Source organism: Streptomyces sp. NPDC003456 (assembly GCF_042878735.1).
Classification (GTDB): Bacteria; Actinomycetota; Actinomycetes; order Streptomycetales; family Streptomycetaceae; genus Streptomyces.
In genome coordinates, this window is record NZ_JBIAOK010000001.1 from 1262724 (window position 1) to 1315579 (window position 52856).

The 52856-nt window shown below is 73.6% G+C and carries 41 protein-coding genes and 4 pseudogenes (1 of these 45 only partly in view); 18 read left to right on the forward strand and 27 right to left on the reverse strand.

The features are described from left to right. Both ACFYWG_RS05260 and ACFYWG_RS05265 read right to left on the reverse strand, forming a co-directional pair. On the reverse strand, positions 1–156 hold the 5' portion of the coding sequence (locus ACFYWG_RS05260; RefSeq protein ID WP_376324404.1) for a LacI family DNA-binding transcriptional regulator. Its footprint begins 882 nt before the window's first position; 156 of the gene's 1038 nt are visible here — the first part of the coding sequence; its start codon is at positions 154–156; its stop codon lies beyond the left edge, outside the window. A gap of 171 nt (positions 157–327) precedes the next feature. Continuing rightward, positions 328–1338, reverse strand: a complete 1011-nt coding sequence (locus tag ACFYWG_RS05265) for a multicopper oxidase domain-containing protein (protein ID WP_376324401.1) — start codon at positions 1336–1338, stop codon at positions 328–330. Between the two features lie 189 nt (positions 1339–1527). On the opposite strand from ACFYWG_RS05265, the gene ACFYWG_RS05270 reads away from it, so the two are divergent. Both ACFYWG_RS05270 and ACFYWG_RS05275 read left to right on the forward strand, forming a co-directional pair. Further along, positions 1528–4008 carry a ThuA domain-containing protein gene (locus tag ACFYWG_RS05270; RefSeq protein WP_389199374.1) on the forward strand — a complete coding sequence of 827 codons (2481 nt, stop codon included), beginning with the start codon at positions 1528–1530 and terminating at the stop codon, positions 4006–4008. A gap of 44 nt (positions 4009–4052) precedes the next feature. After that, positions 4053–6209, forward strand: coding sequence for an OmpL47-type beta-barrel domain-containing protein (locus ACFYWG_RS05275; RefSeq protein ID WP_389199475.1), 2157 nt, complete (start codon positions 4053–4055; stop codon positions 6207–6209). On the opposite strand, the gene ligD is transcribed toward ACFYWG_RS05275, so the two are convergent. Beyond that, positions 6196–7227 carry a non-homologous end-joining DNA ligase gene (ligD, locus tag ACFYWG_RS05280; RefSeq protein WP_376324396.1) on the reverse strand — a complete coding sequence of 344 codons (1032 nt, stop codon included), beginning with the start codon at positions 7225–7227 and terminating at the stop codon, positions 6196–6198. The two genes, ACFYWG_RS05275 and ligD, sit on opposite strands and share 14 nt — an antisense overlap. Positions 7228–7301: 74 nt before the next feature. Here ligD and ACFYWG_RS05285 point away from each other — a divergent pair, with 74 nt between their 5' ends. After that, complete coding sequence (locus ACFYWG_RS05285) at positions 7302–8366, forward strand: ATP-dependent DNA ligase (RefSeq protein ID WP_376324393.1); 1065 nt, start codon at positions 7302–7304, stop codon at positions 8364–8366. 39 nt (positions 8367–8405) lie between these two features. Here the strand turns inward: ACFYWG_RS05285 and ACFYWG_RS05290 are convergent, their stop codons facing one another. Then, positions 8406–9596, reverse strand: a complete 1191-nt coding sequence (locus ACFYWG_RS05290; RefSeq protein ID WP_389199377.1) for a zinc-dependent alcohol dehydrogenase — start codon at positions 9594–9596, stop codon at positions 8406–8408. A 189-nt stretch (positions 9597–9785) separates the two neighbouring features. Between ACFYWG_RS05290 and ACFYWG_RS05295 the strand changes: the two genes are divergently transcribed. Further along, entirely contained in the window at positions 9786–10778 is a 993-nt protein-coding gene (locus tag ACFYWG_RS05295; protein ID WP_389199379.1) for a DUF3048 domain-containing protein, read from the forward strand. Between the two features lie 105 nt (positions 10779–10883). Here ACFYWG_RS05295 and ACFYWG_RS05300 read toward each other — a convergent pair. Continuing rightward, a pseudogene (locus tag ACFYWG_RS05300) lies at positions 10884–13561 on the reverse strand (ATP-binding protein). Positions 13562–14125: 564 nt separating this feature from the next. Here ACFYWG_RS05300 and ACFYWG_RS05305 point away from each other — a divergent pair. Continuing rightward, positions 14126–14242: pseudogene (locus tag ACFYWG_RS05305) on the forward strand (DUF2510 domain-containing protein); the annotation flags it as partial. Positions 14243–14500: 258 nt separating this feature from the next. Next, positions 14501–15541: pseudogene (locus ACFYWG_RS05310) on the forward strand (hypothetical protein); the annotation flags it as partial. 156 nt (positions 15542–15697) lie between these two features. Here ACFYWG_RS05310 and ACFYWG_RS05315 read toward each other — a convergent pair. Further along, a complete protein-coding gene (locus ACFYWG_RS05315; protein WP_383505436.1) occupies positions 15698–16306 on the reverse strand; it encodes a TetR/AcrR family transcriptional regulator in 609 nt (202 codons plus the stop codon). Positions 16307–16472: 166 nt separating this feature from the next. Between ACFYWG_RS05315 and ACFYWG_RS05320 the strand changes: the two genes are divergently transcribed. Together ACFYWG_RS05320 and ACFYWG_RS05325 are read left to right on the forward strand one after the other, a co-directional pair. After that, on the forward strand, positions 16473–17333 hold the full coding sequence (locus tag ACFYWG_RS05320; protein WP_389199382.1) for a phosphatase PAP2 family protein: 861 nt from the start codon (positions 16473–16475) through the stop codon (positions 17331–17333). Then, on the forward strand, positions 17330–18292 hold the full coding sequence (locus tag ACFYWG_RS05325; protein WP_389199384.1) for a hypothetical protein: 963 nt from the start codon (positions 17330–17332) through the stop codon (positions 18290–18292). The genes ACFYWG_RS05320 and ACFYWG_RS05325 overlap by 4 nt, the downstream gene beginning before the upstream one ends. Here ACFYWG_RS05325 and ACFYWG_RS05330 read toward each other — a convergent pair. From ACFYWG_RS05330 to ACFYWG_RS05395, 14 genes are all read right to left on the reverse strand, one after another. Next, positions 18282–20330, reverse strand: a complete 2049-nt coding sequence (locus ACFYWG_RS05330) for a phosphocholine-specific phospholipase C (RefSeq protein ID WP_385420889.1) — start codon at positions 20328–20330, stop codon at positions 18282–18284. The genes ACFYWG_RS05325 and ACFYWG_RS05330 overlap by 11 nt on opposite strands. Positions 20331–20628: 298 nt before the next feature. Further along, positions 20629–22773, reverse strand: coding sequence for a discoidin domain-containing protein (locus tag ACFYWG_RS05335; protein ID WP_389199386.1), 2145 nt, complete (start codon positions 22771–22773; stop codon positions 20629–20631). Between the two features lie 77 nt (positions 22774–22850). Then, positions 22851–24440 carry a glycoside hydrolase family 13 protein gene (locus ACFYWG_RS05340; protein ID WP_389199388.1) on the reverse strand — a complete coding sequence of 530 codons (1590 nt, stop codon included), beginning with the start codon at positions 24438–24440 and terminating at the stop codon, positions 22851–22853. A gap of 35 nt (positions 24441–24475) precedes the next feature. Next, positions 24476–25339 (reverse strand): carbohydrate ABC transporter permease, encoded by an 864-nt coding sequence (locus tag ACFYWG_RS05345; RefSeq protein WP_389199391.1) that lies wholly within the window; start codon positions 25337–25339, stop codon positions 24476–24478. Beyond that, positions 25336–26313, reverse strand: a complete 978-nt coding sequence (locus ACFYWG_RS05350; protein ID WP_389199393.1) for a carbohydrate ABC transporter permease — start codon at positions 26311–26313, stop codon at positions 25336–25338. The genes ACFYWG_RS05345 and ACFYWG_RS05350 overlap by 4 nt, the downstream gene beginning before the upstream one ends. A gap of 5 nt (positions 26314–26318) precedes the next feature. Continuing rightward, on the reverse strand, positions 26319–27662 hold the full coding sequence (locus tag ACFYWG_RS05355; RefSeq protein ID WP_389199395.1) for an ABC transporter substrate-binding protein: 1344 nt from the start codon (positions 27660–27662) through the stop codon (positions 26319–26321). Positions 27663–27795: 133 nt separating this feature from the next. Continuing rightward, positions 27796–28791, reverse strand: a complete 996-nt coding sequence (locus ACFYWG_RS05360) for a LacI family DNA-binding transcriptional regulator (RefSeq protein ID WP_376324359.1) — start codon at positions 28789–28791, stop codon at positions 27796–27798. A 57-nt stretch (positions 28792–28848) separates the two neighbouring features. After that, on the reverse strand, positions 28849–29520 hold the full coding sequence (locus ACFYWG_RS05365) for a GntR family transcriptional regulator (protein ID WP_389199398.1): 672 nt from the start codon (positions 29518–29520) through the stop codon (positions 28849–28851). Between the two features lie 34 nt (positions 29521–29554). Further along, entirely contained in the window at positions 29555–30556 is a 1002-nt protein-coding gene (locus tag ACFYWG_RS05370) for a proline racemase family protein (protein WP_385420904.1), read from the reverse strand. 5 nt (positions 30557–30561) lie between these two features. Then, complete coding sequence (locus tag ACFYWG_RS05375) at positions 30562–31452, reverse strand: dihydrodipicolinate synthase family protein (RefSeq protein ID WP_385420906.1); 891 nt, start codon at positions 31450–31452, stop codon at positions 30562–30564. Beyond that, entirely contained in the window at positions 31449–32813 is a 1365-nt protein-coding gene (locus ACFYWG_RS05380; protein WP_389199400.1) for an FAD-dependent oxidoreductase, read from the reverse strand. The genes ACFYWG_RS05375 and ACFYWG_RS05380 overlap by 4 nt, the downstream gene beginning before the upstream one ends. After that, positions 32810–33118: a (2Fe-2S)-binding protein gene (locus ACFYWG_RS05385; protein ID WP_385420910.1), complete on the reverse strand. Its 309-nt coding sequence runs from the start codon at positions 33116–33118 to the stop codon at positions 32810–32812. The genes ACFYWG_RS05380 and ACFYWG_RS05385 overlap by 4 nt, the downstream gene beginning before the upstream one ends. Next, the gene (locus tag ACFYWG_RS05390; RefSeq protein WP_383505478.1) at positions 33115–34269 is read right to left on the reverse strand and encodes an NAD(P)/FAD-dependent oxidoreductase; all 1155 of its coding nucleotides are present in this window, start codon (positions 34267–34269) and stop codon (positions 33115–33117) included. The genes ACFYWG_RS05385 and ACFYWG_RS05390 overlap by 4 nt, the downstream gene beginning before the upstream one ends. 94 nt (positions 34270–34363) lie before the next feature. Further along, positions 34364–35023, reverse strand: a complete 660-nt coding sequence (locus tag ACFYWG_RS05395) for a hypothetical protein (protein WP_389199403.1) — start codon at positions 35021–35023, stop codon at positions 34364–34366. Positions 35024–35261: 238 nt separating this feature from the next. Between ACFYWG_RS05395 and ACFYWG_RS05400 the strand changes: the two genes are divergently transcribed. The 3 genes from ACFYWG_RS05400 to ACFYWG_RS05410 all read left to right on the forward strand — a co-directional run bounded on the left by ACFYWG_RS05400 (position 35262) and on the right by ACFYWG_RS05410 (position 36881). Beyond that, on the forward strand, positions 35262–35921 hold the full coding sequence (locus tag ACFYWG_RS05400) for a helix-turn-helix domain-containing protein (protein ID WP_376324341.1): 660 nt from the start codon (positions 35262–35264) through the stop codon (positions 35919–35921). A gap of 32 nt (positions 35922–35953) precedes the next feature. Then, complete coding sequence (locus tag ACFYWG_RS05405) at positions 35954–36484, forward strand: toxin-antitoxin system, toxin component (RefSeq protein WP_376324977.1); 531 nt, start codon at positions 35954–35956, stop codon at positions 36482–36484. Between the two features lie 172 nt (positions 36485–36656). After that, positions 36657–36881 (forward strand): hypothetical protein, encoded by a 225-nt coding sequence (locus ACFYWG_RS05410; protein WP_376324338.1) that lies wholly within the window; start codon positions 36657–36659, stop codon positions 36879–36881. 60 nt (positions 36882–36941) lie between these two features. Here ACFYWG_RS05410 and ACFYWG_RS05415 read toward each other — a convergent pair whose 3' ends face one another. Then, positions 36942–37601 (reverse strand): 4'-phosphopantetheinyl transferase, encoded by a 660-nt coding sequence (locus ACFYWG_RS05415; RefSeq protein WP_376324337.1) that lies wholly within the window; start codon positions 37599–37601, stop codon positions 36942–36944. A gap of 306 nt (positions 37602–37907) precedes the next feature. On the opposite strand from ACFYWG_RS05415, the gene ACFYWG_RS05420 reads away from it, so the two are divergent. After that, positions 37908–39083 (forward strand): ATP-grasp domain-containing protein, encoded by a 1176-nt coding sequence (locus ACFYWG_RS05420; protein WP_385420915.1) that lies wholly within the window; start codon positions 37908–37910, stop codon positions 39081–39083. Positions 39084–39215: 132 nt separating this feature from the next. Here ACFYWG_RS05420 and ACFYWG_RS05425 read toward each other — a convergent pair whose 3' ends face one another. From ACFYWG_RS05425 to ACFYWG_RS05445, 5 genes are all read right to left on the reverse strand, one after another. Beyond that, complete coding sequence (locus ACFYWG_RS05425; protein ID WP_383505486.1) at positions 39216–40556, reverse strand: 6-phospho-beta-glucosidase; 1341 nt, start codon at positions 40554–40556, stop codon at positions 39216–39218. 312 nt (positions 40557–40868) lie between these two features. Next, on the reverse strand, positions 40869–41726 hold the full coding sequence (locus ACFYWG_RS05430) for an oxygenase MpaB family protein (protein ID WP_385420917.1): 858 nt from the start codon (positions 41724–41726) through the stop codon (positions 40869–40871). A gap of 72 nt (positions 41727–41798) precedes the next feature. Further along, positions 41799–42680: an SDR family oxidoreductase gene (locus ACFYWG_RS05435; protein WP_383505489.1), complete on the reverse strand. Its 882-nt coding sequence runs from the start codon at positions 42678–42680 to the stop codon at positions 41799–41801. 37 nt (positions 42681–42717) lie between these two features. Continuing rightward, entirely contained in the window at positions 42718–44337 is a 1620-nt protein-coding gene (locus tag ACFYWG_RS05440; protein ID WP_383505492.1) for a phytoene desaturase family protein, read from the reverse strand. Further along, entirely contained in the window at positions 44330–44848 is a 519-nt protein-coding gene (locus ACFYWG_RS05445; protein WP_383505495.1) for an SRPBCC family protein, read from the reverse strand. Before ACFYWG_RS05445 ends, ACFYWG_RS05440 begins: the two co-directional genes overlap by 8 nt. 193 nt (positions 44849–45041) lie before the next feature. Between ACFYWG_RS05445 and ACFYWG_RS05450 the strand changes: the two genes are divergently transcribed. Further along, complete coding sequence (locus ACFYWG_RS05450; RefSeq protein ID WP_383505498.1) at positions 45042–45320, forward strand: hypothetical protein; 279 nt, start codon at positions 45042–45044, stop codon at positions 45318–45320. Between the two features lie 380 nt (positions 45321–45700). On the opposite strand, the gene ACFYWG_RS05455 is transcribed toward ACFYWG_RS05450, so the two are convergent. Then, positions 45701–46582 carry a helix-turn-helix domain-containing protein gene (locus ACFYWG_RS05455; RefSeq protein ID WP_385420923.1) on the reverse strand — a complete coding sequence of 294 codons (882 nt, stop codon included), beginning with the start codon at positions 46580–46582 and terminating at the stop codon, positions 45701–45703. Positions 46583–46739: 157 nt separating this feature from the next. Between ACFYWG_RS05455 and tkt the strand changes: the two genes are divergently transcribed. From tkt to ACFYWG_RS05480, 5 genes and pseudogenes are all read left to right on the forward strand, one after another. Continuing rightward, the gene (gene tkt, locus ACFYWG_RS05460; RefSeq protein ID WP_383505504.1) at positions 46740–48815 is read left to right on the forward strand and encodes a transketolase; all 2076 of its coding nucleotides are present in this window, start codon (positions 46740–46742) and stop codon (positions 48813–48815) included. Positions 48816–48834: 19 nt separating this feature from the next. After that, on the forward strand, positions 48835–49980 hold the full coding sequence (gene tal, locus ACFYWG_RS05465) for a transaldolase (RefSeq protein ID WP_389199408.1): 1146 nt from the start codon (positions 48835–48837) through the stop codon (positions 49978–49980). Beyond that, entirely contained in the window at positions 49977–51650 is a 1674-nt protein-coding gene (zwf, locus tag ACFYWG_RS05470; RefSeq protein ID WP_389199410.1) for a glucose-6-phosphate dehydrogenase, read from the forward strand. Before tal ends, zwf begins: the two co-directional genes overlap by 4 nt. Next, complete coding sequence (opcA, locus tag ACFYWG_RS05475; protein ID WP_383505513.1) at positions 51647–52582, forward strand: glucose-6-phosphate dehydrogenase assembly protein OpcA; 936 nt, start codon at positions 51647–51649, stop codon at positions 52580–52582. The genes zwf and opcA overlap by 4 nt, the downstream gene beginning before the upstream one ends. After that, a pseudogene (locus ACFYWG_RS05480) lies at positions 52575–52856 on the forward strand (glucose-6-phosphate isomerase); the annotation flags it as partial. The gene opcA and the pseudogene ACFYWG_RS05480, both read left to right, overlap by 8 nt.

The window sequence follows — 52856 nt, forward strand, 5'->3', positions numbered from 1 at the left end:
CACGTAGCCGAGTTCCTCCACGGCCTTGCGGACCCGTTCGACCAGGACGTCCCGCACCCCGTCCCCGCCGTTGACCACGCGCGAGACGGTGGCCCGCGAGACCCCGGCCCGTGCGGCCACGGCCTCCAGAGTGGGACGCGGCGCTGTGTCGGTCACTTCGGGGCTCCCTCTCTGCGGCTGCGGATCAGGATAGCCCCGGGCACGGCGACGGGTGAGAGCGCTCTCCCGCGGTCGGGGAGCGCCGGACCGTCCGCGCGCCGTCAGTGCCGGGCCCACCGTCCCGTCGACCGTCCCGTCGACCGTCCGCGGCGCCGGAGCCCGCGCCCCTCAGTGCTCGTGTCCGCCCCCCGCGGCGGCGCCGTGCTCGTGCCCGCCTCCGTCGCCGGGCTCCTGCCCGTGGTCGTGCGGGTCGTAGCCGGGGATGGTGCCGTCCGGCTTCTTCACCAGGAACAGGCCCACCATCCCCATGTCGGAGTGGCTCTGCACGTGGCAGTGGTACATCCACGCGCCGGCGCCGACCCCCTCCCCCGCGATCACCTGGAAGCCGAAGGAGTCGGCCGGGCCGGTGATCTTGTTGTCGATCACCTGGCTGGGGTCGTCCGGGCCGGTGAGCATGCCGGTGCGGTTGTCCGCCCAGCGGTGACCGTGCATGTGGAACGTGTGGTAGAACTCGCCGTGCGTGATCACGACGAACTCGACCCGGTCCCCGACCGTGGCCTCGAAGTCGGGCCCCGAGTGCGGCGGCCTGTTGTTGATGCGCATGTCGTTGAAGACGACCGTGTGCGTGCGGTCCGGCAGGACGTCGCCCTTGCGCCGGACGACGACCGCGCCGAACAGGCCCTTCTGCAGCCCGCCGGTGCCGTGTTCGGTGCCGACGACGTGGTCGTGGTAGTGCCAGTAGCCCGCGCTGCCCGAGCGCCAGGTGCCGTCCTTGCGGCGGCCGGGGGCGTGGGTGCGCCAGGTGTAGGTGCGCGTGCCGCCGGGCTCGACGTGACTGCGGTTCAGCTTGGTGCCGTCGCTGGTGATCTCGTAGTCGAGGCCGTGGACGTGCAGGCTCACCGCGACGTCCATGGTGTTCTCGAACTCGATGTGGAGCGTGTCGCCCTCGTTGAGCTCGATCAGCGGTCCCGGGACGCTCGCCTTGCCCTTCTCCAGGCCGTAGCCCATCTGACCGTCCGCCAGCTTCTCGGCGTACAGCTTGATGCGCTTCACCTCGCCCCCGGCGGGGGCCGTCCTCGCCGGCTTGTCGGCGCTGAGGGCCTCCGGCGCCACGGACAACGATGTCGCGACGGCCGCGCCGCCCAGCAGGACCCGCCGGTTGAAGCTGCGTCTGTCCATGCGGAACTCCCCACTCTGGTAAGGCATTTACGGAGGCGTACCTGTGCTGAACCGCTGAGACGGTACCGGCCGCACGGCCGTTTATCCACACTCAAGACAAAGTTGATGCCATCCCGGTCATAGGTATTGGCGGCGCGGGCAAAGGGGTCTAGCTTCCTTGGCGGTGTTGCTGTGACCGAGGAGGTGCCCATGCACTTACGAGGGGCGAGCAGGAAGAGACGTGTGCGGGTGGCCTCGGTGGCCGCCGTCGCCATGGCGGCCGGGCTGCTGTCCGGGCCCGCGGCGAACGCGCGCCCGTACCCCGACCCGCCGTTGACAACGATGTCGATCACGTCGCCGCCGGGCGGCGCGAACGTACGGGTGCTGATCTTCCACGGTTCCGCCGCGGCCGGAGAGGAGTCCCCGGTGGTGAACGCCGGGATCGAGACCATCGAGGACATCGGGGCGTCGGGACCGGCGGACCGCCGCTTCAAGGTCCATGCCACCGACGACGCCTCGGTGTTCACCGACGACACCAGGCTCGGCCGCTTCAACGCGGTCGTCTTCCTGACCGGTGGGGGCGACGTGCTCGACGCGGAGCAGGAGGCGGGCCTGGAGGCGTACATGGAGGCCGGCGGCGGGTTCGTCGGCGTCCACGACGCCGCGCGCGCGGAACCGTACTCGGACTGGTTCACCGGTCTGGTCGGGGCCCGGCCGGCCGCGTCGAGCCCGGCGTCGGTGCAGCGGGCGACCGTGGAGGTCGGCGACCGCCGGCACCCGGCCACCCGGGAGCTCCCGGTGCAGTGGAAGCGTCCCGACAAGTGGCTGAACTGGGTCAAGAACCCCTCGGGCGACGTCCACACGGTGGCCCGCGTGCGGGAGTCGACCTATCAGCCGGGTACCGGCGCCAACGGCTGGGACCATCCGGTCAGCTGGTGCCGGGACTACGACGGCGGACGCTCCTTCTACACCGGCATGGGCGGCACGGTGTCGTCCTGGGACGAGGCGGACTTCCGCGCCCATCTGCGCGGCGCGCTGATGTGGACGACCCGGCTGGAGCAGGCGGACTGCAAGGCGACCATCAACGCCAACTACGCGGCCGAGCGCCTGACCAAGCCCAACCGGCCCGGGCAGAACGACCAGATCGGCGAGCCGCACGGCCTGGTCACCGCCCCCGACGGCCGAATCTTCTACATCGGCCGGGGCGGGGCGGACCCCTCGCAGCCGGTGGTCACCGACTGGAACAACCCCGACATCGGCAAGGGCAAGGGCGAGATCCACGTCTACGACCCGAAGACCGAGCAGGTCACTCTGGCCGGCGCGCTGACCGTCTTCGGCAACAAGGGCGGCGGCGACGAACTGGTCAAGGTCGAGGAAGGGTTGCTCGGCATCGAGCTGGACCCGGGGTTCGCGCAGAACGGCTGGGTGTACCTGCACTACACGCCGCACTCGCGGATCGACCGCGACAGGCGGATCGCCGAGCGGCGCGTCTCCCGGTTCACGCTCGACCGGGCCACGAACAAGCTGGACCTGTCCAGCGAGAAGGTGCTGCTGAAGTGGCCGGTGCAGATCCACAGCTGCTGCCACGCGGGCGGCGGGATGGCCTGGGACTCCAAGGGCAACCTGTACATCGCCACCGGTGACAACAACTCCAGCGGCTTCAGCGGCGGTTACTCCGGCAACAACCCGGAGCCGAACTACAAGGGCGTCTCCTTCGCGGACGCGCGCCGCACCGCCGGCAACACCAACAACCTCAACGGCAAGATCCTGCGCATCCATCCGGAGCCGGACGGCACCTACACGCTGCCGGAGGGCAACCTCTTCACCGGCGAGGAGACCGACGAGGGCGGCGGCAAGACGCGCGGCGAGATCTATGTGATGGGTGTGCGCAACCCGGCGCGCATCTCCGTCGACACCTCGACGGACGTGCTGTACGCGGGCTGGGTCGGTCCGGACGCGAGCGCGCCCTCGACGACCTGGGGCCCGGCCAAGTACGACACGTTCGCCGCCATCACGAAGGCGGGCAACCGCGGCTGGCCGTACTGCATGGGCAACAAGCAGCCCTACCGGGACCGCAACCTGCCGGACCCGTCCAAGCCGCTGGGCTGGTACGACTGCGACCACCCGAAGAACGAGTCGCCCAACAACGACGGCCTGGTCGATCTGCCGCCGGTGACGGGCAACAACATCTGGTACTCGCCCTCGGGCGGCGCCCCGGACTTCCCGCGCGGCGCGAACGGCGTCCCGTCGTACAAGGCGCAGGAGGCCACCTACAAGCTGCCCTGGCTCAAGGGCGGCGGGCAGGCGGCGATGAACGGGCCGGTCTACCGGTACGACAGGGCCGCGGCGGACAGCGCCGTGAAGTGGCCGGCCTACTGGGACGGCAAGTGGTTCGTCGGCGACTTCTACGACGCCGACCAGCCGCGCAATGCGGTGATCATGGACCCGAAGACGCAGGGCGACGGCGGTCTGCCGGTGCACTCGGAGTCGCTGAAGAAGATCGTGCCGGTCGGCAACGACGGCATCAAGAACCTGATGGACTGGAAGTTCGGTCCGGACGGCGCGCTGTACGTCCTCGACTACGGGCGCGGCTTCTTCACCTCGGACTCCAAGTCGGCCCTGTGGCGGGTCACCTACAAGGGCGGCGGACCGACCCCGGCCGCCGGCCGGCTGGCGAGGGGGACCGAGTGACACGCGTACGAGGAGTCGGGGCCGCCCTGCTGGCCGCCCTGCTGATGATGCTCGGCGTGCAGGCACTGCCCGCCGCCGGGCAGCCCGCCGGGCAGGCCGCCGAGCAGGCCGCCGAGCAGGTGCTGACCTGGACGGCCGGCGACGCCATCGACAAGTACCTCTCGGCGCCCGCCACCGCGGTCGCCGGGTCCGCCACGATCGTCTTCGAGAACAGCGCGGCCACCGGGAACACGACCGGCATGCCGCACACGCTGACGTTCGTGACCAGTGATCCCGAGTTCAACGACGATGTGCAGCTCAACATCCTGGCCAACCCCAACGACGCCCGGGGCGGCAAGCACACCGCGCAGGTCACCCTCACGCCCGGCCGGTACTTCTACCACTGCACGATCCCCGGCCACGGCCAGATGCAGGGCATCCTGACGGTGACCGAGGGCACCGGCGAGGACACCACCGCGCCCGCGGCGTCGGCGCACGTGAGCGGCACGCAGAACACGCAGGGCGAATACGTCGGTTCGGCGAGCGTGGCCCTGCACGCCACCGACGAGGGCGGCTCCGGCCTGGACAGGATCGAGTACGCGCTCGGCGACACGGGCGCCTGGCAGCCGTACACCGCGCCGGTCGTCGTCGACCAGGTCGGCAGCCACACGGTCCGCTACCGCGCGTTCGACAAGGCGGGCAACGTGTCCGCCGAGAAGAGCGCCCGGTTCACGGTGGTGGCGCCCCAGTCGGACGACACCACCGCACCGGAGACGTCGGCGACCGTCAGCGGCGAGCGGAACGCGGACGGTGCGTACGTCGACATGGCGACGGTCACCGTCTCGGCGTCCGACACCGGCTCCGGGGTGAACACCATCGAGTACGCGGTGGGTTCCGGGGCCTGGCAGGCGTACACCGCGCCCGTCATGGTGCACCAGGCGGGCACGCACACCGTCCGCTACCGCGCCACCGACAAGGCGGGCAACGTGGCGGCGGAGAAGAGCGTGCGGTTCACCGTCGTCGCCGCGCCGCCGCAGGACACCACCCCGCCGGTGACGGGCGTGAGCGTGGAGGGCACCAGGAACTCCGCGGGGGCGTACGTCAACAGCGCCCGGGTGACCGTCACGGCGACCGACGAGCACGGCTCGGGTGTGGAGAGGATCGAGTACTCGCTCGACGGCGGGCCCTACCTCGCCTACTCGGCGCCGGTGGTCGTCGACCGGGCCGGCGCGCACACCGTCGCGTACCGGGCCACGGACAAGGCCGGCAACACCGCGGCGGCCCGCACGGTGTCCTTCACGGTCGTCTCCGGGCAGGTCCCGGCGCCCGACTGCCCCGAGTACGACGAGCGGCTGACGGTGATCGTCGGCACGGTCGACTCCGGGGTGCGCAACCGGGTGACCGACAACCGGTGCCGGATCGGCGAGTTGATCGAGGACGAGAAGGAGTGGACGTCGCAGGCGCTGTTCCTCAAGCACGTCGACTCCGTCCTGGACGCGCTGCTGAAGGAAGGCGTCGTCGACCAGCGGGAGTCCAGGGCGATCCGCAAGGCGGCCCGCCAGTCGGGCATCGGCAAGCCCGGGCAGACCGAGGGCTACCGGGCGCTGTTCGACGGCACGGCCGAGTCCCTGGCCAAGTGGCGTCAGGTCGGCGGCGGTTCGTTCGGGCTGAACCCGGACGGGACCCTCACCTCCGGCACCGCCACCCCGGGCATGGGCATGCTGTGGTTCCCGGAGCGCAAGTACGGCGACTTCTCGCTGAAGCTCCAGTGGCGTGACGACGCCCCCGGCACCGGCAACGCCAACTCCGGTGTGTTCGTGCGCTTCCCGTGGGTCCACGACCACCCGGAGGAGTCCCGGCCCGAGTGGGTCGCCATCAAGTACGGCCACGAGGTGCAGGTGTTCGACCGGCCCGACGGCGACATGTACAAGACGGGCTCGGTCTACGGCTTCGACCGCGTGGGCCTGGCCGGTGCGGGCGTGACGCAGAAGGGCACCTGGAACGACTACGAGATCCGGGTGGAGGGCCAGCACTACTCGGTCTTCCGCAACGGCGTGCTGATCAACGAGTTCGACAACACCGGCGGCCAGGAGTTCACTCCCCCGCGGGCGGACGACCCGGGCACGGACGGGCGGCGCTTCGCCTCCGGCTACCTCGGGCTCCAGGTGCACGGCACGACGGACGTGGTCTCGTACCGCGACATCCGGATCAAGGAGCTGTAGACCCTCCGGGGGTCTTCCTGGCCCTGCTCGGCTGTACCCGTCTGGGCTCCCCCGGCATCTTCGGATACTCGGGCGGGTACGGCAGGTCGCCCAGCCCGTGGTCGTGCTCGTCGCGGCGGGCGAGGTCGAGCAGGGCCTCCAGCGAGTAGCGGTGGTCGTCCATGTCCGCGTGCACGTCGCCGAGTTCGGCGAAGCGCGCGGGCATGGTCGCGAGGTCGAAGTCCTGCGGGTGCGCCACGCCGACCTCCTCCCAGCGCAGGGGCGCGGAGACGGGGGCGTGCGGGCGGGGGCGCACGGAGTAGGCGGAGGCGATCGTGCGGTCGCGGGCCGTCTGGTTGTAGTCGATGAAGATCCGCTCGCCCCGCTCCTCCTTCCACCACTTGATGGTGACCTGCTGCGGCATCCGGCGTTCCATCTCGCGGCCGACGGCGATGGCGGCGCGGCGGACCTGGGTGAAGGTCCAGCGCGGTTCGATGGGCACGAAGACGTGCAGGCCCCGGCCGCCGGAGGTCTTGGGGAAGCCGCGCAGTCCGCCGAACTCGTCGAGCACGGCGCGCAGTTCGTGGGCGGCGCGGGCGGCGTCGTCGTAGTCGGTGCCGGGCTGCGGGTCGAGGTCGATGCGCAGTTCGTCCGGGTGGTCGACGTCGTCGCGGCGGACCGGCCAGGGGTGGAAGGTGAGGGTGCCGAACTGGGCGGCCCACACCACCGCTCCCGGCTCGGTCGGGCACATCTCGTCGGCACTGCGGCCGCTGGGGAAGGTGATGTGCGCGGTCGGGATCCAGCCGGGCATGTTCTTCGGCGCCCGCTTCTGGAAGAAGTTCTCCCCGCCCACGCCTTCGGGGTAGCGCTCCAGGGTGGTCGGCCGGTCGCGCAGGGCGCGCAGGATGCCGGGGCCGACGGCGATGTAGTAGCGGGCGAGGTCGAGCTTGGTGAATCCGCGCTCGGGGAAGAAGACCTTGTCCGGGCTGGACAGCCGTACGGTCCGGCCGCCGACCTCCAGTTCCACCGCGTCACCCATGCGAGCCACGGTAGGCGTACCCCGCATACCTCGCACATCGGGCGCAGCCGGGCACGCGGGCGCAGAATCGACGCATGGATCTGCCGGTGATGCCTCCCGTCCTGCCGATGCTCGCCAAGTCGGTGGCGTCGATCCCCGCGGGCATGCAGTACGAGGCGAAGTGGGACGGGTTCCGGGCGATCGTGTTCCGCGACGGGGACGAGGTCGAGCTCGGCAGCCGGACCGGCAAGACGCTGACCAGGTACTTCCCCGAGCTGGTGACGGCGGTGCGGGAGCGGCTGCCGCAGCGGTGCGTGGTGGACGGGGAGATCGTCATCGCGCGGGAGGGGCATCTGGACTTCGACGCGCTGACCGAGCGGATCCATCCGGCGGACTCGCGGGTGCGCACGCTGGCGGAGCGCACGCCGGCGTCCCTCGTGGTGTTCGACCTGCTGGCCCTCGGGGACGACGCGGTGACGGGCGCACCGCTGACCGAGCGGCGGGAGCTGCTGGAGCGGGAGCTGTCGGGGGTGGCTGCTCCCGTGCACCTGGCCCCGGCGACGACGGACATCGAGGTGGCGCGGCGGTGGTTCGAGCAGTACGAGGGGGCGGGCCTGGACGGTGTGATCGCCAAGCCCCTGACCGTGCGCTACCGGCCGGACGAGCGCGCCATGTTCAAGATCAAGCACGAGCGGACGGCGGACGTCGTGGTCGCCGGGTACCGGCTGCACAAGAGCGGCCCGGTGGTCGGCTCGCTGCTGCTCGGTCTGTACGACGACCGGGGGACGCTCCAGCACGTGGGCGTGTCCGCGGCCTTCACGATGAAGCGGCGGGCGGAGCTGGTCGAGGAGCTGGAGCCGCTGCGCATGGACGACGTCTCGGGGCACCCGTGGGCGGCCTGGTCCGAGGAGGCCGCCCACGAGACGGCGCGGCTGCCGGGGGCGCCGAGCCGCTGGTCGGGCCGCAAGGACCTGTCGTGGGTGCCGCTGGCGCCCGAGCGGGTGGCCGAGGTGGCGTACGACCACATGGAGAACGGGCAGCGCTTCCGGCACACCGCCCGCTTCCGCCGCTGGCGCCCGGACCGGACCCCCGAGAGCTGCACGTACGCGCAGCTGGAGGAGCCGGTCCGCTACGACCTCGCGGAGATCCTCGGCACCTGAGGGGCGGTCAGGGACCGGGGGCGCCCGCGGCCGGGGCGCTCAGGGCTGCATCAGCACCTTGACCGCGCCGTCCTGCTTGCGCTGGAACATCTCGTAGGCGCGCGGCGCCTCCGACAGGGGCACGCGGTGCGTGGCGAACTCGTCGACGCCCAGCGGGTCCTCGTCGGTGAGGTACGGGATGATGTCGTCGGCCCAGCGGCGCACGTTGGCCTGGCCCATCCGCAGCTGGATCTGCTTGTCGAACATGGTCAGCATGGGAAGCGGGTCGGCCATGCCGCCGTACACGCCGGACAGGGAGATGGTCCCGCCGCGGCGCACCAGCTCGATCGCCGTGTGGAGGGCGGCGAGCCGGTCGACGCTGAAGCGCTCGGACATCGGGCCGCTCAGCTTGCGCGGCATCAGGGCGGCGGCGTTCTGCACCAGCTTGGCGACCGCGCTGCCGTGGGCCTCCGTGCCGACCGCGTCGATGACCGCGTCCGGGCCGCGGCCGTCGGTCTGGTCGCGGATCGCGGCCACCAGCTCCTTCTCGCTGTCGAAGGACCGGAGGTCGAACGTCTCCACGCCCCGCGCGCGCATCCGGCTCAGCCGCTCGGGCACCAGGTCCACGCCGAACACCCGCCCGGCGCCCCGCACCTGGGCGATGCGGCAGGCCATGTCACCGATCGGCCCGAGCCCCAGCACGGCGATGCTGCCGCCCTCGGGGACGTCCGCGTAGGCGACGGCCTGCCAGGCGGTGGGCAGGACGTCGGACAGGTAGACGAACCGGTCGTCCGCCGGGCCCTCGGGCACCTTGATGGGCCCGAACTGGGCCTGCGGCACGCGCAGATACTCGGCCTGGGCACCCGGCACCGCGCCGTACAGGCGGGTGTAGCCGAACAGGGGGGCGCCCATGCCCTCGCTCTTGACCTGGGTGGTCTCGCACTGGGTGGGCAGTCCGGTCAGGCACATCCAGCAGGTGCCGCACGCGATCTGGAACGGGACCACCACCCGGTCCCCGACCTGGAGGTCCGGGACGCCCGCGCCCACCTCCTCGACGATGCCCATCGGCTCGTGGCCGAGGATGTCCCCCGGCGTCATGAACGGTGTGAGCACCTCGTACAGGTGCAGATCCGATCCGCACAGCCCCGTGGAGGTGATGCGGATGATCGCGTCCGTGGGTTCCTCGATCCTCGGATCGGGCACCTCCTCCACCCGTACGTCCCGCTTGCCCTGCCAGGTCACTGCCTTCATCGCCTCGGGCTCCCTCCGTCGGCTGCGCGTCGGTCGGTCGGCCCGGCCCGGGTACCCCCGCCGCCCGGGGGCGAATCTTGGGCCGATCGGCGGACAGCGGCCGGACACCGACTTGCGGAATGCGAGCACCGATGGGCGTCGATGTTCAGATAAGCGCACAATCTAGACAGATCGATGACATGAGGCGCGATGACGACGGTGGGCAGAGGACGGGGCGTGCGCGGTCGGCGCACCGCGACGACGGCGGCGCTGCTGGCCGCCCTGGCGACGGCCGCCCTGGCGGGCTGCACGGGCGGGAACGGGCCGGGCGACGACGGGCGGGGAACGGACCGGGACGGTCACCGGACGCCCTCGCCGGGGGCGACCGGCCCGTCCGTACTGGCCGTGAAGATCGACAACGCGGGCTCGGCCCGTCCGCACACCGGCCTCGACGCGGCGGACGTGGTGTACGCCGAACAGGTCGAGGGCGGGCTCAGCCGGCTGATGGCGGTGTACGCCACCCGGCTGCCGGAGGTGGTCGGCCCGGTGCGCAGCGCACGTGAGTCGGATCTGGAGCTGCTGCGCCAGTTCGACCGCCCGACGCTCGCCTTCTCCGGCGCGCAGACCAAGCTCCTGCCGCTGATCGACCGGGCCCCGCTGCGGGCCGAGACCCCGTCCGACGCCGCCGACGCCTACTTCCGCGGCGCGGACCGGCCGGCCCCGCACAACCTCTACCTCCGGCCCGGGCGGCTGGTGCCCGAGGCCCCGGGCCGGGCGGCCCTGACCACCGGCTTCCGCTACGGCCCCGCGCCCTCCGGCGGCACGGCGACGGACTCGCGGACGGTGCGCTACCCGGCGGCCCGCTTCACCTTCACGTGGTCGGACGCGCGCGACCGCTGGCTGGTCGGCATGGACGGCGGCCCCGCGGCCACGGCCGACGGCAGGGCCCCGGCGCCGGCGACGGTCGTCGTGCAGTACGTGGAGGTGCGCGAGTCCGCCTTCCGGGACTTCCTCGGCAACAACACGCCGTACACCGAGACGGTCGGGGCCGGCAAGGCGGAGGTGCTGCGCGACGGCCGGTCCTGGGAGGCCCGCTGGAAGCGCCCGCACGCGACCGACGGCACGGCCTTCACCACGCCGGACGGCAACCCGGTCGACTTCGCCGAGGGCCAGGTGTGGGTGGTGTACGCCGAGGCACCCTGACCCGCCCACCCCGCGCTCCCGGCAGGGGCCGCCGCAGCGGGAGCGCGGGCGGCCGGCCGCGGACCACCGGATCGCCGTGCCGGGGCGCCGGCGGTCAGGCGCGGACTACTGCCTTCCCGCGTCGAGTTCGGCGCGCGCCCGGGCCGCCAGGCCGTCGGCACCGCAGGAGACCGCCAGGTCCAGGCCGCGGCGCAGGTCGCTCGCGGAGCGGGCCGCGATGCCGTACTCGATGCGGGCCGCCGCGTGCTCGTACTGGCAGGGCGAGGCCTCCAGGTAGGCGACGGCCTGGGCGTGGAGCCGGACCGCGCGCTGACCGGTCTCCAGCGCGGCGGCGCAGCGCAGGGCCTCCCCTATGGCGGTGTCCGTGCCGAAGCGCTCGGCCTGCCGGCGGACGTCGACGGCGAGCCGGGCGGCACGGGCCGGGTCCTCGGTGCTCAGGGCCCGCGCGAGGTCGGCCGCCCAGGGGACGAGCACGGGGTTGTGGTGGCCGCGCGCTGCCGCCGCCTTCTCCGCGGCCTCCAGTTCGTTGATGCCTTCCTTGGTGCGCCCGACGGCCAGCAGCAGCCGGCCGCGCACCGAGCGCGGGTCGGGCAGCACGATGGTGGAGGGGTACGGCGGGGCGAAGCCGTAGCGCTCGGCGACGTCCCACGCCTGCTCGACGTGGTCGCGGGCCAGGAGCGTGTCGACCAGGTTGCAGGTCGCGGACCAGTACAGGGGCAGTCCGCGGCCGACGCGCTCGGCGAGGCGCAGCGACTCGCGCAGGGAGGCCTCCGCCTCGCGCAGACGTCCCCGCCTGCGGTGGCCGAGCCCGACGTAGGCGTGGGCGAGGGCCAGGTGGCCGCCGCTCCAGCCGGCCGTCTCGTAGGCGCGCAGGGCCTCGTTGTAGAGGGCTTCGGCCCGGTCGAGACGGTCGGTGAACGCGTAGGCGTTGGCGAGCATCAGCAGCAGTTCGATGCCCCACTCGGTGTCGGTCCAGCCGAGGCCCGGGGCCAGCCGGCCGTTGACCAGGGCGCGGTCGCACAGTTCGGCGACCTCTTCGGCGTTCTCGCCGTGCATCAGGGCGTCGAAGCCGCGCAGGATGAGCAGGGCGCGTTCGGAGTTGTCCCGGCCGGTGCAGGTGCTGGCGAGGTCGGCGAGCCGCTGGGAGCGCCCGGCCGAGGTGGCCTCGCCGGCGTGCAGGCCCTCCCACATGAAGTGCACGGCCTGCAGCCGCATGCGGGCGGGCCCGGGCTGGAGCCGGGCGGCCTCCGCCTCCACCGTGCGGACGGCCTCCTCCAGCTGGTCGTTGTGCAGGAGCGCCTGGGACAGCCGGAAGACGGCGTCCACGCGCCGGTCGCCGTCGAGGCCGGGCATGCCGAGTGCGCTGCGCAGGTGGCCGATGGTGCGGGCGGGCGCGGTGAGGAAGGTGGCCTGGGCGAGTTCGTACAGCACGTGGGGGTGCGACTCGGGCCGGGGCGGTTCCTTCAGGGCCCGCTCCAGGCAGCGGCGGGCCGCGTCGGGCGCGCCGACCGCCAGGTGTTCGCGGGCGGCCTCGCGCAGCTGCCCGACGAGTTCCTCGTCGTCGTCCGGGTGGACCTCCAGGAGGTGGCGGGCGGCGGCCGCGGCGCCGTGGCCCTCGTCGGTGACGATACGGGCCGCTATGCCGTGCATCGCGGTGCGCAGGGCGTCGGGGATCGAGTGGTAGACGGCCGTCGCGATGAGCGGGTGGACGAACTCCAGCTCGCCGTGGGCGGAGTGGCCCGTGCTCGGGTCCGGCTCGGTGAGGATGCGGGCGCCGCGCAGCAGTTCGGCGCAGCGGCGGGCGTCCTGCGGCCTGAGGGTGGCGAGTTTGGCGACCAGGTCGATGGAGATGCCGGTGCCGAGGATCGCGGCGGCCCAGGCGAACCGCGTGGCGTCGATGCCGAGTTCCTCCAGGCGGGCGACGAGGCCGCCGCCGCGGGCCGAGCGGTTCAGTTCGCGCAGCTCCCCGGCGTGCGCTTCCACCGGTTCCAGTTCGCTGTCCTGGACCCGGGCGAGCAGTTCCACGGCCTCGTAGGGGTTGCCCGCGGTGACGGCCCACACCTCGCGGCAGAACGCGGCGCGGCGTGCCGGCCGAGGGTGGCGCGGGTGAGCCCGGCCGTGGCGTCCGGGGTGAGGGCGCTCAGGGTCGTCACGGGGCCGTCGGCCGCGGCGGCGACGGTCTCCAGGTGCCGTGTGCTCGCGTCGGGCACGTCGTCCGGGCGGCGGGTGACGACGACCAGGACGGACGTCTCGTCGAGGCGCTCCGCGAGCCCGGCGAGCCAGTGCAGGGTCTCCTGGTCGGCCCAGTGGGCGTCGTCGATCAGCAGCACGAGCGGCCAGTCGCGGCGGGCCAGCCGGCGCACCGCGGCGACCAAGCCGTCGCACACGCCCTGCGGGTCGGCCTGCCGTGCCCCGGGGTCCGCGATGCCGAGGGCGGGTCCGGCGATGTCGTACCAGTCGCCGAGGTATTCGCGGGCCTCCTCCGGCAGCATCGACACCAGGGCCGGCTGCAGCAGCTGCCGCACCACGTTGAAGGGGACCGACCTGAGGGTCTCGCCGCCGCGGGCCGACCACACCGTGCAGCCACGCGCTTCGGCGATGCGGCGGGTTTCGGCCAGCAGTGCCGTCTTGCCGAGTCCCGCCTCGCCGCGGAAGACCAGCAGTCCGCCGGCCGAGGAGCGGTCGGTGCACAGCTTGTCGACGGCCTGTGCGATGGCGGCGACTTCCTCGTCGCGCTCCCACAGGGAAGCCGAGGCGCCGGCCGTGGGCCGTACCTCCGTCATCCCGCTACCTCCCCAAGTCGCCCGAACGACGTACAGACGTCGAGCGTAGCCGTCCGCTTGCCCCGGTGGAGGGTGGTCGCGGCACCTGTTGCCGTGACGGGTGACACCGGGTGCAGCAGGACGACGCCTCCGGCCCGCCACCAGCCCCCTTCGGGTCAACAGCGGGCAAAATCAAGGGAGGTGACGTTCATTCACCGCGAACGGCGCACACGGGACGGATCGCGGGCGCCGCTCGCCGGGTTCGTGCGCAGCCTCGTCGCGTGGTACGGGTCCGGCAGCCCGCGGCCACTTCGCGACGATCATCGCGGCACCGTTCCTCACCCGAGGACGGCGGCGCGGGCGAGGCCCTCGTGAAGACGTACGCCTCCTTCGCCGTCGCGCTGTTCCTCCGCCCGGTCGGGGCGGCGCTTTTCGGCCGTCTCGGCGACCGCCTCGCCGGCCCACGCCCGGGCCGGTGCACCGGCGCCCGGGGCGGGCGCGTCGGCGCTGCTTGCGGCTGCCGCTGGAACGGCTGCTTCCGACTCCTCTCATGCCTCTTTCACCGACGCCTCATACGGTGGGGGCATGACGCGCGAGACTCCTTCCGGGTGGTACCCCGATCCCGGACAGACACATGACGGGCCCGCCACGGAGCGTTGGTGGGACGGCGGGGCCTGGACGGACCGCATCCGCCCGAAGCAGCAGCCCGCGTCCTGGGCACCCCCGGCCGCGACGGCTCCGTCCCCGGCGGCGCAGGACGGCACGACACGGGCCGGCGAGCCCGGCCCGGAGAGCACCGCTCCCTCCGGGAACGAGACGGTCTCCGGGGACGAGGGCGCCTCGGGGAACGGGACCGCCGCCGCGAACGAGGGCGGCCCCGGGAACTCCGGGACCGCGGCCACCTCCGGGCACGAGGCCGCCTCGGCGAACGAGGGCGGCTCGGGAAGCACGGCCGCGGCGCAGTCGGCCGCCCCGGGGCAGCTTCCGCCCTCCGGTCAGGCGGCCGGAGCGCCGTACCCGCCCGTCGCCGGCCACCCGGCCGCGGCCCCGTACCCGCCGGGAGACGGATACCCGACGGGGGCCGCGTATCCGCCCGGCACCGGATACCCGCCGGGCGCCGCGTACCCGCCGAGCGCCGCCTACCCGCCGGGCGCCGCCTATCCGCCCGGTGCCGGATACCCGGCCGGGCCCGGGTATCCCGCCCATCCGGTCGCCGCGCCGCCCGGCAAGGGGCGGGGGCTGCGGATCGGGGCGGCCGTCGCCGCTGCCGTCGTGGTGCTCGCCGGCATCGGCGTGGGCACGTACGCACTGACCGCCGACGACGGCGCGAGCGGCTCGTCGGCCACCTCGCCGGGGCCGGGCGGCAGCCCGGGCGAGGGGGGCGGGCCCTTCGGCGGCCCGGGTGACGAGGGCGGCGACGGCGGCCCCGGCGGCAAGAGCCCGCAGCCGCGCGGGTCCGAGCCGCCGAAGATCGAAAGCGGTTCCGTGACCGACCGCGTCAGCGGCATCAGCCTGCCGATACCCGAGGGCTGGTACGGGCAGCAGGGGAACGCGGGCGCGCAGGTGACGTCCGAGGACTCCTACAAGTGCCCCGGCGACACCTCCGCGACCTGCACGAAGGGCGGCGCGTACTCGGCCCCGGCGGTGGCCCTCGGCACCAAGGGCGCCACCCCGGAGGAGATAGCCAAGGCGGACATCGCGGCGAACGCCGAGGAGTCCTACGGCGGCAAGTCCTACGGCGGGATCACCCAGCACGACGTGCTGGCCTCCCGGGCCGTGACCGTGGCCGGGCAGAAGGGCTACCTGGTCCGCTGGAAGGCCGTCACGAGCAAGGGCGCCGACGGCATCGTCGAGTCGCTGGCGTTCCCCTCCCCCGCGAACGCCAAGCTGATGGTCGTCGTGCGCCTCGGGGTCGACGCCGACCAGAAGGAGAAGGTCCTCGACGACATCACCGAGGGCATCAAGGTGTCGACGGGCGGCGGCAACGGCCAGGACGTCTGACGGCCGGGCCCGCCGCCGGAGAGCGGCGGCCGGGTGGGGCGCCCCTGCCGCTCACAGGGGCACCCCACCCGGCCGGGGGGTGCGCGCCGCCCCCGTCCCCACGGGTCGGCGCGATCGGGTCACCGTCCGGTCATCCGGTGGACGGCGGCCCGGGTCTCAGGTGAGGCCGAGCGCGGGCAGCACCGCGGCCTCCACGAAGCGCACCAGGTAGTCCGGGTCGGCGGGCCGCCCCTCCAGGACGGGCCGCAGGCGCAGCACGCCGAGCATCTGCGCCGGGATGTACTCCAGCGCCGGGTGGTCGGCGGGCACCTCACCCCGTTCGACCCCGCGCCGGACGATCTCCTTCAGCGCGGCGACCTCCGGTTCCACGACCGCCTCCCGCAGGGCCCGCTGCAGCTCCGGGTCCTGGGTGGCGGCGTGCGTGAGGGCGTGCAGCAGCTTGGTGTCCCGCCCGGACAGGTCGCCCGTGATGCGGGCGGCCTCGCGCAGGTCGTCGGCGAGGGAGCCGGTGTCGACGCAGCGCGTCCGCCGGTACGAGCGCAGCGCCGCCGCCACGAACTGCGGCTTGGTCTTCCACTGGCGGTAGAGCGTGGACTTGCTGCACCGGGTGCTGGCGGCGATCCCCTCCATGGTGAGGGCGTCGTAACCGCACTCCCGGAGCTGCTCCAGCACGGCGTCGAAGAACTCCTGCTCACGCTCCGGCGTGATCTTGGAGCGGCGCGAGGTACCGGCCGGCTCGGGCCCGTCCGCAGCCTGCGACGTCATCAGCGGTGCTCCTCACTTCCGTCGGGCGCCGGACTTCCCCGGCCGACGCTGTGTCCTTCGCCTGTTCGATACGCCAGTGTACCGGTACGCAGACGTATCGGTACACTGGCGTATCGGTACGCTGTCGTACCGATAACAGCACCACCGTCACCGAAGGGGCCGGGGGATGAATGCCCGTACCGAGCCTGCGCCGGCGAAGCCCGACGCGATGACGCGGCCACCGCTCATCAGGGAGTTCCTGCTCGTCGCAGGGCTCTTCCTCGTCTACAAGTTCGGCCGGCGACTGGCCACGGGCCACACCGGTGAGGCCTTCCGCAACGCACACGACGTGTGGGACCTCGAGCGCGCGCTCCACCTGCCCGGCGAGGGGGCGGTGCAGTCCCTGCTGCTGCACGGCGACGGTGTGGTGCACCTGGCGAACACCTACTACGCGGCCGTCCACTTCCCCGCCACCGCCGCCTTCCTGGTCTGGCTGTACCTGCGCCGCCCGGCCCACTACCTGCGGGCGCGCCGGGTGCTGGCCGCTGTCACGGCGGCCGCCCTCGCGCTGCACCTGCTGTTCCCGCTGGCCCCGCCGCGCATGCTCGCCTCGGCCGGTCTGGTGGACACCGCGCGCGAGTTCGGCCCGTCGGTCTACGGCGATCCCGCGGCGGACTCCCTGTCGAACCAGTTCGCGGCGATGCCCTCGCTGCACTTCGGCTGGGCCCTGATGGTGGCGATCGGCCTGATGGCGGCGACCCGGTCGCGCCGGCGGTGGCTGTGGCTGCTGCACCCGGCGCTGACCCTGCTGGTCATCGTCGGCACCGCCAACCACTACTGGCTCGACGCGCTCGTCGCCGCCGCCCTGCTCGGACTCGCGCTCGCGGTGGTGCCCCCGGCGACCGCGTCCCTGCGGACCGCCCGGCCCTTGCGCCTCCGGCACCGCACCGCGGGCACGGCGGTCCGGGCGCAGCACGGGACCGCCCCGGACCGGGGCCCCGTCACGGCTTTGCCGGAGGAGCAGACGCTTGTGGGGGCGGGCCGGTGAACGCGATCCTCGTCGCCGTCGCCCTGTCCCTGGTCTCCGCCGTCGCGTACGCCGCCGCGGCCGTGGCGCAGGAGCGGCTCGCGTCCCGGTCCTCCGGCTCGGGCGCGCTGCGGCTGCTCGGCCGCGGCGCCTGGTGGTGCGCGGTCGCGCTCAACGCCGCCGCCGCACTGCTGCACGTAGTGGCGCTGCGGTACGGGCCGCTGACGGTGGTGCAGCCGCTCGGCGCGCTCACCCTGGTCGCGGCGGTGCCCCTGGGGGCGCGGCTGGCGGGCCGGCGGGTGAGCGGGGCCGAGTGGCGGGGCACCGCGCTGACGCTGCTGGGCCTCGCCGCGGTCCTGGTCACGGCGTCCGGACCGGCCCCGGACGACGTGCTGAGCGTGCCCGAGGCACTGGCGGTGGCGGGTGCCACCGCCGCCCTCATCGGGATGCTGTCCCGCCCGGGGGCCCGGCCCGGGCTGCGGCACGCGACCGCGTCGGGCCTGGCCTCGGGGGTCGCCTCGGCCCTCACCCAGACCGTGACGGTGGCCGCGACGGACCGGTCGGGCCCGGTGCTGAGCGTCCAGGTCGTCGGGGTGGCGCTGCTGGTGGCGGTGTTCGCGGCCGGCGGGCTGCTGCTGTCGCAGACGGCCTACCAGGGCGGTCTGGGCGGGCCGTTGGCCGTGGTGACCCTGGCCAACCCCCTGGCCGCCGCGGTGATCGGCCTGTCCCTGCTGGGCGAGCGCCTCCAGGGCGGCCCGGGCGGCGTGCTGCTGGCGCTCGCCGGGGCGTCGCTGGCCTCCTGGGGCGTGGTGCTGCTCAGCCGGGCGGCTCCCGCGGCGCCGGCTCACGCGGCGCCGGCCCCCGGCGACGGCCATCCGGTGGCCGCCGTGCTGGCCCTGGAGCCCGGTTCGGCCGCGCCCGAACCGGGCTGGGTGCCCCGGCCGCACGACCCGGGGCACCTGACTTGCGTCAGCCGGTGACGACGGCCGGGTCGCTCACACCCGGCCTGCCGTTCTCGACGTGACCGGCGAAGCGCCGCAGGAACGCCGTGTCGCCCTCGGCGGTGACCGTCAGGTCGTACCAGCGGTGGGCGGCGCTCTCGACGCGCCGGCGCACGGTGGCGCCCGGGCGCACGGTGACGGCCGTGGGCCGGCCGCCGTAGCCGCTCGCGACCTTCAGCCGCGCCGTGCCGGAACCCTTGTTGGTGAAGGTCAGTTCGACGTCGTCCCCGGTGTGGCGGGCGGTGACCTCGCAGCCCGCCGTCCGGTGGGCGCCCTTGAAGACCCGCACGAAACCGTTGGGTCCGTGCGCCGTCAGGTCGTAGGTGCCCGCCGAGTACGCCGAGTTCCAGGTGTCGGAGAGGCTCTTGCCCGCCTCGGTGGTGTACATCCACGGGCCGTCGGTGCGGTTGCCGGAGGTGACGTGGAAGGCGCCGCCCGCCGTGGTCCCGGTGGCGAAGGTGAGCGTGACCTTGCCCGCGGCGGTGTCGACGGAGGCGTCCACGTGCGGCGCGTACTTCAGCGGCCGGGTGCGGCGCAGGCCGCGCTCCTGGCGGGGCATGCGCGGGTCGGCGGGCGGGGCGGGCCGGTAGTCGGGGTGCCGCTCGCGGTCCTGTGGCTCGTAGGCGTCCGTGCCGGGGAGCGCGGCGGGGCGGGCGTCCTTGCGGGAGAAGTCGAACGCGGCGGTGAGGTCACCGCAGACGGCCCGGCGCCAGGGCGAGATGTTCGGCTCGCGCACGCCGAAGCGGCGTTCCATGAACCGCAGGATCGAGGTGTGGTCGAGGGTCTCGGAGCAGACGTAGCCGCCCTTGCTCCACGGGGAGACGACCAGCATCGGCACCCGCGGGCCGAGACCGTAGGGGCCGGCCGTCCTGCGGCCGTCGCCCGGGAAGAGGTCGAGGGAGACGTCGACGGTGGACAGACCCCGTGAGGCGTCCGCGGGGGGCAGCGGCGGGACGACGTGGTCGAAGAAGCCGTCGTTCTCGTCGTAGGTGATGAACAGGGCCGTCTTCGACCAGACCTCGGGGTTGGAGGTGAGGGCGTCCAGCACCTGGGCGATGTACCAGGCACCGTAGTTCGAGGGCCAGTTGGAGTGCTCGGAGAAGGCCTCGGGGGCGGCGATCCAGGAGATCCGGGGCAGCGTGCCGGCCTTGACGTCGGCGCGCAGGCGGTCGAAGTACCCGTCGCCGTTCTTGACGTCGGTGCCGGTGCGGGCCTTGTCGTACCAGGGCTCGCCGGGCCGGGCGTTGCGGTACCTGTTGAAATACAGCAGCGAGTTGTCGCCGTAGTTGCCGCGGTAGGCGTCCTGGATCCAGCCCCAGGAGCCCTGGGCGTCGAGGCCGTCGCCGATGTCCTGGTAGACCTTCCAGGACACGCCCGCCCGCTCCAGGCGCTCGGGGTAGGTCGTCCAGCCGTAGCCGAGCTCGGCGTTGTCCAGGACCGGGCCGCCGCCGGTGCCGTCGTTGCCGGTGTACCCGGACCACAGGTAGTAGCGGTTGGGGTCCGTGGAGCCGATGAACGAGCAGTGGTAGGCGTCGCACACGGTGAAGGCGTCGGCGAGGGCGTAGTGGAAGGGGATGTCCTCGCGGGTCAGGTAGGCCATGGTCGTGGTGCCCTTGGCGGGCACCCACCGGTCGTACCTGCCGCCGTTGTAGGCCTGCTGGCCGTCGGGCCAGGAGTGCGGCAGTCCCTCCAGGAACTGCATGCCGAGGTCGTCGGCGTCGGGGTGGAACGGCAGGATCTCCTTGCCGTCCTTCTCCTGGTGCCAGACCGGTTTGCCGTTGTCCAGGGTGACCGGGCGGGGGTCGCCGAAGCCGCGGACACCTCGCAGGGTGCCGAAGTAGTGGTCGAAGGACCGGTTCTCCTGCATGAGGACGACGATGTGCTCGACGTCCTGGATCGACCCGGTGCGGTGGTTCGCCGGGAGGGCGGCGGCGCGCTGGATGCTCGCGGACAGCGCGCCGAAGGCCGTGGTGGCCCCGGCGAGTTGGAGGAAGCGGCGCCGGTTGACGTCGGACATGAAGGACAGACCTCTCATCCTGAGATGCGGGAGGGCCGGCAGGTGACGGAAGCTGCGCGGAAGGAGTGTTTCAAGGACACCGAACGGCAAGGAAGGGGCCGGTGACGCTCGTGTGAAAGTCGCCGGTACGCCGGGTGAGCCGGGACTTTCCCCGCGGAGGGTGAGGGGCGTGACGCAGACGGCTCCCCCGCCGCGGCCGTCGGCGCGGAGCACTTCCCGCCCCGCGGCCCGCCGCCCTCCGGGTCCGGGCGGCGGGGCACGGGGCCCGCGCGCGAGACCGGGCGCGGTCAGGGCAGGGTCAGGACAGGTACGCCTCCACCTCGCTGAACTGAGCCGCCGGCCACCCGGTGTTGGCCGTCACCTGGAGTCGCAGGTGACGCAGGTTCGTCCCGGCGGGCAGAGCGAGGGTGACGGTGTTGCCGGTGGCCGGGTCGAAGCGGTGGTCCTTCGCGGCGGCCACGGTCGTCCAGGCCGAACCGTCCGTGCTGCCCAGCACGGACAGCGTCTGCGTCCGGGCCTGCCAGGCGGCCTGCGGCGGCAGCTTGAGCACCAGGCGCCGGACCGCCTGCGCGGAGCCCAGGTCGACGGTCAGGGACTGCGGGAAGGCCCGGTTGGCCGACTCCCAGTAGGTGTTCGCGTCGCCGTCGACCGCCTTGCCGGGCGTGTAGACGTCCTGGGAGCCGGTGGCCGTGGCCGGGCGGCCCTTGGCGAGGTTGCGGCCCGGGTCGGGGTCGGGGTTGCCCTGGCCGGGCTGCGGCCAGCTGGAGCAGTCGGACCAGGTGCTGTTCCAGCCGGAGTTGCCGCCGCCGTCGGTGAGGGTGAAGGTGCCCGAGCCGCTGGGGTAGGGGCAGTTGTAGACGCCGGCGGCGCCGACGCCGGACGCGGTGACGCCGCGGAAGGTGGCGGCGCCCGGGGTCTCCGCCTGGACGACGACCGTGCCCGTGTTGCGCACGCTCGCCCCGTCGACGGTGATGTTCCTCGCCGCGAAGCCGCGCCCGCTGCCGGAGACGAACTCGAAGGCGCTGTACGGGCTGTCGATGATCGTCGTGTCGGTGATCCGGACCTGGGCCTCGATGGCGCTGTCGTAGGAGTCGACCCGCAGGGCGCCCATCGGATGGTTCCAGTTGGGGTTCATCGCGCCGGTGCGCACGAGGGTGTTGCCGTCGACCGTGATCGTGCCGGCCAGCGGGTGGAAGGGGTCGAGGAACTTCTGGTTGGAGATGGCGATGCCGCTGCCGAGCGCGTTGGTGTCGGCGACCAGGTTGCCGCGCACGGTGATGTCCGTGCCGCCGTAGATCGCGATGCCGTTGGCGAGGTTGGGCTGGGTGATGGTGTTGTTCTCGAAGCTGCTGTCGACGTCCGGCGCGTTCAGCGACCACATGGCGAGCGCGTCGTCGCCCTGGTTGCGCAGGAAGTTCTGGCGTACCCGCACGCCGCGGGCGCTGCCGTTGAGGTTGAGCCCGTCGGCGGTCATGTCGAGGAAGCGGTTGTTCTCGACGACGAGGTTGTCGTTGTCGCCCATCAGCCACAGCCCGACCTTGAGGTGCTGCAGCCACATGCCGGAGACGGAACTGTTCGGCCCGAGCGAGCCGTTGACGAAGTTGTCCGGACTGGAGTCGACGCGCTCGGTGACCTCGCCCATCACCGCGAAGTCCTCGATGTGGACCTTCCCGGCGGAGCCGGACTGGTCGATGAAGCGGGAGGTGCGCACCACCGAGTGCCAGTGCCCGGCGCCCCGGAGGGTGACGTCCTGCACGCCGCTCAGGGACTGGGTGAGCCGGTACTCGCCCGGCGGGATCCAGACCACCCCGCCCCGGGCCGCCGCGACGGCGTCCCGGAAGGCCTGGGTGGAGTCGCCCCGGCCGCTGGGGTCGGCGCCCTTGGAGGTGACGGAGACCGACCCGGCGGGCTGGGACGCGGGCCCGGCGGCCTGCTCGAAGTCCGCCACGTCCACAGTCACCTCGACGTCCGCGGCCTGGAGGGCGACCTTGTCGCCCGCCTGGACGTTCTCTCCGAGCAGCATGCGCGTGTTGTCGTAGAAGTGGTGGGTTCTGGCGCCGGGGATCCAGGGCGTGTCGACGTACGAGTACTTCGACGTCACCGGCAGGGTCCGGGCGAGCTTGCGGCCGTTGACGTACACGTCGAGCGAGCCCGACCGGCCGTCGGGGACGCTGTAGGCGACGTTCAGCGCGTCGGCCGCCCGGGGCACGGTGAACTCGACGCGCTGCCCGGGAGCCAGGCGTACGGCCTGCCGCCCCGAGGCCTCGGACGCGAGGGTGCCCTGGGTGTGGTCGGGGCCGATCCGGGAACCGGTGCCGGCCGCCGACTCGGCCTCGACCGAGGTGAAGGGCAGGGTGGCGCCCGCCGCGGCCTGCGCCGGGACGGGCGCCAGGGCGACGAGGGTCCCGGCGGCGAGCGCCACGGCCGTCGCCATTGCTGGCATGCTCCTGACAGTTCGCTGAGTGTGCATGTGCTGATCCCTTCGTGGTGGGGGTACGGGGACAGCGAGGCGCCGCGGTCTCAGGCGCGCAGCCAGACCGCGGTGTCCTCGGGCAGCCGGCCCTCGGTGTCCAGCGGGCCGCTGGCGAGGAGGACGTGTGCACCGTCCGGCAGGGCGGCGGGGGCGGCGGCCAGGTTCACCAGGCACAGCGCGTCCGCCCGGCCGAACGCGAGGACTCCGTCGGGGGCCGGGAGCCAGGTGAGCGGCCCGTCGCCGAAGACCGGGCGCAGCCGGATCGCCTTCCGGTAGAGACCGAGCATCGACTCCGGGTCGCGGGCCTGCCGGTCGGCGGCGTACGCGGCCCAGCCCTCGGGCTGGGGCAGCCACGGCTCGCCCCCGAACCCGGCGTGGGGTGCCCCTTGCGTCCAGGGCAGCGGTACGCGGCAGCCGTCCCGGCCCGGGTCGGTGCCGCCGGAGCGGACGTGCATCGGGTCCTGGATGCGGTCCCGGGGGATGTCGGCCTCGGGCAGGCCCAGTTCCTCGCCCTGGTAGACGTAGGCCGCGCCGGGCAGGGCCAGCGACAGCAGGGCGGCGGCGCGCGCCCGGCGGGTGCCCAGCTCCAGGTCGCAGGGGATGCCGAAGGCCTTGGTGGCGAAGTCGAAGCCGGTGTCCTGACGGCCGTAGCGGGTGACGGTGCGGGTCACGTCGTGGTTGCACAGCACCCAGGTGGCGGGCGCGCCCACCGGGGCGTGCTCGGCGAGGGTCTCGTCGATGGACCGGCGCAGCCGGGCCGTGTCCCAGGGGCAGGTCATGAACGAGAAGTTGAAGGCGGTGTGCAGTTCGTCGGGGCGCAGGTAGCGGGCGAAGCGCTCGGTGTCCGGCAGCCACACCTCGCCGACGAACACGGCGCCGTACTCGTCGGCCACGGCCCGCCAGGAGCGGTAGACGTCGTGGAGTTCGTCGCGGTCGACGTAGGGGTGCGGGTCGCGGCCCTCGGTGAAGTCGGGCAGCAGGGGGTCCTTGACCAGCAGGGCGGCGGAGTCGATGCGCACTCCGGCGACGCCGCGCTCCATCCAGAACCGCAGGATGTCCTCGTGCTCCTGGCGGACCGCCGGGTGGGACCAGTTCAGGTCGGGCTGCTCGGGGGCGAACAGATGGAGGTACCAGGAGCCGTCGGCGATCCGGGTCCAGGCGGGGCCGCCGAACTCCGAACGCCAGTCGTTGGGCGGCAGTTCACCGTCGGCGCCCCGGCCCGGGCGGAAGTGGAACAGCTCCCGCTCGGGGCCGCCGGCGAGGGCGGCACGGAACCAGGGGTGCTGGTCGGAGACGTGGTTCGGGACGATGTCGACGAGGGTGCGGATGCCCAGCTGCAGGGCTTCGGCGATGAGCTTCTCGGCCTCGGCGAGGGTGCCGAACGCCGGGTCGATCACCCGGTAGTCGGCGACGTCGTAGCCGCCGTCCTTCATCGGGGAGAGGTACCAGGGCGTGAACCACAGGGCGTCCACGCCGAGGCCGGCGAGGTGGGGCAGGCGGGCGCGCACGCCCGCGAGGTCGCCGGTGCCGTCGCCGTCGCCGTCGGCGAAGCTGCGGACGTACACCTGGTAGACGACGGCGGAGCGCCACCAGTCGTCGGGGTGGGAGGGCGGGGAGGCAGGGGTGGGCTGTCCCACGGTCGGTGCCTTTCGTCGGAAGGGGGCCGGCGGCGTCAGCCCTTGGTGCTGCCCGCGCTGATGCCGGCGATGATGTGGCGCTGGAAGACGAGGAACAGCGCGACCATGGGGATGCTGGCGATCACCATGGCGGCGATGAGCACGGTCAGCTGGATGTTCTGCGACAGCTGGACGAGGGCCACGCTGATGGGCTGCTTGCCGGTGTCGGAGAAGACCATCAGCGGCCACAGGAAGTCCTGCCACACGGCGACCAGCGCGAAGATCGACACCACGCCCAGCACGGGCCGGGACATCGGCAGCACGATCGACCACAGCACGCGCAGCCGCCCGGCGCCGTCGATCTCGGCCGCCTCCAGGACGTCCCGCGGGATCTGGTCGAAGAACCGCTTGAGCAGGTAGAGGTTGAAGGCGTTGGCGACGGCCGGCAGCCAGACGGCGAGCGGGTCGTTGAGCAGGCCGAGGTCGGCGACGGTCAGGTACTTGGGGACGACGAGGGCCTGTGCCGGCACCATCAGGGTGGCCAGGATGCCGCCCAGGATCACGTTGCCGAAGGCGGGCTTCAGCTTGGACAGGGCGTAGGCGGCGGCGGTGCAGAACACCAGCTGGAACAGCCAGGCCCCGGCCGCCTGCACGACCGTGTTCCACAGGTGCGCCGGCAGTTGCATCAGGTCCCATGCGTCGGTGTAGCCGGCGAGCCGCCAGTCCTCGGGGACGAGGGTGGGCGGCGTGCGCGCCACCTCGTCCGCGGACTTCATCGCGCCGGTGACCATCCAATACACGGGGAAGAGGAAGGCGAGCGCGAACAGCAGGACGACGCCGGTGAACACGGTCCAGTACACGGCCCTGCCGCGCGGCCGGGCCAGGACGGCCGGGGAGACCAGGGTGCGGGTGCTGCTCATGCCGCCTCCCCCTCGGTCCGGGTCAGCCGAAGGTACCCGGCGGAGAACAGGCCCAGCAGCAGCAGGAGCATCACGCTCAGCGCGCAGGCCCCGCCGAAGTCGTTGTAGAGGAAGGCGTACTTGTAGATCAGGTACAGCACGGTGACCGTGGCGTTCTCCGGGCCGCCGCCCGTGATGACGAACGGTTCGGTGAACACCTGCATGGTGGCGATGATCTGAAGGAGCATCAGCATGAGGATCACGAACCGGGTCTGCGGGACGGTGACGTGCCGGACACGTTGCAGCAGGCTCGCGCCGTCGAGTTCGGCCGCCTCGTACAGCTCGCCGGGGACGGACTGCAGGGCGGCGAGGTAGATCAGGACGGTGCCGCCCATGTTGGCCCAGGTGGCGACGATCACGAGGGAGACCAGTGCGGTGTCGGCGCCGTTGGACCAGTTCGAGGTGGGCAGGTGCAGGAACCGGAGCACCTCGTTGGCCAGGCCGGCGCCGGGGTCGTAGAACCACTTCCACAGCAGGGCGCCGACCACCGGCGGGATCATCACCGGCAGGTAGACCACGACGCGGAAGAACGCCTTGGCGTGCCGCAGTTCGTTGAGGACGAGGGCCAGCACGAACGGGACGGCGAAGCCGATCAGCAGGGCGAGCAGGGTGAAGGTGAGGGTGTTGCGCCAGGCGGCGGCGAACTCGGGGTCCTGCACGACGCGGGTGAAGTTCGCGGTGCCGACCCACTCGGGGTCGGAGCCGGGCGTGTACTTCTGGAAGGCGATCACGACCGCGCGGATCGCCGGGTACCAGGAGAACAGGGCGAAGCAGAGCAGTCCGCCGAGGAGGAAGGCGTAGGCGCGGCCCTGGTCGGCGAGGCGGCGCCGTCCCCGGTCCCCTGCCGGGGACGGCGCCTGGACCGGGCGGACCGCGATCGCCGGGCCGTTGCGGTGTGCGGCGGTCTTCGTCGGGGTCGGCCCCGGGTGCCTCATCGGGCTCAGCCCCGGGCCAGGATGCCGTCGATCTTGCCGGAAGCGTCCTTCAGCAGCCGGTCGATGTCCGCGTCGCGCCGGGTGAGGACGGCGGAGACGACCCCGTCGAGAACGGAGTAGAGCTGCTGCGCGTGGGGCGGCTCGATCTTCATGTCGAGTGCCCGATTGCCGTCGAGGAACGGCTGGTAGTTCTCCACCGGGACGTTGGCGTTGGCCTTCTTGACCTGCTGGTCCCTGGCGTCGGCGGCGCCGGTGAACAGGCGCGGCTCGGGCAGTCCGACGGGGGCGTCGTGCTTCCTGGCGCGGGCGTAGTCGCCGAGGAAGCCGTCGCCGGGGGTGAGGAACATGTGGTCCAGCCACTTGAGTCCGGCGCGGATCTGGGCGGGGCTCGCCTTCTTGCTGATCATGTAGCCGTCACCGCCGACCAGGGTCGCCCGGCCGCCGGGCATGGGGGCGATGGCGATGTCCTCGTAGTCGGCGCCCTTCTCCTTGACCAGGATCGGGATGTTGTCGGGGGCGGCGAGGTACATGCCGAGCTTGCCCGAACCCATCAGCTGCTGCACGTCGTTGATGACGAGGAGCTGCTTGCTGCCCATCGACTCGTCGGTCCAGCGCATGTCGTGCAGGGTCCGCAGGACGGCCCGGCCCTCGGGGGTGTCGACCGTCGCCTTCTCACCGCCGGCGTCGACGACCTCGCCGCCCTGGGAGTACAGCTCGGCGGTGAAGTGCCAGCCGCCCTGGTTCTGGGCGCTGTAGTCGGCGTAACCGACGGTGCCGTCGCCCAGGCCGGCGATCTTCTTCGCGGCGCTGCGGACCTCGGGCCAGGTCGTCGGCGGCCGGTCGGGGTCGAGGCCGGCCTTCTCGAAGAGGGCCTTGTTGTAGATCAGGCCCATCGAGTAGCCGGTGCGCGGGACGCCGTAGACCTTGCCGTCGACGGTGTAGATGTCGCGCAACTGCTTCTGGAGGGTGCCGTAGCTCTTCAGCTCCTTCACGTACGGCGTGAGGTCGGCGGCCTGCCCGATGTCGACCACGTGCCGGGCATCGGTGAAGTAGGTGTAGAAGACGTCCTCCATCTGCCCGCCGGCCAGTTTCGCGTCGAACGTCTTGGGGTCCTGGCAGGGGAACGCGTCGTGCGGGACGACATCGATGTCCGGGTTCTGCTTCTCGAACGCGGCGACGTCCTCCTCGAAGAACGCGCGGTCGGTCCTGGCGCTCTTGGGCGGCATGCAGTTGACCGTGATGCGGGTCTTGCCACTGGCGGTGTCGCCGTCCCCGCCGCCGCAGGCGGTGAGCGCGAGCGCGCTGACGCCGATCGCGGCGACGGTACGGCGGATCCCGGTGCTTGTCATCGGTGAACCCCTTAGGGCAGGAGCGTGTGGACGCCTCAGGACGGAAGCGGGGGCGCCGCACACTCAAGCACCGGCGACATCCTCGTGCAAGATGTCGCGCGCAGTTTGAAATTTTCCGACAAGGAGGTGGATCTCAGGGGCGCGGCGCCTGGGCCGTCGATCCGCGCACCACCAGCTCGGGCTCGAACAGCAGCTCCTCGGCCGCCACCTGACCGCCGCCGATCTGGGTGCTGAGCAGTTCCACCACGGCCCTGCCCATGGCCTCGATGGGCTGGCGGACCGTGGTGAGCGGAGGCTCGGTGCAGTTCATCAGCGCGGAGTCGTCGTAGCCCACGACCGAGATGCGCGAGGGCACGTCGAGTCCCTTGCGGCGGGCGGCCCGCACGACGCCCAGGGCGAGCGGGTCGCTGGCGCAGATGAAGCCGGTGACACCCCGGTCGATGAGCCGGGCCGCCGCCGCGTGCCCGCCCTCGATGGAGAACATGGCGCGCGCCACGAACTCGTCGGGCACCTGCCCCACGGCCCGCACGGCGGCCAGTTTGCGTGCCGAGGGGACGTGGTCGGCGGGGCCCAGCACCAGCCCGATCCGCTCGTGCCCGAGGGAGGACAGGTGCCGCCAGGCCTGCTCGACCGCGACCGCGTCGTCGCAGGACACGCCGGGGAAGCCCAGATGCTCGATGGCGGCGTTGACCAGCACGACCGGGATGTGGCGCTCGGCGAGCTGCCGGTAGTGGTCGTGCGGGGCGTCGGCCTGGGCGTACAGTCCGCCGGCGAAGACCACGCCGGAGACCTGCTGCTGGAGCAGCAGTGTCACGTAGTCCGCCTCCGAGACGCCGCCGCGCGTCTGGGTGCACAGCACCGGGGTCAGCCCGAGCTGGGCCAGGGCGCCGCCGATGACCTCGGCGAACGCCGGGAAGATCGGGTTCTGCAGCTCGGGCAGGACCAGGCCGACCAGCCGGGCGCGCTCGCCGCGCAGCTGCGTGGGGCGCTCGTAGCCCAGCACGTCCAGGGCGGACAGCACGGCCTGCCGGGTCGGCTCGGAGACTCCGGGCTTGCCGTTGAGCACCCGGCTGACCGTGGCCTCGCTGACCCCGACCTTCTTCGCCACCTCGGCAAGTCGTCGCGTCATGCGCGCAAGACTAGCGCAAGTTACGCAAGCTGCTTGCGTAACTGCGCAAGCAGCGGGTCAGGGCGCGGCCCACATCCCTCGGACGTGCCCGAGGTGCCGGGTCATCACCGCGCGGACGGCCTCCTCGTCCCGGGCGAGCAGCGCGTCCAGGATCTCCAGGTGCTCCTCGGCGGACGCGCGCAGCCGTCCCTGCTCCACCAGGGCCGTCAGCCCGTACAGCCGCGAGCGGCGCCTGAGGTCCCGTACGACGTCCACGAGATGGCCGTTGCCGGCGAGGGCCAGCAGGCCGAGGTGGAAGCGCAGGTCGGCCTCGACGTAGGCGATGAGGTCGCCGTCGGCGGCGGAGGTGACGATCTCCTCGGCCACCGGCCGCAGCGCCCGGAGGGCCTCCGGATCGGCCGTGGCCGCGAGCACCGCCGTGGTGGGGATCTCGATCAGCCGCCGGACGTGCGTGTACTCGTCGAGCTGGCGCTCGGAGACGGCGGTGACCCGGAAGCCCTTGTTGGGCACGGTGTCGACCAGCCCCTCCTTGGCCAGGTCGAGCAGGGCCTCGCGCACGGGGGTGGCCGAGACGCCGAAGCGGGCGGCGAGGCCGGGCGCCGAGTAGACCTCGCCGGGGCGCAGTTCGCCGGCGATCAGGGCGGCCCGCAGCGCGTCCGCGACCCGCTCCCGGTGGCTGGGCTTCCTGCTGCCGAGCACGGGCAGGGCGGGGATGTGCTGCGGGGCCATGGCGGTCGGGGTTTCCTTTCCTGGTGGACGTGCGCTACAGGACGAACCCGGCCGGGAACGGGTCGTCGGGGTCGAGCAGGTACTGGGCGGTGCCGGTGATCCAGGCGCGTCCGGTGAAGCTGGGCAGGACGGCCGGGCGGCCGGCGACCTCGGTCGTGCCGAGCAGTCTGCCGGTGAAGCGGGTGCCGATGAAGGACTCGTTGACGAACTCGGTGTGCAGCGGGAGTTCACCGCGCGCGTGCAGCTGCGCCATCCGGGCACTGGTGCCGGTGCCGCAGGGCGAGCGGTCGAACCAGCCGGGGTGGATGGCCATGGCGTGCCGGGAGTGGCGTGCGGTGGAGCCGGGGGCCGCCAGGTACACGTGGTGCAGGCCGCGGATCGAGGGGTCCTCCGGGTGGACCGGCGGGTCCTCGGCGTTGACGGCGGCCATCAGCGACAGGCCCGCGGCGAGGATCTCGTCCTTGCGCGAGCGCTCGAAGGGCAGCCCGAACCGCTCCAAGGGCAGGACGGCGTAGAAGTTGCCGCCGAAGGCCAGGTCGTAGGTCACCGTCCGGCCGTCGGGCAGGACGGCCGTGCGGTCGAGGCCGACGGCGAAGGAGGGCACGTTGCGCAGGGTGACCTCCTTGGCGGCCCCGTCCTCGACGGCCACCTCGGCCACCACCGGGCCCGCCGGGGTGTCCAGGCGGATCGTGGTGACGGGCTCGACGGCCTCGACCATGCCGGTCTCGACGAGCACGGTGGCCACGCCGATGGTGCCGTGCCCGCACATCGGCAGGTAGCCGGAGACCTCGATGTACAGGACGCCCCAGTCGCAGTCGGGACGGGCCGGCGGCTGGAGGATCGCACCGCTCATGGCGGAGTGGCCGCGCGGCTCGTTCATCAGCAACTGCTTGACGTCGTCGCGGTGTTCGCGGAACCACAGCCGCCGCTCGTTCATGGTGGCGCCCGGGACGGTGCCGACACCGCCGGTGATCACCCGGGTCGGCATGCCCTCGGTGTGCGAGTCGACGGCGTGCAGGACCAGTCTGCTGCGCATGGCACCTACGCCCATCCGGCCGCGACGGCCTTCTCGGTGGCGGCCCGTACGGCGGCCTCCTGCTCGGGCAGCAGCGCCGCGCGGGGCGGACGGCAGGGGCCGCCGTGGCGGCCGACGAGGTCCATCGACGCCTTGATGGCCTGGACGAACTCGACCCGGGAGTCCCACCGCAGCAGCGGGTGCAGCAGCCGGTACAGCGGCAGCGCGGTGTCCAGGTCGCCGCCCGTCGCCGCCCGGTACAGCTCGACCGAGGCCCGCGGCAGCGCGTTCGGGTAGCCCGCGACCCAGCCCTTGGCGCCCGCGACGGCCAGCTCCAGCAGGACGTCGTCGGCGCCGGCCAGCAGGTCCAGTTCCGGGGCGAGTTCGGCGATCCGGTAGGCCCGGCGGACGTCGCCGGAGAACTCCTTCACGGCCTGGACGTGCCCCTCGCCGTGCAGCCGGGCGAGCAGCTCCGGCGCGAGGTCGACCTTGGTGTCGACGGGGTTGTTGTACGCCACGACCGGCAGGCCCGCCTTCGCGACCTCGGCGTAGTGGGCGAGCACGGAGCGCTCGTCGGCGCGGTAGGCGTTGGGCGGCAGCAGCATCACCGACCGGCAGCCGGCCTCGGCGGCCTGCTCGGCCCAGCGCCGGGACTCGGCCGAGCCGTAGGCGGCGACGCCGGGCATGACGCGCTCCCCGCCGACCGCGGCGACGGCCGTCTCGACGACCCGGGCACGCTCCTCGGGGGTGAGCACCTGGTACTCGCCGAGGGAGCCGTTGGGCACGACGCCGTCGCAGCCGTTGTCCACCAGCCAGGCGCAGTGCTCGGCGTAGCGGTCGTGGTTCACGGAGAGGTCGGGGTTCAGCGGGAGCGCGGTGGCGACGAGGACGCCCCGCCAGGGGCGGTGTCCGGTCATGACTGTCCCTTCTCGGTGTGTTGCCGTGCGAGGACGCCGAGCGGCACGGGCCGGGCGAACGGCCGCTTGGCCGCGGTGGGTTCGCAGCCGGCGAGGGCGGCGACCGCCGTGTGGCACATACGGCCCTGGCACCAGCCCATCCCGGCCCGGGTCAGCAGCTTCACGGTCCGCTCGTCGCCCGCGCCGAGGTCCAGGGCGCCGCGGACGTCGCCGGCGGTGACCTCCTCGCAGCGGCAGATCACCGTGTCGCCGGTGAGCTGCTCGGCCCAGTGGGCGGGCGGTGCCCAGGCGGTGCCGAGGGCCGCGGCGGACGTCCGCTGACGCGCACGCGACGCCAGGGCGGCGGCCGACGGGGCGGGGTCGGTGCCGCGCAGGCGGGCCGCGGCGGAGCAGCCGGCGATGTGGCCCTCGGCGAGGGCCAGGTCGGCCCCGCCGACGCCGGTGGTCTCCCCGGCCGCCCACACGCCGGGCACGTCGGTGCGCTGCTCGGCGTCGACGGCCACGCCGGGTCCGTCGACGCGGCAGCCCAGGGCGCGGGCGAGGTCGGTGTCAGGGACCAGGCCGTGGCCCACGGCCAGGGTGTCGCAGGCCAGGCGCCGCTCGGTGCCGGGCCGGACCCGGCCGTCGGCGTCGAGGGCGGCGACCGTGACGCCGGTCAGCCGGTCCTCGCCGTGGGCGCGGACGACGGTGTGGCGGGCCAGGACCGGGACACGGTGGCGCAGCAGCCGCGCCGCGTACCCGGCGCCCTCGGGGACCTTGCCGGCCAGGGCCCGCGCGTGGCGGGCGAGCCGTCCGGGGCCGGTGGACTCGACGAGGGCGGCGACCTCGACCCCGGCTTCGGCGAGGCCCGTCGCCACGGGCAGCAGCAGCGGCCCGGTCCCCGCGACGACGGCCCGGCGGCCCGGCACCACCAGCGCGCCCTTGAGCATCGCCTGCGCGCCCCCGGCGGCGAGCACCCCGGGCAGGGTCCAGCCGGGGAAGGGCAGGACCGTCTCGTGGCCGCCGGTGGCCAGGAGCACGGCCCGGGCGCGCACCTCGGCCGGTTCCTCCTGGCCGGGGCCGAGCAGGGCGTGCACGGTGAAGCCCCCGGGGGCCCGTTCGACGCACCAGACGTGATGGTCCGTCAGCACGTCCACGGCCGCGGTCGCGAGGCCGTCCCTCAGCCGCTCCCACGTCCGCCGCCGGTGGTGCGGCGCGTGGGGCCGGGTGGCACCGAGGCCGGCCGCGGGCTGCCGGAAGAACTGGCCGCCCGGCTCGGGAGCGGCGTCGACCAGCACGACGCGCACTCCGCGCGCGGCGGCGGCCAGGGCGGCGGCGAGCCCGGCCGGACCGGCCCCGATCACGGCGAGTTCGGCCTTCACGGTGTCCCTCCCGGGTGGCCGGAGCCGTCCTGCGTGGCGATCGTGTCGCCGGGCCGGGCCGGCACCAGGCAGGCCCGTTGGTCCGGCCGGCCGTTGACGGTCACCAGGCAGTCGAAGCAGACGCCGATCCCGCAGAACACCCCGCGCGGGCGGCCCCGGCCCCGGGTGGTGCGCCAGGAGGTGACGCCGGCCGTCCACAGCACCGCGGCGACCGTCTGCCCGGGCAGGGCCGGGACGGGGCGGCCGTCGAAGGTGACGGTGAACGCGGGGCCGGGCCGGGCGCCCGCCCGCTGCAGTGGATTCACGCGGCCTCCTCCGGGAAGCGGTCGGGCCGGAACGGCGCGAGGTCGAGGTCGGGGGGCTCACCGGTCAGGGCCCGGGCGATCAGCCGCCCGGTGCCGGTGGCGAGCCCGATGCCCGCGCCCTCGTGCCCGCACGCGTGGAGGAGGCCGGGCAGGCGGGGGTCGGGGCCGATGGCGGGCAGGTGATCGGGCAGGTACGGCCGGAATCCGGCGTAGGTGCGCAGGGCCCGGACGCCGGCGAGGAACGGGAAGAGCGCGGTCGCGCCCGCCGCGAGGGCCCGGACGGCCGGGAGCGACAACGACCGGTCGAAGCCGACCCGTTCGCGGCTGGCACCGATGAGGACCGGCCCCGCGGGCGTGCCCTCCACGACCGGGGAGGTCTGGAGCGCCGCCGAGTCGCTGGCCACGTCGGCGACGTAGTCCGCGGCGTACACCTTGTGCCGGATGCGGGGCGGCAACGGCTCGGTGACCAGGACGAAGCCGCGCCGGGGCAGGACGGGCAGCCCGACTCCGGCCCGGGCGGCCACCTCGGCGCCCCAGGTGCCGGCCGCGTTGACGACCGCGGGGGCGTGCAGGTCCCCCCGGTCGGTCCGCACGCCGCGCACCGCGCCACCGGATCCGCGCAGCACCCCGGTCACCTCCCGTCCCGTGAGCAGCCGGGCGCCGGAGGCCCGCAGGAGGTGCGCCGCCGCGAGGGCGGGCATCACCTGGGCGTCCTGCGGGTAGTGCATCCCGCCGGCGAGGCCGGGCGCCAGGTCGGGCTCCAGGTCGCGGAGCCGGCCGGCCGGGACGGGGACCGCCTCGACCCCGGCCGCCCGCTGCGCCGCGGCGAGCTTGTCCAGTCCGGCCAGGGCGCTGCCGCTGCGGGCGACGACGACACCGCCCTTGGGCTCGTACTCGACGGCCTTCCCCAGTCCCTCCAGCGCCAGTTCGGCCCACAGGCGGGCGGACAGCAGGGCCAGCTCGAGTTCGGGTCCGGGTTCCTTGTCGGAGACGAGGAGGTTGCCCTCCCCCGCGCCGGTTGTGCCGCCGGCCACCGGGCCGCGGTCCACGACGACGGGGCGCAGGCCGGCCCGGGCGGCGTACAGGGCGCAGGCGGCGCCGACCACTCCGGCGCCGACCACCACGACATCGCAGGTCAGCGGCTCGCTCACGTCAGTACTATGTCACACACCACAGGATCTGGGAACGGTGCCGCCACGGGAAGGGCCGGCGGGGTCGCGGTGCCGAAGTCCCCGGCCGCGCCGGTCAGTCGGCGGCGGGGACGACCCGGAGGTGGGAGGCCGTACGGCGGGGCCGGCGGTCGCGGGACGGCGTGCGACGCGCGTCACGCAGGACGAACGTGAGCCGGGTGCAGCCCAGTTCCTCCAGCGTCCGGGAGGTCTCGGCGACGATCCGGCACTCCAGGGCGCCCCGGCGCGGGTCCGGGTGCAGCAGCGGCCGCACGGCACCGTCCTGCTCGACGGCGCCCTCGCCGACCGAGCGGATCCAGTGCGGCAGGCCGTGCCGGTAGGCGGCCTCCATGATCGGGTCCTGGGCGATGTCCCGGCGGACGGCCTGGAGTCCGTGGTCGGGGCCGTGCGTGTCCACGGTCCGCGCGAAGTGCGCAAGCATGGGCAGGCACCAGCTGGACTCGTGGTCGCCGAGGACCGCGGGCGCGTCGGGGTGGAAGAGCACGAACCGCAGGAAGTTGTCGCCCGGCATCGCCGTCGAGTGCGGCCCGACGGCGGAGAAGAGTGACCGGAAGGCGCTGTTGGCCAGCACGACGTCCCAGCGGTGGTCGACGACGAGCGAGGGGGAGGCGACCGTCTCCAGCAGCCCGGCGTAGTCCTCCAGGTAGGCCTGGAGCTCGGGAGTCTCGGCGACGGGCCGCGGTGCCGGCCGCTGCCCTCCTGCCTGATATGCCATCGGGAGGTCACCCCTCTTGCCTGTGCGGCCCTGACGCGGCGCCCCGATCCTGCTGCCCCCGGCCGACGCGTGTCAACTATCGTGGCATTCCGTGGCTGTTGACGGCTGAAATTGGCCACAGTTGTGGCGAGACCTGGATGTGAGTTCGAGGCACCGGCTACGCTCCGGTCAGTTCACGCCGGGGTAGGTCACGGCATCCATGTGTGAGAAGCCTGTGAGAGACGTAGGAGATCTGTCGGTGACGGGTGGCTTCGTCGAAGGTCCGGGCGCCACGCAGACGGTTGTGCTGCCGGCCGTCGTCTCCCGTGTCACCGCGCTCGCCGACCGGCTCGGAGTGCCGCACGCCGAGGTCTTCGACACCGGCCGGCTGTCCGTGGCCTCCGGGGTCCCGGAGTCCGTGGTGAAGTCGCTGCTCAGCGGCAGGCCGGCCGGTGAACCGGACGTGCAGGCGAGATTTCTGCAGCGTCTGGACCTGCTGCGCCGCACCCGGCTCAAGCCCAACGGCCGCAGATACACCCAGCAGGAGATCGCCGACGGTGCGGGCATGTCCCGCCAGCAGGCCGGCGCCCTCATCAACGGCGACCGGCGGCCGACCATGGAGCACTGCGACGCGCTGCAGCGGTTCTTCCGGGTGCACGCCGGGTTCCTGACCGCCGAGGACGCCGAGGCCCTGGTGAGCGCTCTGCAGCACACCGAGCAGGAGTTGCTGCAGAAGCTCGCCGACCGGGAACGGCAGGCGGCCGCGGCGGTCGACGACCCGCTGGAGCGGCTGCTGCAGGACCACGGCGTGCGCGGCATCGCCTGGCGTGCCGCGCAGCTGCCCACCGACCAGCACCGCGACAAGGTCGCGGAGTGGCTGGACATGCTCCTGGAGAGCGTCAAGCGGCCCGAGTCGTGACCGTGGGGAGAACTGTGGGCATCGGTAGGGAAATGCGCCGCCTGTGCGGCGAGCTGGTCGCGGAACTGACCCTCCCCGCGCCGGCGCGTCCGGACGAGCTGTACGCCGCGCTGTGCGACGGCATGAGCAGACGCCGCGGCCGCCCCGTCCGCTTCCGTACGGCCGCCTTCCCGCCCGGTACCGCGAGCGGGCTGTGGCTCGACATGGCCGAGCAGGACCTGGTGGTGATCGAGGAACGCACGGCCCCCGACCATCAGTTGGTGATCCTGGGCCACGAGCTGTGGCACATGAAGGCGGGGCACTGCTCCCACCACGTCGAGGGCGCCGCGGTCGCGGCCCGGCTGCTCGACGACCGCGCCGACCTGCAGGCGACCGTGCTGAAGGTCGCCGCGCGCACCCGGTTCGACCTGGACGACGAGCGGGAGGCGGAGAGCTTCGGGCTGCTCCTCGCCAGCAAGTGCCGGGCGTGGCTGGCGGGTTCCGCCTCGCGCGGGCCGGTGCAGCGCGACCATCTGGCCGGGCGCATCGAGGCGTCCCTGGGGTACCGGGGCCCGCAGGGCTGACGGCCGCCCGCGCCGGTGGGGGTGGTCGCGTCTGCGCCGAGCGGGCGAACCGGAGGGCGGCGGGACCGGATTGTCAGTGGTGGGCGGCAAGCTGGGGGTGCGCACCGCTGTGCGGGGCGTCGTGCCCTCGCGGGCGCGGGACCGATGACGCCGACACGGGGAGAGCCGACCGATGCCGACCGCCGTACTGACCGACCGTGAACGCTGCGCCGTCCAGGCGTACCTGCGTCTGCTGCACACCGTCCGGGCGGCCTTCGACCGGGACGGCGGCCCGCCCGTCGTCCCGCCCGCGGTCCTCGCCGAGGCGGAGCAGGCCCTCCGGGAGGCCGGCCTGACGGGCAACGAGGAGGCGTTCTTCCGCCTCCTGGGGAGCTGGTGCCCCGAGCCGGGCCTCTGAGCCGGCGGGCCCCGGGAGATTCTCCTCCCTTCGGGCCGCGGCCCCGTGGCGGGCTCCCGCTCAGGCGTGCGGGACCGCCACGGCCGTGGCGATCAGGCCCCGAGCCCTCGTCCAGCGGCCCTCGAAGTGGTCGAGGCGGCGGCCGCCGACCCGGGGGCCGGGGACGAGCAGCGCCGCGCGGAAGCGGCCGTCCTCGGCGATCTCGATGTCGGCCTCCGTGAAGTCGAGCCACTCACGGGTGAGGGGGAACCACGCCTTGTAGACGGACTCCTTGGCGCTGAACAGCAGCCGGTCCCAGTGCATGTCGGGGCGCCGTTCGGCGAGCCGCCGCAGCCGGTCCACCTCGGCCGGGAGCGCCACGGTCGACAGCACCTCGTCGAAGAGGGGCTCGTCGACCTCGGCGTCGACGCCCAGGGAGGCCAGGTCGGTGGCGCGGGCCAGCGCGGCGGCGCAGTAGTCGTCGCAGTGGGTCATGCTGCCGACCAGCCCGGCAGGCCAGCCCGGGGCGCCCCGCTCCCCCGGCAGGACCGGCTGCGGCGGCACACCGAGCTTCTCCATGGCACGCCGGGCGCAGGAGCGCACGACGGCGAACTCCCGCCGCCGCTTGGCGACCGCCCGCGTCACGAGCGCCGCCTCCTCGGGGAAGAGCTCGGCGGCCCCGGCGTCCCGGCCGTACGCCTCCACCGTCACCACGGCCGGGGGCAGCAGTTCCTCGATCACCGTTCCTCGCTCACTCGGGGCGCCGCAGGACGTCCGTCCGGCGCCGGTGCGGCGGACCAAGTGCCCTGTGCAGGCGCGTGCTCAAGAGATCACATCGCAGGCGGCGGCGACAAGGCCGGCCGGGTGCCCGGCGGGCGCCGGAATCGTTCACACGGGCGTTGCACGAGAGGGCTCGCGGAAGCCGTATGATCGCCCCGACACCACCGCCGTGAACTCCCCTTCGAACAGGGCGGTTTGGTGACCCTCCCTTCTCCTGCCCGGGCACGGGCCGCTGAGTCCTGCCCGCGAACCGTAAAGGCGGCCTGCATGGTCTCTCGCGTACGCGTCTGGCTCAACCGCACGTACGCGGAGAACGTGTTCTTCATGGATCAGCTGCGGAGGAATCCCAGCGACCGGGCGGTCGAGATCCATGCCACGCACGGTGACCCGGACTCCCCCGTGCTGGCCGCCGCCGACACCGCCGACCTGGAGCCGGAGAACCTGTCCCCGGCCGGGTACGTCGAGTACGCGCTGGACCAGTGCGCGCGGCGCGGCATCGACGTGTTCGTGCCGCGGCTGCACCAGGCGGCGATCGTCGCGCACCGCGCGGAGTTCGCTGCGGTCGGCACCGCGCTGCTGGCGCCGTCGCGGGAGGCCGTGGCCGTCTTCGAGGACAAGGTGATCGCCTACGAGGCGGTCCAGTCGATCGGTGTGCCCGTGCCGCCGTGGTGGCGGGTCCGGACCGCCGACGAACTCCTCTGCGCCGTCGAGGAGTTGGAGGCCGCGGGGTACCGGGCGTGCTTCAAGCCGGCGTCCGGGGCGGGCGGGGTGGGCTTCCGCGTGATCACCCGCAGCCCCTTCTCGCTGGCGCAGCTCAGCGGGTTCCCCAGCCCGTACGTGCCGCTCGATTTGGTGCTGGAGGCGCTGCGGCGGGCCGAGGAGCCGGTGGACTGGCTGGTGATGCCGCGCCTGGAGCAGCCCGAGGTGTCGGTGGACTGCCTGACCGGTCCGGACAACCGGGTCCGGCTGGCCGTGGGCCGGACCAAGAACGGCCGGCGCCGCGGCTTCACCCTGCACGAGCAGTGGCTGGAGCCGGCCCGGCGGATCGCCGAGGGCTTCGGTCTGCACCACCTGTCCAACATCCAGTTCCGGATGCTCGGGGAGCAGCCCGTGCTGATGGACGTCAACACGCGCCCGGCGGGCGGACTGCACCAGCTGTCCCTGTGCGGCGTCAACGTCCCGTGGGCCGCGGTGCAGCTGGCCCTGGGCGAGGACCCGGGCGAGATCGTCCCGCCGTTCCTGGGTCAGGACTACACGGTGGTGTCGGGGCCGCGCCCGCTGCGGCCGGTGTCGCTGCCGCAGCAGCGGCCGGCGGCGTCCGAACCGCTCCCGGCGGTGCCCGCCCCGGCCGGGCCGGCCGGCGTCACCGCGGCCGCCCCCGGGCCGCTGCCCCACCAGGACCTGGCCGCGAGCGCCTCGCACCGGACGGGGCTGCCCACGTAGACGCCGAGGACCGGCGGTACGTCGGCGGCAGCCCGAGTGACGAGTGAGCGGGCGCCGTGGGTGAGGTGGACGAGGACCTCGGCCTGATGGCCGCCCCCCCGGTCGCCGGTGACGGCGCTCACCGGGCGGCCTTCACCTGAGGTACGCGAGCCCGGGGTGGACCTCGGTGTAGCCCTCGACGAGCCTGCGGGCCACGGTCACGGAGTCGACGAGGGGGTGCAGCGCGAAGGCCTTCACGGCCGTGGCGCGGGAGCCGGTCCGGGCGGCGGCCAGCACCTCGCGCTCGACGGCCTTGACCGCGCAGACCAGTCCGGTGGCGTGGCCGGGCAGCGGGTCGGCCGCCAGGGGGTGGGCGCCGCCGGCGTCGACCAGGCAGGGCACCTCGATGACGGCCTCGGTGTCGAGCACCGACAGGGTGTGCCGGTTGCGGACGTTGAGGATCAGGGTGGTGCGTTCGTCGCGGGCGATGGCCCGCATGAGGGCGAGGGCGACCTTCTCGTAGCCGCCGGACAGGTCGTCCTCGTCGCGCTCGCCCGCGCCGGCGCTCTCGCGGTTCTCGGCCATGTAGGTCGCCTCGCGCTCGGCGCGGGTGTCGTCCCAGACCCGCAGGGCGGAGGTCTGCGGGTCCGCGACCTCGGCGTAGAAGCGGGCCTGCTGGTCGCGCAGGAAGGCGCCGCGGGTCCGCTCCGCCTGCCGGTAGGAGCTGACGGCCTCGCGGTTGAAGTAGTAGTAGTGCAGGTACTCGTTGGGGATCGCGCCGAGGGAACGCAGCCAGTCGGTCCCGAAGAGCTTGCCCTCCTCGAAGGAGCCGAGCAGCCCCGGATCCGCGAGCAGGCGCGGGAGTTCGTCCCGGCCGGCCACGCGCAGGCCCCGCACCCAGCCGAGGTGGTTGAGGCCGACGTAGTCGACGAACGCCTCGCCCGGGTTCTTCACGCCCAGCACGCGGGCGATGCGGCGGCCGAGGCCGACCGGGGAGTCGCAGATGCCGATGACGCGGTCGCCCAGGTGACGGGACATGGCCTCGGTGACGAGTCCGGCCGGGTTGGTGAAGTTGATGACCCAGGCGTCGGGGGCGAGCCGGGCCACGCGCCGCGCGATGTCCTCGGCGACCGGGACCGTGCGCAGGCCGTAGGCGATGCCGCCCGCGCCGACCGTCTCCTGGCCGAGGACGCCCTCGGCGAGGGCGACGCGTTCGTCGTCCGCCCTGCCCTGCAGGCCGCCGACGCGGATCGCGGAGAACACGAAGCCGGCGCCGCGCAGCGCCTCGTCGAGGTCGGTGGTGGCGCTCACCTCGGGCGCGTCGGGCACCCCCGCCGCCTGCTCGGCCAGGACGCGGGTGACCGCCGACAGCCGTCCGGCGTCCAGGTCGTGCAGGACCACGCGGGTCACGCGGCCCTCGGCGTGATCCGTCAGCAGCGCCCCGTACACCAGCGGCACGCGGAAGCCCCCGCCGCCCAGAATCGTCAGTTTCACCGGGTTCCTCCGCCTCGGTAGGCTGCGCGCGGCGTGCCGGGTGACCCGGGCGCGCCCCGTCTCGTTCGACCGGCCCGGCCGCGGGCCCGTCCGGGCGCACCCGCCGGGGGCCGTGGGCCTCCGGCCGCTTCGCGTGCGGCGGGCCTCGGGGCCGCTGCCGGCAGGGCGTTCACGTCCGCGCCCCTCGGGCCACGGCCACGTCGACGCCCGCCTCCTCCGGGAGGGTGCGCGCCGCGGGGAGGACGCGTCGGTGTCGCCGTTGAGCCAGCACGCCGTGCACCTTACTCGTCGTCTTCACCCAGGGACGCGGAGTCAGGTCCCCCGGGGCGGGGGCGGGGTCATGGCCCAGCGGATCGTCCGGGTCAGGGCGAGTCCGGCAGGGCGTACGGCGAGGTCCTCGACCACCGGCACCCTCGGCAGCCACAGCAGGGTGCGGGCCCAGGGCGGCAGCGCGGTGACCGCGTTGGCGACCAGCCCGCCGTAGAAGGGCCGCACGGCCAGCGGCAGGGGCGGCCGGAACAGCAGGAAGCGGGCGGCGGCCCGGGCCTCGGGCGTGGCCCGCAGCTCCGGCCGGTAGGCGGCCAGGCGCCCCGCCAGCTCGCGGCGGTCGCGCGGCGGGTCGACGACGCCCAGGGCCTCGGCGACCCGCGCGGTGTCGGCGACGTAGGCGTCCTGGCCCGCGGCGTCCAGGGGCCGGGCCCCGTAACGTGTGTGGGCGCGCAGGAAGCTGTACGCCTCGGCGGCGTGCACCCAGCCGAGCAGGTGCGGATCGGCCGCGTGGTACGGCTCGCCGCGGGTCGTCGTCCCGCGGATCCGCTCGTGGATGGCGCGGACCTGGTCGACGGCCTGCTGCGCGTCCTCGGCGGTGCCGTAGGTCGTCACCGCCAGGAAGGTGCTGGTGCGCTGGAGCCGGCCCCACGGGTCGCCGCGGTAGCCGGAGTGCCCGGCGACGGCCGCCATCGCCAGCGGGTGCAGGGACTGCAGGAGCAGCGCGGTCAGGCCGCCGATGAACATGGAGGCGTCGCCGTGGACCGTGCGGATCGGCGCGTCGGGTCCGAACCAGCGCGGCCCCGGTGTGTCGTGGATGCGGGCACGCGTCTGCGGCCCGCTCGGGCCGGCGACCCGGCGGAACAGGGCATGGCCCAGTTGCTCACGGACCTCGGTCAGCACAGCCGGCCCTCCTCTCTCCCGTTCCCAGTGTCCGGCACGGGCCGCCCGTGCGGGAGGGGCGGGGCGCCGGCGTCAGCGACGGCGGTCGGCCGCCAGGCGGTCGGCCTCTCCCCCGGCCCCCAGCGGCCCGGAGTACCGGGCCGGGTCCCGGGCCTCCAGCCGGGGCAGCGCGCGGCGGGCCACCCGCGTCACCACCGGCGGCAGCGCCGCGCGCACCGGCTGGGTCAGCCGCAGCCAGGCCGGCGCGTAGACGGCGGTGCGGCGGCGCTCCACGGCCCGCACCAGCCGGGCGGCGACCATGTCCGCCGGGTGCACGCGCCGGGCGGGCCGGGGCATGCGGCCGCGCAGTTCCCGCAGCAGGTCGTACCGGTCGAAGTCGCGGATCATGTCGGTGTCGGTCCAGTTGATGTAGGCGATGCCCACGGCGACGCCCCGGTGCGCCACCTCGGCCCGCAGGGCGTGCGCGAACGCCTCGACGCCCGCCTTGGAGGCGCAGTAGGAGCTCATCAGCGGGGCGGCGCCGATCGAGGCCAGGGAGGCGACCTGGAGGTGGTAGCCGGCCGTTTCGAGCAGGTCCGGCAGGAACGCGCGGGCCGTGTGCGAGCTGCCCGTGATGTTGACGTCGATCACGCGCCGCCAGGCGGCCGGGTCGGAGGCGAGGAACGCGCCGCCCTCGGCGATCCCGGCGTTGGCCACCACGGCCGAGGGACGGCCGAGGGCGGACCGTACGGTGTCCGCGGCGGCGTGCAGCGCGTCGAGGTCGGTGACGTCCGCCTCGACGGCCAGGGACGGCCCCGGCAGGGACGCCGCGACCGCCTCCAGGGAGTCCTTCTCGTGTCCGAGGAGTGCCACCCGGGCGCCGTGCCGGGCGGTCTCGCGCGCCAGCGCCGCGCCCACGCCGCGGGCGGCCCCGGTGATGACGACCGTGCGTCCGGCCAGTGGGCTGCTGTGCATGGCTGCCTTCCTTCCCGGCCGCGTCCCGCGGGCGGGATCAGCGCCGGCTTCCGGTGCGGTCGCGGTGGGCCAGGAGCCGCTGCACGCCGGCCAGCCCCGGTGCGCGGTGGCGGCGCAGCGCGGCCCGGGCGGCGTTGGCGCCGGGCGCCCCGTGCACTCCGCCGCCGGGGTGGGCCCCGGAGGAGGCGAGGTACAGGCCGGGTACGGGGGTCTCCGGGCGGCCGGTGCCCGGCAGGGGCCGGAAGAAAAGCTGCTGGTGCATGGCGGTCGTACCGCCGTTGATGGCGCCGCCTGCCAGGTTCGCGTCGAGGGCCTGCAGGGTCGGGGGCGCCAGGATGCGGCGGCCGCGGATCAGCGCGCGGAAGCCGGGCGCGAAGCGCTCCACCTGGCGTTCCATGCGGTCCGCCATGAGCTCCTGATCCTTGGCGTCCCAGCTGCCGGTGATGCCCTCGTCGGCGGCGTCGGCGCGGATGTCGTGCGGGAGGTGGGTGTAGGCCCAGGCCGACTCGGTGCCGCGCGGTGACCGGGAGGCGTCGGAGGTGGTCATCTGCCCGAAGATCAGGAACGGGCGGTCCGGTACCTGCCGCATGGCGATCTGCGCGGCGAACCGGGTCAGCTCGTCCATGCCGTCGGCCAGGTGCACGGTCCCGGCGCGGGCCGCCTGCTCGGCCTGCCAGGGCACGGTGCCGTCCAGGGCCCAGTCGACCTTGAAGGTGGCGAAGTCCCACTGGAAGCGCCGCAGGTCCTCCAGCAGCTGGGCGGGCAGGTGCTCGGGTTCGACGAGCCCGCCGTAGAGGGCGGGCACGGACACGTCCGCCAGCACGGCCCGGCGGGCCCGCACCGCGTCACCGGCCGCCGTCCGCACCCCGAGGGCCCGGCCGCCCCCCACGACGATCCGCTCGACGCGCTGCCCGCACCGCACCCGTCCGCCCCGGCTCTCCAGGCGCCGCACCAGGGCCGCGGTCAGCGCGCCCGAGCCGCCGGCCGGGACGGGGAAGCCGTAGGTCTGCCCCAGCATGGCCATGAGCCAGCCGAAGCCGCCGCTGCCCGCCGACTCGGGGGCGAGGTCGGCGTGCAGTGCGTTGCCGGCGAGCAGCAGCCGGCCGCCCTCGCCGCGGAACTCCTCCTCGCCCAGCCGCCGCACCGGCAGCACCAGCGAGCGGGCCATGCGCAGCCCGCCCGCCGCACGCAGCCGCACCCCCAGCCGTGCCGCGGCGCGCACCGGCGGGAACGGGGTGAACAGGGCGTCCACGATGTCGCCGCGCAGGCCCTGCCAGACGTCGTGCAGCCGCTGCCAGGCGTCGCCGTCGCCCGGTGCGAAGGCTTCCAGGGACGCGGCGGTGGCCTCGGGGTCGCGGTCCAGCAGGGCGCAGCGGCCGTCGGAGAGCGGGTGCGCGACCACGCTGGGCGCATGGCTCCACCGCAGCCCGTGGTCCTCCAGGCGCAGCCCCGCCACGATGGGCGAGGCCGCGGCGAGCGGGTAGAAGGAGCTGAACATGTCATTGACGTAGTCGGTGTGCACCCCCCGGTCGTGGCGCACCGCGCCGCCGGGTTCGGGCTGCTCCTCCAGGACCTCGACGCTCCATCCGGCGTCCGCCAGGACGTTGGCCGCGACGAGGCCGTTGGGGCCCGCGCCGATCACCACGGCATCAGGCACGGCCGGCTCCGTCCGCCCCGGGGGACGTGACCTGGCCGAGCGGGCGCCGGGCCTCGTGCTCGTCGGGCTCGTCCTCCTCGTCCGTGCGCTCGCACAGGCGGGCCAGCCGGGCCAGCATGGCGCGGTGGCGCAGCTGGATCAGGGCCTCGAAGCCGACGTTGTGCAGCCGGCCGCCCGCGCCGCGCAGGGGGTGTTCGTCGACGATGACCAGGCAGTTCTCGCCCCACGGCCGCAGCTCGATGGCGATGCGCGCGGTGCCGAGGACTCCGGCCTTGGCCTCCAGCTCCAGCCGGCTGCCCTCCTCGCAGAAGCGGACCACCGTCTCGTTGTCCAGCGTCACCGGCCCGAGCCGGATCTGGTAGGCGATGGCCGCGTCCTCGTGCGGCCACTGCCCGCGCACGGGGTGGGACTCGGAGGTGCCCACCACCCATTCCGCGTAGCGGTTGCCGTCAGCGAGGACCTCCCACACCGCGCTCGGCGGAACTCGGATCAGGTGATGTCGAACGGCCACGGAAACCTCCTGCTGCCTGGACCGGTCTGTCCGTCGCCAGCCCGGGTTCCCCGGCCGGCCCGGTTCAACAGCACCGCTTCGTTCCCCCTGTCCGCCGTTCGAGGGCAACCGTCCCGGCCCGCTGCGCGTCGAACGGTGCGGGGCGTCGACGGCACCCGCGGAGAGCGACGGCACCCGGAGGGGGAGACCGGTCATGGCGGAGACGAACCGCGTCCGGAGACGGGCTCGCCGGCTCGCCGCGCGTCCTCGGTGGCGGAACGGGCTGCGGCTGCTCCTCCTGGTGCTGCTCGCGGGAGCCGTGGGGCTCGGCGCCGCCTGGGCGGGACTGCCGCAGTGGACGCTGGTGATCGGCGTGCTGGTGTGCCTGGCCGTCGACGACGTGGCGGGCTGGTACGTGAAGAAGCGGTTCTCCGTGGCGGGGCGGCCGGGCGGCGAGGAGTCCGCCACCGCCGAGGGCGAGCTCTCCGGCTGACCGCCGACCGCCCGGAGGGGTCACGGGACCGTCGACCGCCCGGCGCGAGACCACCGGGACCGTCGACCGCCCGGCGAGGGACCTCCGGGGCCGTCGACCGCCCGGCGAGGGACCACCGAACGACGCGCTCGCGCAGGTCCCCGACGCACCGCACACCGCCCCCGGTTCGGACAGCGCGGCCGGAAACCGGTCCCTCACGCGTCACCTGACTCACCTTCGGCCGCTGACCGGACCCGGTGAGGGGCTCCACGCGCGCGTGTGGCCCCATTTCGCGCCCCGGGGAGCGCCCTTCGCCCGCGCGGGGTCCCTTCTGCCCTGCGCGGGGCCCCACTTCGTGCACCTGAGGCCCTGCCGCTCCCGCACGGGGCCTCTCGCGGCGCTCAGCGCAGCTCCGCCCGGAACGCCGCCGGGGTCCGGTCCGTGTGCTGGTGGAAGAACTTGGAGAAGTTCGCCGCGTCGGGGAAGCCGACCGCCGCGCCGACCCGGCCGATCGGCAGGTCGGTGTGGGCGAGGAGCCGCTTGGCCTCCAGGACGACGCGCTTGTCGATGAAGGACTTGGGGGTCTCGCCGGTGGCGGCCCGGACCGCGCGGACCAGGGTGCGCCGGGAGTAGCCGAGCGCGTCGGCGTAGGCGCTGACGCTGTGGTTGGACGCGAAGTCCCGCTCCACGGCGTCCCGGAAGAGGGTGAACGTGGAGTCGGTGCGCTGCCGCAGCGCCTCGGCCGAACTGGCCGCGAGGTGGGCGAGCCGCAGCAGGAACGCCGTCAGGCAGTGGCGCAGCACGGCCGTGTGCAGGCTGAGCGGCAGTGTGGCGGTGTCCTCGTACTCGCGCCGCAGCTGGTCCAGCGCGGCGCGCAGGCCGGCGAGTTGGCCGGGGTCGGGACGCAGCAGCGGCGGGAGGTCGTAGCGGTACAGGCCGGTGGCCTCGACGGTGGAGCGCGGCAGGAAGCCGGGCTGCATGGTCAGCACGGTTCCGCGGTACTCGCCGCCGGGCGAGAAGCGGTGGACCTGCCCCGGGCGGATCCACAGCAGGTCGCCGGCGCCGGCCTCGTACTCGGTGAAGTCCACCATGTGCCGGACCGGGCCGCCGCCGAAGAGCAGGACGACGTGGAAGTCGATGCGGTGGACGCGTTCCAGGGGGACGCCGGAGGCCCAGGTCTCCCCCATCGGCGCGACCTGCATGCCGACACCGCCGACGCTCAGCTCGACCGGGAAGGGGAACGTCGCGATCCCGTCGCCGCCTTGGGGGGTTCTGTCTGCCATGTCCGCCTCGTACCGCCCTGCCGGGACGGCATGACGCCGTCCGGTGTCCCACTTTCACCACAGGCTGACACACCGCGACCTTCCCCCGAAAAAGTCAGACTTTTAGTTTTGAACACGTCAGAGCAGCACTGTCGCTCCCAGCGAGGATTTCTTGAAGATGAGCACGCAGACAGCGGACCGCTTCGCCTGGACCGAACTCGACCGGCGTGCCGTCGACACCGCCCGTCTTCTGGCGGCGGACGCCGTGCAGCGGGTCGGCAACGGGCACCCCGGCACCGCGATGAGCCTGGCCCCGGCCGCCTACACGCTCTTTCAGAAGGTGATGCGGCACGACCCCGCGGACCCCGAGTGGGCGGGCCGTGACCGTTTCGTCCTCTCCCCCGGCCACACGTCGCTGACCCTGTACACGCAGCTGTACCTCGCGGGCTACGAGCTGGACCTGGACGACCTGAAGGCCTTCCGCACCCAGGGCTCCAGGACGCCGGGCCACCCCGAGTACGGGCACACGGCGGGCGTGGAGACGACCACCGGCCCGCTCGGCCAGGGCGTCGCGAACGCCGTCGGCATGGCCATGGCCGCCCGGTACGAGCGAGGCCTGTTCGACCCGGAGGCGCCCGAGGGCTCGTCGCCCTTCGACCACACGGTCTGGGCGATCGTCTCCGACGGCGACCTCCAGGAGGGCGTCTCGGCCGAGGCCTCCTCCCTCGCCGGCCACCAGCGCCTCGGCAACCTCGTCCTCCTCTACGACGACAACCACATCTCCATCGAGGGCGACACCGCGACCGCCTTCTCCGAGGACGTGCTGAAGCGGTACGAGGCCTACGGCTGGCACGTGCAGCGCATCGAGCCCCGGGAGGACGGCGACATCGACGTGGCCGCGCTGTACGCGGCCCTGACGGCGGCGCAGGCGGAGACCGGACGCCCCTCGATCATCGCGATGCGCACGATCATCGCCTGGCCGGCGCCGAACGCCAGGAACACCGAGGCCTCCCACGGCTCGGCGCTCGGCGAGGAAGAGGTCGCCGCCACCAAGCGCCTGCTCGGCTTCGACCCGGAGCGGTCCTTCGAGGTCGCCGACGAGGTGCTGGCCCACACCCGCGGGGCCCTGGACCGGGGCGCCGAGGCGCACGCGCACTGGGACAAGCGGCTCGCCGCCTGGCGCGGCGACAACCCGGAGCGGGCCGCCACGTTCGACCGCGTGAGCAAGGGCGAGCTGCCCGAGGGCTGGGAGGACGCGCTGCCGGTGTTCGAGGCCGGCCGGGCCGTCGCCACCCGGGCCGCGTCCGGCACGGTGCTGCAGGCCCTGGGCGGGGTGCTCCCGGAGCTGTGGGGCGGTTCGGCCGACCTGGCCGGCTCCAACAACACCACCATCGACCGGACCAGCTCCTTCCTCCCGCGGGGCAACCCGCTGCCGGAGGCGGACCCGTACGGGCGCACCGTCCACTTCGGCATCCGCGAGTTCTCCATGGCGGCGGAGATGAACGGCATCGCGCTGCACGGCAACACCCGCGTCTACGGCGGCACCTTCCTGGTGTTCTCCGACTACATGCGCAACGCCGTGCGCATGTCCGCCCTGATGCAGCTGCCGGTGACGTACGTGTGGACCCACGACTCCATCGGCCTGGGCGAGGACGGCCCGACGCACCAGCCCGTCGAGCACCTCGCCTCGCTGCGCGCCGTCCCGGGCCTCAACGTCGTGCGCCCGGCCGACGCCAACGAGACCGCCATCGCCTGGGCCGAGATCCTGCGCCGGCACACCACCGCCCCGGCCCCGCACGGCCTGGCGCTGACCCGGCAGGGAGTGCCGACGTACGAGCCGGATCCGGACGCGGCGCGCGGCGGCTACGTGCGGTTCGAGGCGGAGGGCGGCTCGCCCCAGGTGATCCTCATCGCCACCGGCTCCGAGGTGCAGCTCGCCGCCGAGGCGCGCGAGCAGCTCCAGGCGGCCGGCGTGCCCACCCGTGTGGTGTCGATGCCGTCCGTGGAGTGGTTCGAGGAGCAGCCGCGCGCCTACCGCGAGAGCGTCCTGCCGCCGTCCGTGAAGGCCCGGGTCGCCGTGGAGGCCGGGATCGGCCTGACCTGGCACCGCTTCACGGGCGACGCCGGCCGCATCGTCTCCCTGGAGCACTTCGGCGCCTCCGCCGACGCCGGGACCCTGTTCGCCGAGTACGGCTTCACCCCCGAGAACGTCGTCGCCGCCGCGCGGGAATCCCTCGCCGCCGCGCGCGGTTGATCCGACCGCACGAAAGAAGATGATCACTGTGAACGAAGCGACCGCACCGGCGGGAGCACTGCAGCGCCTGTCCGACGCAGGCGTGTCGATCTGGCTCGACGACCTGTCGCGCCGGCGGATCGCGTCCGGCGATCTCGCCGGGCTCGTGGCGAGGCGCGGCGTCGTCGGCGTCACCACCAACCCCTCGATCTTCCAGGCCGCCATCGGCTCCGGCGACGGCTACGAGGAGCAGCTCGCCGACCTGGCGCTGCGGGGCGTGGGCGTGGACGAGGCCGTCCGGATGCTGACGACCGCCGACGTCCGGGCCGCCGCCGACATCCTGCGGCCGGTGTACGACGCCACCGGCGGGCGGGACGGCCGGGTCTCCCTCGAGGTCGACCCCCGGCTGGCCCACGACACGGCGGCCACCGTCGCCGAGGCCCGTCAGCTGGCCTGGCTGGTGGACCGCCCCAACGTGATGATCAAGATTCCGGCGACGAAGGCGGGCCTGCCCGCGATCACAGAAGTGATCGGAGCGGGTATCAGTGTCAACGTGACGCTGATCTTCTCCCTGGAGCGCCACCGCGAGGTCATGGAGGCCTACCTCGCGGGGCTGGAGCGGGCGCGGGCGGCCGGGATCGACCTGTCGGCCGTCCACTCGGTCGCGTCCTTCTTCGTCTCGCGCGTCGACGCCGAGATCGACAGGCGGCTGGCGCTGCTGGGCACGGACGAGGCCCTCGCGCTGCGCGGCAGGGCCGCCCTGGCCAACGCCCGCCTCGCCTACGCGGCATACGAACAGACCTTCGACGGGGAGCGCTGGCAGGAGCTGGAGCGCGCCGGAGCCAACCGGCAGCGCCCCCTTTGGGCCTCCACCGGTGTGAAGGACCCGGCGTACAAGGACACCCTGTACGTGGACGGGCTGGTCGCCCCCGGCACGGTCAACACCATGCCGGAGGCCACGCTGAACGCCGTCGCCGACCACGGCGACGTCCGGGGCGACACCGTCACCGGCGGTTACGACCGGGCCCGCGCGGACCTGGCGGCCGTCGAACGGCTCGGCATCGCATACGACGAGGTGGTGCGGCAACTGGAGGACGAGGGAGTGGCCAAGTTCGAGGTGGCCTGGCAGGACCTGCTGGACGCGGTCACCAAGTCCTTGAACAGCGAGGGAGTTGACGCGGAATGAGCGAGGACATCCACCGGACGGCCGAGCACGAGACCAAGGGGACCAAGGAGGAGAAGGAGGCCCGGGTCGCCCAGGAGGCGGCGGGGGTCGAGCCGACCAGGGTGAGCGGCGAGGAGCGGGCCGCGCCGCCGGCCCGGCACGCCGACGCGGACTTCGACAACCCGCTGCGCGACGCCCAGGACCGCCGCCTGCCCCGGATCGCGGGCCCCTCGGGGCTGGTCATCTTCGGCGTCACCGGTGACCTGTCCCGCAAGAAGCTGATGCCGGCCGTGTACGACCTGGCCAACCGCGGCCTGCTGCCGCCGGGCTTCTCCCTGGTGGGCTTCGCCCGCCGCGACTGGGAGGACCAGGACTTCGCGCAGGTGGTGCACGACGCCGTCAAGGAGCACGCGCGCACCCCGTTCCGCGAGGAGGTCTGGCAGCAGCTCGCCGAGGGCATGCGGTTCATCCCCGGCGACTTCGACGACGACTCGGCGTTCGAGCAGCTGCGCTCGGCCGTGGAGGAGCTGGACGCCTCCCGGGGCACCAGCGGCAACTACGCGTTCTACCTCTCGGTGCCGCCGAAGTTCTTCCCCAAGGTCGTCGAGCAGCTGAAGAAGCACAAGCTGGCCGACGCGCCGGAGGGCTCCTGGCGCCGCGCGGTCATCGAGAAGCCGTTCGGTCACGACCTGAGGTCGGCCGAGGAGCTCAACCGCATCGTGCACGAGGTGTTCGACCCGGAGCAGGTCTTCCGCATCGACCACTACCTGGGCAAGGAGACCGTCCAGAACCTGCTGGCGCTGCGCTTCGCCAACCAGATGTTCGAGCCGATCTGGAACCGGTCCTTCGTGGACCACGTGCAGATCACCATGGCCGAGGACATCGGCATCGGCGGCCGGGCCGGCTACTACGACGGCATCGGCGCCGCCCGCGACGTCATCCAGAACCACCTGCTCCAGCTCATGGCGCTCACCGCAATGGAGGAACCGGCCGCGTTCGACGCCCCCTCGCTGCTCACCGAGAAGCTGAAGGTGCTCAAGGCCGTGCGGCTCCCGCAGGACCTGGGGGCGCACGCCGTGCGCGGGCAGTACGCGGCGGCCTGGCAGGGCGGCGAGAAGGTCCGCGGCTACCTGGAGGAGGACGGCATCGACCCCGCCTCCACGACCGACACGTACGCCGCCGTCAAGCTCCAGGTGGACAACCGCCGCTGGGCCGGCGTGCCGTTCTACCTGCGCACGGGCAAGCGGCTCGGCCGCCGGGTGACGGAGATCGCGGTCGTCTTCCAGCGCGCCCCGCACTCCCCCTTCGACTCCACCGCGACGGAGGAGCTCGGCTCCAACGCCATCGTCATCCGCGTCCAGCCGGACGAGGGCATGACGGTCCGCTTCGGCTCGAAGGTGCCGGGCACGTCCATGGAGATCCGGGACGTGACCATGGACTTCGCCTACGGCGAGTCCTTCACCGAATCCAGCCCCGAGGCGTACGAACGGCTGATCCTGGACGTCCTCCTGGGCGACGCCAACCTGTTCCCCCGTCACCAGGAAGTGGAAGAGTCCTGGAAGATCCTCGACCCGATCGAGCAGTACTGGGCCACGCACGGCCGGCCCGCGCAGTACGCCTCGGGCAGCTGGGGACCCGAGGAAGCCGACGAGATGCTCGCACGAGACGGACGGAGCTGGCGCAGGCCATGAAGATCGACCTGACCGACACCACGGCAAGCAAGATCAACAAGGCGCTGGTGCAGGGCCGCCGCGCCATCGGCACACCCGCCGTGGGCATGGTCCTGACGATGGTGATCGTCACGGACGAGGAGAACGCCTACGACGCGATCAAGGCCGCCGAGGAGGCCTCGCACGAGCACCCCTCGCGCACCCTGGTCGTCATCAAGCGGCACGCCCGCACCCCGCGCGACCGCCAGTCCTCCCGGCTGGACGCCGAGGTCCGGGTAGGTGCCGACGCCGGCACCGGCGAGACGGTGATCCTGCGGACCTACGGCGAGGTCTCCGAGCACGCCGACTCCGTCGTCCTGCCGCTGCTGCTGCCGGACGCGCCCGTGGTCGTGTGGTGGCCCATGGACGCCCCCGAGGTGCCCTCCAAGGACCCGCTCGGGGCGCTGGCCCAGCGGCGCATCACCGACCTGTACGCCGTCGCGAACCCCTTGGAGGTCCTGGAGAGCCGGGTGCGCGCCTACGCGCCCGGGGACACCGACCTCGCCTGGACCCGGCTCACGCCCTGGCGGTCGATGCTCGCGGCCGCGCTGGACCAGGCCCGGGTGAAGGTGATCTCGGCGGCCGTGGAGGCCGAGGCCGAGAACCCGGCCGCGGAACTGCTGGCCCGCTGGCTGGAGGCCCGGCTGCACGTCCGGGTCGACCGCGTGGTCACCGCCGGGCCGGTCGTCACGGCCGTGCGCCTGGGCACCGAGAACGGCGAGATCGTCATCGACCGCCCCGAAGGACCGCTGGCCACCCTGACGCTGCCGGGCCAGCCGCCCCGGACCCTCGCCCTGAAGGTCCGTGCCACCTCCGAACTCATCGCCGAGGAGCTGCGGCGCCTCGACGCGGACGAGATGTACGCCATCGCCCTGAACGGCGAGGCAACCGAGGAGACCCCCGCCCATGTCTGATTCCCCCGCCGGCACCCCCCGGCTCACCGAGCGGCCCGAGTGGACCGCCCTGGAGCGGCACAGCACCGGCGCCCTGGCGCAGACCGGCCTGCGCGAGCTGTTCGCGTCGGACCCGGGGCGCGCCGAGCGCTACGTCGTGCGCGTCGGTGACCTGCGTATCGACTACTCCAAGCATCTGGTCACCGATGAGACGCTGGCTCTGTTGCGGGATCTGGCTGTCGCGACGGACGTGTTCGGGTTGCGGGACGCGATGTTCCGCGGTGAGCGGATCAAC

Coding starts and splice junctions, on each gene's coding strand:
- ACFYWG_RS05265 (WP_376324401.1), bottom strand. CDS start 1,338: ATGGACAGACGCAGCTTCAACCGGCGGGTCCTGCTGGGCGGCGCGGCC.
- ACFYWG_RS05270 (WP_389199374.1), top strand. CDS start 1,528: ATGCACTTACGAGGGGCGAGCAGGAAGAGACGTGTGCGGGTGGCCTCG.
- ACFYWG_RS05275 (WP_389199475.1), top strand. CDS start 4,053: ATGATGCTCGGCGTGCAGGCACTGCCCGCCGCCGGGCAGCCCGCCGGG.
- ligD (WP_376324396.1), bottom strand. CDS start 7,227: ATGGGTGACGCGGTGGAACTGGAGGTCGGCGGCCGGACCGTACGGCTG.
- ACFYWG_RS05285 (WP_376324393.1), top strand. CDS start 7,302: ATGGATCTGCCGGTGATGCCTCCCGTCCTGCCGATGCTCGCCAAGTCG.
- ACFYWG_RS05290 (WP_389199377.1), bottom strand. CDS start 9,596: ATGAAGGCAGTGACCTGGCAGGGCAAGCGGGACGTACGGGTGGAGGAG.
- ACFYWG_RS05295 (WP_389199379.1), top strand. CDS start 9,786: ATGACGACGGTGGGCAGAGGACGGGGCGTGCGCGGTCGGCGCACCGCG.
- ACFYWG_RS05315 (WP_383505436.1), bottom strand. CDS start 16,306: ATGACGTCGCAGGCTGCGGACGGGCCCGAGCCGGCCGGTACCTCGCGC.
- ACFYWG_RS05320 (WP_389199382.1), top strand. CDS start 16,473: ATGAATGCCCGTACCGAGCCTGCGCCGGCGAAGCCCGACGCGATGACG.
- ACFYWG_RS05330 (WP_385420889.1), bottom strand. CDS start 20,330: ATGTCCGACGTCAACCGGCGCCGCTTCCTCCAACTCGCCGGGGCCACC.
- ACFYWG_RS05335 (WP_389199386.1), bottom strand. CDS start 22,773: ATGCCAGCAATGGCGACGGCCGTGGCGCTCGCCGCCGGGACCCTCGTC.
- ACFYWG_RS05345 (WP_389199391.1), bottom strand. CDS start 25,339: ATGAGCAGCACCCGCACCCTGGTCTCCCCGGCCGTCCTGGCCCGGCCG.
- ACFYWG_RS05350 (WP_389199393.1), bottom strand. CDS start 26,313: ATGAGGCACCCGGGGCCGACCCCGACGAAGACCGCCGCACACCGCAAC.
- ACFYWG_RS05355 (WP_389199395.1), bottom strand. CDS start 27,662: ATGACAAGCACCGGGATCCGCCGTACCGTCGCCGCGATCGGCGTCAGC.
- ACFYWG_RS05360 (WP_376324359.1), bottom strand. CDS start 28,791: ATGACGCGACGACTTGCCGAGGTGGCGAAGAAGGTCGGGGTCAGCGAG.
- ACFYWG_RS05365 (WP_389199398.1), bottom strand. CDS start 29,520: ATGGCCCCGCAGCACATCCCCGCCCTGCCCGTGCTCGGCAGCAGGAAG.
- ACFYWG_RS05370 (WP_385420904.1), bottom strand. CDS start 30,556: ATGCGCAGCAGACTGGTCCTGCACGCCGTCGACTCGCACACCGAGGGC.
- ACFYWG_RS05375 (WP_385420906.1), bottom strand. CDS start 31,452: ATGACCGGACACCGCCCCTGGCGGGGCGTCCTCGTCGCCACCGCGCTC.
- ACFYWG_RS05395 (WP_389199403.1), bottom strand. CDS start 35,023: ATGGCATATCAGGCAGGAGGGCAGCGGCCGGCACCGCGGCCCGTCGCC.
- ACFYWG_RS05405 (WP_376324977.1), top strand. CDS start 35,954: ATGCGCCGCCTGTGCGGCGAGCTGGTCGCGGAACTGACCCTCCCCGCG.
- ACFYWG_RS05410 (WP_376324338.1), top strand. CDS start 36,657: ATGCCGACCGCCGTACTGACCGACCGTGAACGCTGCGCCGTCCAGGCG.
- ACFYWG_RS05420 (WP_385420915.1), top strand. CDS start 37,908: ATGGTCTCTCGCGTACGCGTCTGGCTCAACCGCACGTACGCGGAGAAC.
- ACFYWG_RS05435 (WP_383505489.1), bottom strand. CDS start 42,680: ATGCACAGCAGCCCACTGGCCGGACGCACGGTCGTCATCACCGGGGCC.
- ACFYWG_RS05450 (WP_383505498.1), top strand. CDS start 45,042: ATGGCGGAGACGAACCGCGTCCGGAGACGGGCTCGCCGGCTCGCCGCG.
- ACFYWG_RS05455 (WP_385420923.1), bottom strand. CDS start 46,582: ATGGCAGACAGAACCCCCCAAGGCGGCGACGGGATCGCGACGTTCCCC.
- tkt (WP_383505504.1), top strand. CDS start 46,740: ATGAGCACGCAGACAGCGGACCGCTTCGCCTGGACCGAACTCGACCGG.
- tal (WP_389199408.1), top strand. CDS start 48,835: ATGATCACTGTGAACGAAGCGACCGCACCGGCGGGAGCACTGCAGCGC.
- zwf (WP_389199410.1), top strand. CDS start 49,977: ATGAGCGAGGACATCCACCGGACGGCCGAGCACGAGACCAAGGGGACC.
- opcA (WP_383505513.1), top strand. CDS start 51,647: ATGAAGATCGACCTGACCGACACCACGGCAAGCAAGATCAACAAGGCG.